Source organism: Paracoccus sp. (in: a-proteobacteria), from assembly GCF_030604785.1.
Taxonomy (GTDB): Bacteria; Pseudomonadota; Alphaproteobacteria; order Rhodobacterales; family Rhodobacteraceae; genus Paracoccus.
Window position 1 is genome coordinate 1 of the sequence record NZ_JAUVVF010000002.1, and the last position, 55128, is coordinate 55128.

57 protein-coding genes (1 of these 57 only partly in view) are annotated in these 55128 nt (G+C 68.6%); 19 read left to right on the forward strand and 38 right to left on the reverse strand.

The window, feature by feature from the left end; genetic code table 11:
- From tsaB to QAR72_RS00820, 3 genes are all read right to left on the reverse strand, one after another.
- The coding region (gene tsaB / locus QAR72_RS00810; protein WP_304615454.1) for a tRNA (adenosine(37)-N6)-threonylcarbamoyltransferase complex dimerization subunit type 1 TsaB at nt 1-602 on the reverse strand (602 nt) is incomplete at its 3' end.
- The gene (locus QAR72_RS00815) at nt 595-1155 is read right to left on the reverse strand and encodes a NifU family protein (RefSeq protein ID WP_304615456.1); all 561 of its coding nucleotides are present in this window, start codon (nt 1153-1155) and stop codon (nt 595-597) included. The genes QAR72_RS00815 and tsaB, both read right to left, overlap by 8 nt.
- A gap of 86 nt (nt 1156-1241) precedes the next feature.
- A complete protein-coding gene (locus QAR72_RS00820) occupies nt 1242-1697 on the reverse strand; it encodes a universal stress protein (protein WP_304615457.1) in 456 nt (151 codons plus the stop codon).
- A 157-nt stretch (nt 1698-1854) separates the two neighbouring features.
- Here QAR72_RS00820 and QAR72_RS00825 point away from each other — a divergent pair, with 157 nt between their 5' ends.
- Nucleotides 1855-2607 (forward strand): sugar transferase, encoded by a 753-nt coding sequence (locus QAR72_RS00825; RefSeq protein WP_442953533.1) that lies wholly within the window; start codon nt 1855-1857, stop codon nt 2605-2607.
- Nucleotides 2608-2668: 61 nt separating this feature from the next.
- Here the strand turns inward: QAR72_RS00825 and truA are convergent, their stop codons facing one another.
- From truA to QAR72_RS00850, 5 genes are all read right to left on the reverse strand, one after another.
- Entirely contained in the window at nt 2669-3451 is a 783-nt protein-coding gene (truA, locus tag QAR72_RS00830) for a tRNA pseudouridine(38-40) synthase TruA (protein ID WP_304615458.1), read from the reverse strand.
- Nucleotides 3451-4422 (reverse strand): 5-bromo-4-chloroindolyl phosphate hydrolysis family protein, encoded by a 972-nt coding sequence (locus QAR72_RS00835; RefSeq protein ID WP_304615459.1) that lies wholly within the window; start codon nt 4420-4422, stop codon nt 3451-3453. Before QAR72_RS00835 ends, truA begins: the two co-directional genes overlap by 1 nt.
- Before the next feature lie 150 nt (nt 4423-4572).
- A complete protein-coding gene (gene lpxK / locus QAR72_RS00840; RefSeq protein ID WP_304615461.1) occupies nt 4573-5574 on the reverse strand; it encodes a tetraacyldisaccharide 4'-kinase in 1002 nt (333 codons plus the stop codon).
- Between the two features lie 10 nt (nt 5575-5584).
- Nucleotides 5585-6793 (reverse strand): 3-deoxy-D-manno-octulosonic acid transferase, encoded by a 1209-nt coding sequence (locus QAR72_RS00845; protein WP_304615462.1) that lies wholly within the window; start codon nt 6791-6793, stop codon nt 5585-5587.
- A complete protein-coding gene (locus QAR72_RS00850; RefSeq protein WP_304615464.1) occupies nt 6793-7038 on the reverse strand; it encodes a DUF4170 domain-containing protein in 246 nt (81 codons plus the stop codon). The genes QAR72_RS00845 and QAR72_RS00850 overlap by 1 nt, the downstream gene beginning before the upstream one ends.
- Before the next feature lie 154 nt (nt 7039-7192).
- Here QAR72_RS00850 and QAR72_RS00855 point away from each other — a divergent pair, with 154 nt between their 5' ends.
- Nucleotides 7193-8137 carry a glycosyltransferase gene (locus QAR72_RS00855; RefSeq protein WP_304615465.1) on the forward strand — a complete coding sequence of 315 codons (945 nt, stop codon included), beginning with the start codon at nt 7193-7195 and terminating at the stop codon, nt 8135-8137.
- Here the strand turns inward: QAR72_RS00855 and QAR72_RS00860 are convergent.
- Nucleotides 8115-9056, reverse strand: a complete 942-nt coding sequence (locus tag QAR72_RS00860) for an omptin family outer membrane protease (protein ID WP_304615466.1) — start codon at nt 9054-9056, stop codon at nt 8115-8117. The two genes, QAR72_RS00855 and QAR72_RS00860, sit on opposite strands and share 23 nt — an antisense overlap.
- 146 nt (nt 9057-9202) lie before the next feature.
- Between QAR72_RS00860 and QAR72_RS00865 the strand changes: the two genes are divergently transcribed.
- The 3 genes from QAR72_RS00865 (at nt 9203) to msrA (ending at nt 11215) form a co-directional block, all read left to right on the forward strand.
- Nucleotides 9203-10171 (forward strand): NAD(P)H-dependent flavin oxidoreductase, encoded by a 969-nt coding sequence (locus QAR72_RS00865; protein WP_304615467.1) that lies wholly within the window; start codon nt 9203-9205, stop codon nt 10169-10171.
- A gap of 95 nt (nt 10172-10266) precedes the next feature.
- A complete protein-coding gene (msrB, locus tag QAR72_RS00870) occupies nt 10267-10716 on the forward strand; it encodes a peptide-methionine (R)-S-oxide reductase MsrB (protein WP_304615468.1) in 450 nt (149 codons plus the stop codon).
- Nucleotides 10709-11215, forward strand: a complete 507-nt coding sequence (gene msrA, locus QAR72_RS00875; RefSeq protein ID WP_304615469.1) for a peptide-methionine (S)-S-oxide reductase MsrA — start codon at nt 10709-10711, stop codon at nt 11213-11215. The genes msrB and msrA overlap by 8 nt, the downstream gene beginning before the upstream one ends.
- A gap of 135 nt (nt 11216-11350) precedes the next feature.
- On the opposite strand, the gene QAR72_RS00880 is transcribed toward msrA, so the two are convergent.
- Nucleotides 11351-12070, reverse strand: a complete 720-nt coding sequence (locus tag QAR72_RS00880; RefSeq protein ID WP_304615470.1) for a hypothetical protein — start codon at nt 12068-12070, stop codon at nt 11351-11353.
- A 312-nt stretch (nt 12071-12382) separates the two neighbouring features.
- On the opposite strand from QAR72_RS00880, the gene QAR72_RS00885 reads away from it, so the two are divergent.
- Nucleotides 12383-12781: a pore-forming ESAT-6 family protein gene (locus tag QAR72_RS00885; RefSeq protein WP_304615471.1), complete on the forward strand. Its 399-nt coding sequence runs from the start codon at nt 12383-12385 to the stop codon at nt 12779-12781.
- 81 nt (nt 12782-12862) lie between these two features.
- Here QAR72_RS00885 and QAR72_RS00890 read toward each other — a convergent pair whose 3' ends face one another.
- The 7 genes from QAR72_RS00890 to cls all read right to left on the reverse strand — a co-directional run bounded on the left by QAR72_RS00890 (nt 12863) and on the right by cls (nt 19834).
- A complete protein-coding gene (locus tag QAR72_RS00890; RefSeq protein ID WP_304615472.1) occupies nt 12863-14047 on the reverse strand; it encodes an AI-2E family transporter in 1185 nt (394 codons plus the stop codon).
- Between the two features lie 150 nt (nt 14048-14197).
- Entirely contained in the window at nt 14198-15424 is a 1227-nt protein-coding gene (locus QAR72_RS00895) for a saccharopine dehydrogenase family protein (RefSeq protein ID WP_304615473.1), read from the reverse strand.
- A 36-nt stretch (nt 15425-15460) separates the two neighbouring features.
- The gene (locus QAR72_RS00900) at nt 15461-16561 is read right to left on the reverse strand and encodes a carboxynorspermidine decarboxylase (protein ID WP_304615593.1); all 1101 of its coding nucleotides are present in this window, start codon (nt 16559-16561) and stop codon (nt 15461-15463) included.
- A gap of 149 nt (nt 16562-16710) precedes the next feature.
- Nucleotides 16711-17079: a hypothetical protein gene (locus QAR72_RS00905; protein WP_304615474.1), complete on the reverse strand. Its 369-nt coding sequence runs from the start codon at nt 17077-17079 to the stop codon at nt 16711-16713.
- Nucleotides 17080-17086: 7 nt separating this feature from the next.
- Entirely contained in the window at nt 17087-17872 is a 786-nt protein-coding gene (locus QAR72_RS00910; RefSeq protein ID WP_304615475.1) for a DUF6478 family protein, read from the reverse strand.
- A 151-nt stretch (nt 17873-18023) separates the two neighbouring features.
- On the reverse strand, nt 18024-18362 hold the full coding sequence (locus QAR72_RS00915; protein WP_304615476.1) for a 4a-hydroxytetrahydrobiopterin dehydratase: 339 nt from the start codon (nt 18360-18362) through the stop codon (nt 18024-18026).
- A gap of 44 nt (nt 18363-18406) precedes the next feature.
- Nucleotides 18407-19834, reverse strand: coding sequence for a cardiolipin synthase (cls, locus tag QAR72_RS00920; protein ID WP_304615477.1), 1428 nt, complete (start codon nt 19832-19834; stop codon nt 18407-18409).
- 87 nt (nt 19835-19921) lie between these two features.
- Between cls and accD the strand changes: the two genes are divergently transcribed.
- From accD to QAR72_RS00935, 3 genes are all read left to right on the forward strand, one after another.
- On the forward strand, nt 19922-20824 hold the full coding sequence (gene accD, locus QAR72_RS00925) for an acetyl-CoA carboxylase, carboxyltransferase subunit beta (RefSeq protein WP_304615478.1): 903 nt from the start codon (nt 19922-19924) through the stop codon (nt 20822-20824).
- A gap of 64 nt (nt 20825-20888) precedes the next feature.
- Nucleotides 20889-22157, forward strand: coding sequence for a bifunctional folylpolyglutamate synthase/dihydrofolate synthase (locus tag QAR72_RS00930; protein ID WP_304615479.1), 1269 nt, complete (start codon nt 20889-20891; stop codon nt 22155-22157).
- Nucleotides 22158-22208: 51 nt separating this feature from the next.
- Nucleotides 22209-22574, forward strand: coding sequence for a DUF983 domain-containing protein (locus QAR72_RS00935; protein ID WP_304615480.1), 366 nt, complete (start codon nt 22209-22211; stop codon nt 22572-22574).
- Between the two features lie 42 nt (nt 22575-22616).
- Here QAR72_RS00935 and QAR72_RS00940 read toward each other — a convergent pair whose 3' ends face one another.
- On the reverse strand, nt 22617-24500 hold the full coding sequence (locus QAR72_RS00940) for an acyl-CoA synthetase (RefSeq protein ID WP_304615481.1): 1884 nt from the start codon (nt 24498-24500) through the stop codon (nt 22617-22619).
- Between the two features lie 237 nt (nt 24501-24737).
- Between QAR72_RS00940 and QAR72_RS00945 the strand changes: the two genes are divergently transcribed.
- Both QAR72_RS00945 and QAR72_RS00950 read left to right on the forward strand, forming a co-directional pair.
- Complete coding sequence (locus tag QAR72_RS00945) at nt 24738-25289, forward strand: CAP domain-containing protein (RefSeq protein ID WP_304615482.1); 552 nt, start codon at nt 24738-24740, stop codon at nt 25287-25289.
- A gap of 65 nt (nt 25290-25354) precedes the next feature.
- Nucleotides 25355-25837, forward strand: coding sequence for a CAP domain-containing protein (locus QAR72_RS00950; protein ID WP_304615483.1), 483 nt, complete (start codon nt 25355-25357; stop codon nt 25835-25837).
- Nucleotides 25838-25925: 88 nt separating this feature from the next.
- Here QAR72_RS00950 and QAR72_RS00955 read toward each other — a convergent pair whose 3' ends face one another.
- Entirely contained in the window at nt 25926-27725 is a 1800-nt protein-coding gene (locus QAR72_RS00955; protein ID WP_304615484.1) for an ABC transporter transmembrane domain-containing protein, read from the reverse strand.
- Nucleotides 27726-27800: 75 nt separating this feature from the next.
- Complete coding sequence (locus tag QAR72_RS00960; protein WP_304615485.1) at nt 27801-28433, reverse strand: 5'-methylthioadenosine/S-adenosylhomocysteine nucleosidase; 633 nt, start codon at nt 28431-28433, stop codon at nt 27801-27803.
- 136 nt (nt 28434-28569) lie between these two features.
- Between QAR72_RS00960 and zapE the strand changes: the two genes are divergently transcribed.
- Nucleotides 28570-29682, forward strand: a complete 1113-nt coding sequence (zapE, locus tag QAR72_RS00965) for a cell division protein ZapE (RefSeq protein WP_304615486.1) — start codon at nt 28570-28572, stop codon at nt 29680-29682.
- 88 nt (nt 29683-29770) lie between these two features.
- On the opposite strand, the gene QAR72_RS00970 is transcribed toward zapE, so the two are convergent.
- The 3 genes from QAR72_RS00970 to gltX all read right to left on the reverse strand — a co-directional run bounded on the left by QAR72_RS00970 (nt 29771) and on the right by gltX (nt 33321).
- Nucleotides 29771-30442, reverse strand: a complete 672-nt coding sequence (locus QAR72_RS00970) for an SDR family NAD(P)-dependent oxidoreductase (protein ID WP_304615487.1) — start codon at nt 30440-30442, stop codon at nt 29771-29773.
- Between the two features lie 112 nt (nt 30443-30554).
- On the reverse strand, nt 30555-31844 hold the full coding sequence (locus QAR72_RS00975; protein ID WP_304615488.1) for a citrate synthase: 1290 nt from the start codon (nt 31842-31844) through the stop codon (nt 30555-30557).
- Between the two features lie 79 nt (nt 31845-31923).
- Nucleotides 31924-33321 carry a glutamate--tRNA ligase gene (gene gltX, locus QAR72_RS00980; protein ID WP_304615489.1) on the reverse strand — a complete coding sequence of 466 codons (1398 nt, stop codon included), beginning with the start codon at nt 33319-33321 and terminating at the stop codon, nt 31924-31926.
- A gap of 105 nt (nt 33322-33426) precedes the next feature.
- Between gltX and QAR72_RS00985 the strand changes: the two genes are divergently transcribed.
- On the forward strand, nt 33427-35559 hold the full coding sequence (locus QAR72_RS00985) for a ComEC/Rec2 family competence protein (RefSeq protein ID WP_304615490.1): 2133 nt from the start codon (nt 33427-33429) through the stop codon (nt 35557-35559).
- Here QAR72_RS00985 and QAR72_RS00990 read toward each other — a convergent pair.
- Together QAR72_RS00990 and QAR72_RS00995 are read right to left on the reverse strand one after the other, a co-directional pair.
- Nucleotides 35535-35786: a DUF2798 domain-containing protein gene (locus QAR72_RS00990; RefSeq protein WP_304615491.1), complete on the reverse strand. Its 252-nt coding sequence runs from the start codon at nt 35784-35786 to the stop codon at nt 35535-35537. The genes QAR72_RS00985 and QAR72_RS00990 overlap by 25 nt on opposite strands.
- 64 nt (nt 35787-35850) lie before the next feature.
- The gene (locus QAR72_RS00995; protein ID WP_304615492.1) at nt 35851-37212 is read right to left on the reverse strand and encodes an aminotransferase; all 1362 of its coding nucleotides are present in this window, start codon (nt 37210-37212) and stop codon (nt 35851-35853) included.
- 135 nt (nt 37213-37347) lie between these two features.
- On the opposite strand from QAR72_RS00995, the gene QAR72_RS01000 reads away from it, so the two are divergent.
- A complete protein-coding gene (locus tag QAR72_RS01000; protein ID WP_304615493.1) occupies nt 37348-38637 on the forward strand; it encodes an alpha/beta hydrolase family protein in 1290 nt (429 codons plus the stop codon).
- Here QAR72_RS01000 and QAR72_RS01005 read toward each other — a convergent pair whose 3' ends face one another.
- Nucleotides 38638-38964: a TfoX/Sxy family protein gene (locus QAR72_RS01005; protein WP_304615494.1), complete on the reverse strand. Its 327-nt coding sequence runs from the start codon at nt 38962-38964 to the stop codon at nt 38638-38640.
- 63 nt (nt 38965-39027) lie between these two features.
- Between QAR72_RS01005 and miaB the strand changes: the two genes are divergently transcribed.
- Nucleotides 39028-40359, forward strand: coding sequence for a tRNA (N6-isopentenyl adenosine(37)-C2)-methylthiotransferase MiaB (gene miaB, locus QAR72_RS01010; protein ID WP_304615495.1), 1332 nt, complete (start codon nt 39028-39030; stop codon nt 40357-40359).
- A 214-nt stretch (nt 40360-40573) separates the two neighbouring features.
- Here miaB and ccoP read toward each other — a convergent pair whose 3' ends face one another.
- From ccoP to ccoN, 4 genes are read right to left on the reverse strand one after another with little or no spacing between them, the layout of a single operon-like run.
- The gene (gene ccoP / locus QAR72_RS01015; protein ID WP_304615496.1) at nt 40574-41611 is read right to left on the reverse strand and encodes a cytochrome-c oxidase, cbb3-type subunit III; all 1038 of its coding nucleotides are present in this window, start codon (nt 41609-41611) and stop codon (nt 40574-40576) included.
- Nucleotides 41611-41808, reverse strand: a complete 198-nt coding sequence (locus QAR72_RS01020; protein ID WP_304615497.1) for a cbb3-type cytochrome c oxidase subunit 3 — start codon at nt 41806-41808, stop codon at nt 41611-41613. Before QAR72_RS01020 ends, ccoP begins: the two co-directional genes overlap by 1 nt.
- Before the next feature lie 7 nt (nt 41809-41815).
- Nucleotides 41816-42541, reverse strand: a complete 726-nt coding sequence (gene ccoO, locus QAR72_RS01025) for a cytochrome-c oxidase, cbb3-type subunit II (RefSeq protein WP_304615498.1) — start codon at nt 42539-42541, stop codon at nt 41816-41818.
- A gap of 12 nt (nt 42542-42553) precedes the next feature.
- Complete coding sequence (gene ccoN / locus QAR72_RS01030) at nt 42554-44155, reverse strand: cytochrome-c oxidase, cbb3-type subunit I (protein WP_304615499.1); 1602 nt, start codon at nt 44153-44155, stop codon at nt 42554-42556.
- A 203-nt stretch (nt 44156-44358) separates the two neighbouring features.
- Between ccoN and QAR72_RS01035 the strand changes: the two genes are divergently transcribed.
- Nucleotides 44359-45195, forward strand: a complete 837-nt coding sequence (locus tag QAR72_RS01035; RefSeq protein ID WP_304615500.1) for a universal stress protein — start codon at nt 44359-44361, stop codon at nt 45193-45195.
- A 107-nt stretch (nt 45196-45302) separates the two neighbouring features.
- Here QAR72_RS01035 and queE read toward each other — a convergent pair whose 3' ends face one another.
- From queE to fnrL, 4 genes are all read right to left on the reverse strand, one after another.
- Entirely contained in the window at nt 45303-46013 is a 711-nt protein-coding gene (gene queE / locus QAR72_RS01040) for a 7-carboxy-7-deazaguanine synthase QueE (protein ID WP_304615501.1), read from the reverse strand.
- Nucleotides 46010-46363 carry a 6-carboxytetrahydropterin synthase QueD gene (gene queD / locus QAR72_RS01045; RefSeq protein WP_304615502.1) on the reverse strand — a complete coding sequence of 118 codons (354 nt, stop codon included), beginning with the start codon at nt 46361-46363 and terminating at the stop codon, nt 46010-46012. The genes queE and queD overlap by 4 nt, the downstream gene beginning before the upstream one ends.
- On the reverse strand, nt 46363-47067 hold the full coding sequence (queC, locus tag QAR72_RS01050) for a 7-cyano-7-deazaguanine synthase QueC (protein ID WP_304615503.1): 705 nt from the start codon (nt 47065-47067) through the stop codon (nt 46363-46365). Before queC ends, queD begins: the two co-directional genes overlap by 1 nt.
- Before the next feature lie 187 nt (nt 47068-47254).
- Nucleotides 47255-48016 (reverse strand): transcriptional regulator FnrL, encoded by a 762-nt coding sequence (gene fnrL / locus QAR72_RS01055; RefSeq protein WP_304615504.1) that lies wholly within the window; start codon nt 48014-48016, stop codon nt 47255-47257.
- Between the two features lie 35 nt (nt 48017-48051).
- Here fnrL and hemN point away from each other — a divergent pair, with 35 nt between their 5' ends.
- Nucleotides 48052-49407 carry an oxygen-independent coproporphyrinogen III oxidase gene (hemN, locus tag QAR72_RS01060; protein ID WP_304615505.1) on the forward strand — a complete coding sequence of 452 codons (1356 nt, stop codon included), beginning with the start codon at nt 48052-48054 and terminating at the stop codon, nt 49405-49407.
- 6 nt (nt 49408-49413) lie between these two features.
- Here hemN and polA read toward each other — a convergent pair whose 3' ends face one another.
- Nucleotides 49414-52212 carry a DNA polymerase I gene (gene polA / locus QAR72_RS01065; protein ID WP_304615506.1) on the reverse strand — a complete coding sequence of 933 codons (2799 nt, stop codon included), beginning with the start codon at nt 52210-52212 and terminating at the stop codon, nt 49414-49416.
- Nucleotides 52213-52287: 75 nt separating this feature from the next.
- On the opposite strand from polA, the gene QAR72_RS01070 reads away from it, so the two are divergent.
- Entirely contained in the window at nt 52288-52476 is a 189-nt protein-coding gene (locus QAR72_RS01070) for a DUF2256 domain-containing protein (RefSeq protein WP_304615507.1), read from the forward strand.
- A 62-nt stretch (nt 52477-52538) separates the two neighbouring features.
- Here the strand turns inward: QAR72_RS01070 and QAR72_RS01075 are convergent, their stop codons facing one another.
- Complete coding sequence (locus QAR72_RS01075; RefSeq protein WP_442953534.1) at nt 52539-52721, reverse strand: zinc-finger domain-containing protein; 183 nt, start codon at nt 52719-52721, stop codon at nt 52539-52541.
- Between the two features lie 154 nt (nt 52722-52875).
- Here QAR72_RS01075 and QAR72_RS01080 point away from each other — a divergent pair, with 154 nt between their 5' ends.
- Nucleotides 52876-53799, forward strand: a complete 924-nt coding sequence (locus QAR72_RS01080) for an ABC transporter ATP-binding protein (protein WP_304615595.1) — start codon at nt 52876-52878, stop codon at nt 53797-53799.
- Nucleotides 53800-53815: 16 nt separating this feature from the next.
- On the opposite strand, the gene QAR72_RS01085 is transcribed toward QAR72_RS01080, so the two are convergent.
- Complete coding sequence (locus QAR72_RS01085) at nt 53816-54196, reverse strand: HIT domain-containing protein (protein WP_304615508.1); 381 nt, start codon at nt 54194-54196, stop codon at nt 53816-53818.
- Nucleotides 54197-54211: 15 nt separating this feature from the next.
- On the reverse strand, nt 54212-55128 hold the 3' portion of the coding sequence (locus tag QAR72_RS01090; protein WP_304615509.1) for a DUF5928 domain-containing protein. The gene runs 661 nt beyond the window's last position; the window shows 917 of its 1578 coding nt (coding positions 662-1578); the start codon falls outside the window, past its right edge; the stop codon is at nt 54212-54214.

Consider the following 55128-nt stretch of genomic DNA (forward strand, 5'->3'; position numbering starts at 1 on the left):
GCCGGAGCGCGGGCGGGCGCGGCGGCGGCCGGGCGCAGATCGCAGGGGGCCGGGCGCGGCAGGGCCGGGCGGTCGGCCGCGCGGGCGGCCAGATGCGCCCCCGCCTCGGCCCGCGGTAACGCCGGCGCAGCCGGCGCGGGGCCGGGCGGCAGCGCGCCGGCCGCGGCTTGCCGCGGCCGGCTGCCCCCGTCCGGTCCGGGCGATGCGGTTTTCGCCTCGGCGTCGAAATCCTGCCAGATCAATGCGCCGCCGCGCCACTCCAGCACGACGCGGCAGGGGCGCGGCAGCCCGAAGGCAGCCGCCTCGGTCGCCGTCACGCCCACCGCCGGGACGCCAAGCGACAGGGCCAGTCCGCGCGCCGCCGCCACCGCCACCCGGATTCCGGTGAAATTCCCCGGCCCGACGCCGACGCCGATCACGTCCAGATCGCCCCAGCCCAGCCCGGCCTCGGCCAGAACCTCCTCGAGCATGGGCATCAGCCGTTCGGCCTGGCCCTTGGCCATCGCCTCGTGCCGCGCCGCCAGAACGACGTCGCCGCGCAGCAAAGCGGCCGCGCAATGCGCGGCCGATGTGTCGAAGCCCAAGGTGACGCGGTCAGGCAACCGGGCGCACCTCCAGCACTTCGGGAATGTAGTGACGCAACAGGTTCTCGATCCCCATCTTCAGCGTCAGCGTCGAGGACGGGCAGCCCGCGCAGGCGCCCTGCATGTGCAGATAGACGATCCCCCGGTCAAAGCCGTGGAACGTGATGTCGCCGCCATCCTGCGCCACCGCCGGGCGGACGCGCGTATCCAGCAATTCCTTGATCTGGACCACGATCTCGGAATCGGGGCCGTCATGGCTGGCATGGCCGCCCGCCTCGGCCCCGCCCTCGTCCAGCGCCGGGGCGCCCGACTGGAAATGCTCCATGATGGCGCCCAGGACCGAGGGCTTCAGATGATCCCACTGGACCCCGTCGACCTTGGTCACGGTGACGAAATCGCGGCCCAGAAACACCCCGGACACGCCGTCGACCGCAAAGATGCGGCGGGCCAGCGGCGATGCCGAGGCCGCATCGGCCGAGGGGAAATCGGCGGTGCCGCTGCCCAGCACGGTTTCGCCGGGCAGGAATTTCAGGGTGGCGGGGTTCGGCGTGGTCTCGGTCTGGATGAACATGGCGGCGCTCCTTTGACGCCGATATGGCGATCCGGCGCCCTCGGGTCAAGCCGCGCGCGGGGCCGCGGCGCGCTGCGACGGGGCCGTCAGGTGATGGCTTCCAGCCGTTCCTTGGACAATCCCGAAGGCACGACGGTGATCGGGCAGGGCAGCGCCGCAGGGTCGCGCATCAGCCGGTTCAGCACCGGGTTCTGGGCGCTGCCCTCGGTGCTGAGGCCCAGGACGACGATGCCGATCTCGCCATCCTCGTCGATCAGCGACAGAAGCTGTTCGGCCACGTCGCCTTCGCGGATGACGAGCTGCGGCTCGACCTTGGGGCGCGAGCGCATCCATTTGGCAAAGACCTCGAAATGCGCCTCGATCCGCTCGCGGGCCTCGGCGCGCATCACCTCGGCCACGCCGAAGCCGTGCTGGATCTCTTCGGGGGGGATGACCGACAGGATGACGACCCCGCCGCCGCTATTGGCCGCGCGCATGGCCGCGAAACGCATCGCGTTCAGGCATTCGCGGCTGTCGTCCAGCAGCACCAGAAATTTCCGCATGGCGACTTGTCCCGTCTTTTGTGATGCTCGATTGCCCGCAAGAGTGGCGGATGTGCCATGCACGTGCAAGTGATTGCGCAACCTGGCGTCCGGCGGTTTCCATTCCCTTGCGGATATGCTAGCGCCGACAAGAGCATGGCAGACAGCGGGCGGTTTCGTGACGATCCACCATGACTGGGACAAGACCGATTCCGCGCAGCTGGCGGCCCTGACCTCTCCCCGGATGGCGTGGTTCATCGGCGAGGCCACGGCGCCGGGCGTCGATCCCATGCCGCGATCCAAGCGCGCCTTCGACATCGCCTTTGCCCTGATCCTGCTGGTTCCGCTGTCCCTGGTGATGCTGGTCGTGGCCGGTCTGCTGCTGGTCGCGCAGGGGCGTCCGATCCTTTACCGGGCGCACCGGATGCGCGGGCCGAACCAGCCCTTCACGCAGCTGAAGTTCCGCACCATGATCGCCTCGGACGAGGATGGCGGGGCCACCGGCGCGCACAAGCATTGGCGGATCACCCGGATCGGCCGCGTCCTGCGCCGGTCGCGCATCGACGAATTGCCGCAGCTTTTCAACATCCTGCGCGGCGACATGAGCTTTGTCGGCCCCCGCCCCCCCTTGCGCGAATATGTCGAGCGTTTCCCCGCCGTCTATGGTCAGGTGCTGCATTCGCGTCCCGGCGTGACGGGTCTGGCCACGCTGATCTATCACCGCCACGAGGACCGGATCCTGGCGGGCTGCAAGTCCGCGGCCGCGACCGAGGCAGCCTATTACCGGCGCTGCCTGCCCGCCAAGCTGAAGATCGACCTGATCTATCAGCGCCATCGCAGCATGGGGCTGGATCTGTGGATTCTGTGGACCACGCTCAAGATCGTCGTCTCGCGCCGCGACGAGCGCCCGCGCCGCCGAGGCCGCCGCTAGGCGACCCGCACGACGCGCGAATCCCCCCGCCAAGGGCCGGCGAAATCACGGAGTGGCGAAGTCACGGGCCGGCGAAGGGATCAGCCGGATAGCTGACACCCGTCAGATAGAGGCCCTGCGGCGGGCAGACCGGCCCGCAGGCCGCACGGTCGCGCGCCGCCAGCGCCTCGGCCACGCGCTCGGGCGGCCATGACCCCGCGCCGACCCGTTCCAGCGTGCCGACGATGGATCGCACCTGATTGTGCAGGAAGGACCGCGCGCGCAGCGAAAAGCGGTATTCGCGCCCCTGCGGGACGGGGATCTCGTCAATCGTGATCTCGTCCAGCGTCTTCAGCGGGCTTTTCGCCTGACAGATCGAGGACCGGAAGGTCGTGAAATCATGCGCGCCCACCAGATGCGCCGCGCCCTGCCGCATCGCGCCCAGATCCAGCGGGTTCTGCACCTGCCAGACCAGCCCCCGGTCATGGGTCGCGGGCGCCCGACGCGCCAGCAGGCGGAACAGGTAGCGCCGCTCGGTCGCGGAAAAGCGGGCGTGGAAATCGTCATCGACCCGCGCTGCCGTCAGGATCGCCACGGGCTGGGGCTTGAGATGCCAGTTCAGCGCCTCGGCCAGACGGAACGGGTCCCAGTCGCGGACCAGATCGGCATGGGCGACCTGCCCCGTGGCATGGACGCCCGCATCGGTGCGTCCCGCCGCCGCGATCCGCGCCCCGGCCGCGAAACCGGGATCGAGCCGCGCCAGCGCGGCCTCGATGGCGCCCTGGACCGAGGGGCGGTCGGCCTGCGCCTGCCACCCGGCGAAGGGCGTGCCGTCATATTCCACCTTGAACGCGTAGCGGGGCATCAGGCGCGCGGCGTCCTTTCGCGGCGCGACAGAAGCTGGTCCAGCGTCTGCGCCTCCTGGCTTTGCAGGGCGGGGCGGTCCTCGGGGGCCAGCGCCGTTGCGGCGCCGGTCAGCCCCTCGCGGGCCAGGCGTTCGCGCAGGACCGACATCTCGATGTCCAGCGCCTCGCGGTCGCCATCCATCAGCTTGTCGGCGCGGGCCAGGAAGTCGCGCTGCAATTCGTCCAGAAACGCCTCGTAGCTGGCGCGGACGGCCGGGTCCTGCCGCACCGCCTGAAGATCGGCGAAGCGGACCGAGGCATCGCGCGCCCCCATCAGATAGACGCCCAGATAGCGCCGGGCCGAGGACAGCCCGCCGGGGTTTTCCCGCAGCCGGTCGAACAGGTGATGGACGGCGGCCTCGAACATGCCGATCCGGGCGGTCAGGCGGCGATCGCCCAGCCGCTCGATAGCGGCGCGCATCTCCGACAGGTATCCCTCGGCCTCGGCGATCATGCGGGCGGCGCGGTCCTGCTGGAAGCTGTCCGCCCCCTCGGCCCGCTTGTCGCGCATCGGGTCTGGACCGAAGGCCAGCAGATGCACCGCGACCCCGGCCGCGCCGACAAGCGCCGCGTCCAGCGTCAGGCCGGGGGTCAGCACGGCCAGACCCAGACCGGACCCCGCCATCAGCCCGCCGATCAGCTTGCGCGGCAGGGCTGGCGCGCGGGCGACGCGGCGGGCCTCATAGGCGGCCTGCGCCACCAGCCCTTCGCGCGTCATCCACATGCCGGTGGCGACCAGACCAAAGGCCGCGAGGTCGGTGACCATGCCGGTGGCGTTCTGGAAGAACGCGCCCAGCACCATCGGAAAGGCCGCGATCGTCACCCATTTCGGGCGCCCCTCATGCGGGTGGCGCGGCGTGGGGGGCAGCGCGCCGGGCGCGCCGCGCGGCGAGGCATTGGGCGAGAAGCGGCCAGAGAAGCGTTGCGCCATGATCCGCCCTCAGCCCGCGAAGCCGGCGTAAAGCGTCAGCAGCACCAGCAGATAGAAACTGAGCCTCTGGCGGGCGGTGCGGGACATTCTCTGCTCCTTCATGGCGGGCCCGGGGGCGTCCGCCCTATATCGGGCATCGCGGCCCGGATTTCAAACGCCGCCCGGTCCGGCGGGCGGAAAGAGCCGCGCCAGCGCCTGATCCAGCGGGGCGGAATCGTGCAGATGCAGCCGCACGGGCAGCGCCATGACCTTGGGGCGGAAGGCGCGCGGCAGGCGGGCGGCATCCTTGTCGGTGGTGACAAGCTGGGCGCGGGTCAGGCGGGCCTCGGTCTCCAGCCGGGTCAAGAGGGCCGGGGTGAAGGGCTGGTGATCCTCCAGCGCCTCGGCCCGGACCAGATCGGCGCCAAGCGCGCGCAGGGTGGCGAAGAACTTCTCGGGGTGGCCGATCCCGGCAAAGGCCAGCACCCGGTGGCCGCGCCAGTCGAACCCCATCTGAAGGGGGCGCAGCTCGGCCCGGATATGGGGGGGCGCGGCCTCGGGCGTGGCAAAGCCCGCCTGCGCGGCATCCGGCCCGATCGAGACCAGCAGATCGGCGCGCGCCAGCCCCGTGGCGACGGGTTCGCGCAAGGGGCCGGCCGGCAGGCAGAGGCCGTTGCCGAAGCCCTTGGCCGCATCGACCACGACCAGCGACAGGTCATGCGCCAGCGCCGGATCCTGAAAGCCGTCATCCAGAAGGATCGCCTGCGCCCCGGCCTGCACTGCCGCCCGCGCCCCCGCCAGCCGGTCGCGCGAGACCCAGACCGGGCCGAAGGCGGCCATCAGCAGCGGCTCGTCCCCGGTCAGGGCGGCGTCGTGGCGGCGTTCATCGACCTGCATCGGCCCGGTCGCCGTGCCGCCATACCCGCGCGAGACGACATGCGCCGCCACCCCGCGCGCCGCCAGCGCCATGTGCAGATGGATCACCGTCGGCGTCTTGCCGGTGCCGCCCGCATTCAGGTTGCCCACGCAGATCACCGGCACGCCGACGCGCGCCCGCGCGCCCCCCGCCAGCCGCCGCGCCGTCGCACGGGCATAGAGCGCGCCAAGCGGCGCCAGCAGGCGCGCGCGCAGGACGGGCGGGCGGATGAACCAGAAGGCGGGGGCGCGTCTCATGCGGATGGCTTCACGGAAGGGTGCTTTCCTGCGACAGGGCCTCGAACAGGCGGTCGGCGATGCGGATGGCGACATCGGCGCCGCCGGTGCTGACCGCCCAGGCATTATGCGCCAGAGTGGCGGCCAGTTCCGCCGAGGTCAGATCGACCATGGCCTGCGCCAGCCCCTCGGCGCCCGAGACGGCGCGGGCGGCGCCGGCGCGGTCCAGCTGCTGCCATTCGGTCGGGTGCCGGTCGATCCGCGGCCCGTGGACGACGGCCGAGCCCAGGGCCGCCGCCTCGAACGGGTGGCGCGTGGCGGCCAGGTCGCCCGACAGGGTGCCGCCCATGAAGCTGACCGGCGCCAGCCGATACCACAGGCCCATCTCGGTCATGCCCTCGGTCACGAGGACCTGGATCTCGGGTTCGGGTTCCTCGTCCAGCGCGCGGCGGGCGACGGCCATGCCCATCGCCTCGGCCCGTTCGGCGAAGGCGAGGGCACGGCCCGGATCGCCGGGGGCGATGATCAGCAGCGCGCGGTGGGAATGGTGCAGAACGGCCTCGTGCGCGGCCAGCACGGCCTGTTCCTCGGACGGGGGCAGGCCGGCGGCGAACCAGGCGTGGCGGCCATCCATCAGATCGGCCAGGGCCTCGCGCTCGGCCTCGCTGCAATGCAGGGGCTCGCGGATGTCGGTGACAGGGCCGGTCATGTCCAGCCGCTCGCGCGAGACGCCGATCCTGAGAGCGGCGGCCTCGCTGGCGGGGTCGGTGACAAGCACGCGCGCCATGCCGCGCAGCATCTGGCGGCGCAGCGCCTGCCGCAGGTTCCAGCCCGAGGCGCTGCGCTGCGGGTCCAGCCGTGCCTCGGCCAGGATCACGGGGATCTCGCGTTCGGCGGCGGCGGCGATCAGCGCGACGGGCAGGCCCGCGCCAAGCAGCAGCAACGCCTGCGGGCGGGCCGTGTCCAGCAATTGCCGCATCAGGGCCGGGTCGTCGCCCGGATCGGCCAGCCCCGCCGCCGGGGTCGGCAGGCGGATGATCCTGAGATCGGGGCGCAGCGTCACCATGCGGCGCAGAACCTGCCGTTCGGCATGCTCGGCCTCGGGGGCGACATGGACGACGATGGCAGGCCCCGCACCCGGAGGGACCGGAGGCAGCCCGGACCCGCCCGCCCCCCGGCCGCGCAGATGCAGCCAGAGGCCAAGCTGTCCGAGGCCGCTTTCCAGCCCCGAGGCGGACATCAGCCGCCCAGTTCCTCGGTCGGGCTGACCTCGCGCTTCTCGTCGCGCAGGCGGTGCAGATGCGCGATGAAATAGCGGGTATGGGCGCTGTCGACGGTGCGCTGCGCCTCGGCCTTCCAGGCGGCAAAGGCGGTTTCGTAATTGGGGAAGATGCCGACGATGTGGATGTTGTCGGTATCGCGGAACTGGGTGCTTTGCGGGTCGGTCAATTCCCCGCCGAAGACAAGGTGCAGACGCTGGCTCATGGGACCTCATTGGATTGGCGCGAACGGGCGCAACCTAACGCGGCGGCGCAGCAAGATGAAGCGGTTTCCCGCCCGCGCTGTTCGGCCGGACAGGCGCCGGGGCCTTGCCCCCCCTGCCCCGAGCGGCGAAAAGAGCCGCAGAACGGAGCCATTCATGACCAGCCCGCATATCGCCATCCTTCTGGCCAGCTATCAGGGCGGCGCCCATATCGGGCAGCAGCTGCATTCGATCGCCGCGCAGAGCTGGCGCGACTGGTCGCTGATCGTCTCGGATGACGGATCGCGCGACGACACGCTGGCCGTGGTGGCGGATTTCGCCGCCGGCCAGCCGCCGGGCCGGGTCCGCGTGATCGAGGGGCCGCGGCAGGGACCGACGGCGAATTTCCTGACCGCGCTGGCCCATGCCCACGATGGCGCGGCCATCGCCTTTTGCGACCAGGACGATCTGTGGTTCCCCGACAAGCTGGCCCGCGCGGCCGAGGTAATGGCGGGCGATGCCGGGCCGGTCCATTACGCCGCGCGCACGATCATCGCGGATGAGACGCTTCGGCCGATCTGCGGCTCGCGCCGCTTTCCGCGCCCGCTTGGCCTGCGCAACGCGCTGGTTCAGGCGGTGATGGCGGGCAATGCCTCGGTCTTCAGCGCGGATGCCGCGCGGCTTTTGCGCGAGGCGGCGCCGCATGCGCTGGCGGCGGGCGTCATCTCGCATGATTGGTGGGCCTATCAGGTCATGGCGGCCCATGGCGCAAGGCTGATCCACGATCCCCGGCCCGCGCTGCTCTATCGCCAGCATCCGCGCAGCACGGTCGGGCGCAACGACACCCTGCCCGCGCTGCAGAGCCGTCTGGCGCAGCTGATGCGGGGTGAATTCGGGCATTGGATGAAGGCCAACCTGCGCGCCCTCGCCCCGCTGGAGGCCGGGATGAGCCCCGAGACGCGCGAGACGCTGGCCCGGTGCCGCCGGATGCAGACCCTGCCCGGCCCGCGCGCGGCGCGCGCATTGCTGGCGGCGGGCCTTTACCGCCAGACCCGCGCGGGAACGGCGGCTCTGGTCCTGTCGGCGGCGGCGGGACGCCTCAGAACCGGCGCTGAAGGCTGACGGCGAGACGGGTGATCGTCATCTCTCCGGCGATGCTGTCAGGGTCCAGCTGGATCAGGCTGCCATCGAGCGTGTCGCTGATCCGCGCATCGCCGCGTCGTTCGAAGAAGCGCTGCCAGCCGGCCTCGAAGGACAGGACAGTGTCCTCTTCTATCGCCCTATGCGCGCCGAGGCCCAGACCCAGATAGGGCTGCGCGTCGATGGAATGGTCAAAGCGCAGGTCGCGCAGCCAGTGGATGTCGACCTCGCGCGGCTGGACGCTGACACCGGCGCGCAGCAGGCCCGACATCTGCCAGCCCGCCATGTCGCGGTGCGCCTCGATCCCGGCAAAGACCGCCTTGTGGCGCTGCAGGTAGTCGATGGCGCGGACATCCTCGGGCAGGTCGAACTCGGCGTCGCGGAAGCCATCGAAGGAATAGGTGAACGACCCGCCCCAGGACCGCCACGAGGCCTGGCTGTATTTCAGCCCGCCATGCAGGCTGATCGTCGCCCCCGCCACCTGCCCCACATCGCGCCCGATCGTCAGGTCGATATCGACATGGTTGCGCAGCCGCGTTTCGGGGTGCAGGGACCGGTGCGACCAGTCGTCCAGCGCGCTGCCCGTCGCGAAGGGTTCAAGCCAGTCGTAATCGGCCATGAACCCGCCCCCGCCCAGGGCCACCACCGCGCGCCCGCCCAGCCGCCATCCCTGCGGCAGGTCGTGGCCAAGCCCGATCTGCACCACCGGGACGCGGCTGTCCCAGGTCAGGCGGCTGATCCGGTCCGGCCCGTCATAGACCAGCTCGTCGGCCAGGATGCGGCTGTAGCCCAGACCGACATCCAGCGTGGTGGCCCGAGCGGCAGGCGCCGGGAACCACAGGGACAGCGAGAGGGACAGGGCAAGGGACAGGGCGGCTGGAACGGTAAAGCGCCGGATCATGGCAGGACCTCGTTGAAATACCTTCCCTGTCTAGCGCCGCGCCGACCGTCGCGCCACAATCTTGCGGGGCGGGCGTGTCGCTGCGTTACACCTTGTCGCGCGGGGGCGCGATTGGCATCGTCCGGCGAAAGCTAGGGAGGAACCAGATGCTGCCCGATATCCTGAAACGGCTTCGCATTCCCGTCGTCGCCTCGCCCATGTTCATCGTCTCGGGGCCGGAACTGGTCATCGCCCAGTGCAAGGCGGGCGTCGTCGGCAGCTTTCCGGCCCTGAACGCCCGCGAAAAGGAGGGCGAGCCGCCCCTGCTGGAGGCCTGGCTGACCCGCATCACCGAGGAACTGGACCGCCACAATCAGGCGAATCCCGACCGGCCTGCCGCGCCCTTTGCGGTGAACCAGATCGTCCATCGCAGCAATGCCCGGCTGGAGCGCGACATCGAGATCTGCCACCGCCACAAGGTGCCGATCTGGATCACCTCGCTCGGCGCGCGGGTCGAGGTGAACCAGGCCGCCCATGATTGCGGCGGCATCGCCCTGCATGACGTGATCAACAACGTCTTTGCCAAGAAAGCCATCGAGAAGGGCGCCGACGGGCTGATCGCGGTCGCCGCCGGCGCGGGCGGTCATGCCGGGCCGCAATCGCCCTTTGCCCTGATCCAGGAGATCCGCGAATGGTTCGACGGGCCGCTGCTGCTGTCAGGCTCCATCGCCACCGGCCGCGCGGTGCTGGCGGCCCAGATCATGGGCGCGGATCTGGCCTATATCGGCAGCCCCTTCATCGCCACGGCCGAGGCGAATGCCCAGCCCGAATACAAGCAGATGATCGTGGATTCGGGAGCGATGGACATCGTCACCTCGTCGCTGTTCACCGGGGTTTCGGGGAATTACCTCGCGCCCTCGATCCGCAATGCGGGGCTGGACCCCGACAATCTGGGCGCGGCCGATGCCAGCGCGATGAATTTCGGCGCGGGCGCGGGCAAGCCCAAGGCCTGGTCCACGATCTGGGGCGCGGGTCAGGGCATCGGCGCGGTCAAGGCGGTCGAGCCCGCCGCGGCGCTGGTCGACCGGCTGGAGGCCGAATACCGCGCCGCCCGGGCCGGAGTTGCGGCGCTTTAGCGCCTTGCGATTGATGAATGCGGCGTCATCCTTTCGCGGGCGCGGCGCGGTTCCCATATAGGGGACCGCAAGCCAGATCACCCGTGGAGGATCCGTTGAGCTATCGCAGGACGCAGGAGGCGATCGACCGGCTGACGCCGGAACAGTATCGCGTCACCCAAGAGAACGGCACCGAACGCGCCTTTACCGGCGAATACGATCATCATTTCGAACCCGGCCTTTATGTGGACATCGTCTCGGGCGAGCCGCTCTTCGCCAGCAGCGCGAAATACAATTCGGGCTGCGGCTGGCCGGCCTTCACCAAGCCCGTCACGGACAACGTGACCGAGCATCGCGACACGAGCCATGGCATGGTGCGCATCGAGGTGCGGTCGAAGCATGGCGACAGCCATCTGGGCCATGTCTTCCCCGACGGTCCGCGCGAGGCGGGCGGGCTGCGCTATTGCATCAATTCGGCCTCGCTGCGGTTCGTGCCGAAGGACCGGATGGAGGCCGAGGGTTACGGCGCCTACCTGTCGCAGGTCGAGGAGGCCCATCATGGCTGAGCGCGCGGTACTGGCCGGGGGCTGTTTCTGGGGGATGCAGGATCTGATCCGGCGGCTGCCCGGCGTCATCTCGACCCGGGTGGGCTATACCGGGGGCGATGTGGCGAACGCGACCTATCGCAATCACGGCACCCATGCCGAGGGGATCGAGATCATGTTCGACCCGGACCTGCTGACCTATCGCCGGTTGCTGGAATTCTTCTTCCAGATCCACGACCCGACGACGCCGAACCGGCAGGGCAACGATATCGGGCCCAGCTACCGCTCGGCGATCTATTTCGTGAACGAGGCGCAGCGGCAGGTGGCGGCGGATGTGATCGCGGATGTGGATGCTTCGGGGCTGTGGCCCGGAAAGGTCGTCACCGAGGTCGAGCCGGTCGGCGATTTCTGGGAGGCCGAGCCCGAGCATCAGGATTACCTGGAGCGGTTTCCGAACGGTTATACCTGCCATTTCCCGCGCCCGGACTGGGTTCTGCCCCGCCGCGAGGCCGCAGAGTAGCGACCGGCCTTGTGCGTCCCGCGACCGCCGGGGCTCTGCCCCGGACCCCGGGATATTTGGACCAAGGCAAAGATGGGATGTGCGCATGAAAAAGGCCGGGCTTGCGCCCGGCCTTCTGCATCAGGGGATGCGCGGTCAGTCCTGACCGTCGGTATCCGCGATGCCTTCGACATCGGCCGCGTCCTCGCCGTCGGCGGCGCCGGGATCGCCGAGATCGGTGCCGATGTCGGCATCAGGCTCGCCGCCCTCGGTTTCGCCGGGCAGGCCGGGCTGGGTCGCGTCCGGCGCGGTCAGGTTGCCGCCGGTGTCGGGCGTCGCTTCGGGTTCGCCGCCATCCGTCTCGCCGGGCAGGCCGGGCTGGGTGCCGCCAACGCCGGGCTGGACGGCCGGTTCGCCGTTGCCGACCGTGTCGACGGGCTGGCCCGGTTCGGCGGGCAGGGTGCCGGGCTCGTCAACCACGACGAAATCGGCTTCGTCGGGGCCGACCGGGACGCCGTCCACCGTGATCAGGCGGCCGGTCGCGGTGCTGTAGACCAGTTCGACCATCTCGCCCTCGCGGTCGGCGGTCACGGTGAGGGTCGTGCCGTCACGGGTGATCAGGACATTGGCGAAGCCCTGCGATTCGAGCGCGTTGCGGATCGCCTCGTCATTGGCGTCCTGGGCCAGCGTCTCGTAGCCGGTGCCGGCGGTCGTGGCGACGGGGGCCTGGCCTTCCAGCGCGGTTTCGGGGACGGCGACGCTGTTGCCGGCGGGCGTCTCGACATTCACCTGGGCATAGGCGGCGCCGCCCAGCAGCGTGGCGATCACGGCGGCCTTGCCGGCGACGAGGGCGGATTTCATCTTGGCATTCAGCATTGGATGTCTCCTGTTGCGTTGGCATTGGCCCCTACAACACGCAGGAACGCGCCGGGTTCATTCGCGCCGGCCGCCGCATAGGTGGCCTCAGCTGCACGGTCACGGCTTGTTGCCCGGACGTGAGGGGCCGACGGGCCGTCCGGGGGTGCCTTGGTGGGAACCCGCCGATCGGAGGGGCCTGTCAGGGCGCGATCAGGCAAGCTTTCGCCGTTTCGGCGCGAAAGCGGCACGAGGTCGGGTAATCGCCATTCGTCAGGCTTAGCTTGGCTCTGCGCTTATCGGCGCATGGATGACGGAAAAGGAGAAATTCGCATGATCCGCCATATCGCACTGGTTCTGGGTGTCAGCCTGACGGCGCCTGCTGCCCTGGCGCAGGAAGCCGCGGCCCCCGAGGGCGCGGCGGTCGATGCCGCAGCCACCTATGAGGCCGCGCGCAACCAGCTGGGCATCCTGAAATACTGCCAGGCGCAGGGCTTTACCGGCGACGAGGCCGTGGCCGTGCAGACCCGGCTGGTCGGCATGATCCCCGCCGGGGACGCCGCCGCGGGCGACGCCGCCGAAGCGCGCGGGACCGAGGGCGTCATTGCCATCGGCGACACGCAGATCACGCTGGCCGAGGCGGTCGCGGGACAGGGCGGCACGGTCGAAGGCACCTGCCAGGAGATCGAGACCGCCGTGAACGAGGTCGGCGCCTCGCTGCCTGCGGGCTGACGAGGCGCGCCTCTCGGGGCATCACAGGGGACGGGCCGGTTCGCAGGAACCGGCCCGTCTGTCGTTTCAGGATCGTGTCGTTCAGGCTTCGGGATTGTCGCGGACAAGGGGGGCGGTCGCGGCGCGGGCGGCGTCGTGATCCTCGGCCGTGGCGCCGGCCTCGATCAGATCGCGGGCCTCTTCCTCGGTCTCGTCCTCCAGGGCGGGGGGCGCCTCGCCGGCGAGGAAATTGCCGAACTTCTCCCATCCGGGGATATGTTCGGCCAGCACCCGCATGACCACGAGGACCGGCACCGCGATCACCATGCCGATAACCGACCAGAGCCAGGCCCAGAGCGCCACCGCCAGGAACACGACCACCGTGTTCATCTGCAGCCGGCGCGAGACGAAATAGGGCGTGATGATCTGCCCCTCGAGGGTGGTCAGGCCCAGATAGGTCAGCCCGACCATCAAAGGCCAGAAGAGGTCGGGCATCACGATCAAGGCGACCAGCGTCGAGATGATCACCCCCGCGATCGAGCCGAGATAGGGGATGAAGTTCAGCACGAAGGCGCCGATGCCGAACAGAAGCGGCGCGGGCATCCCCCAAGCCCACATGGCCAGACCCACCGCCATACCCAGCCCGGCATTGATCAGCGTGATCGCTCCGAGGTAATTGCCAAGCGATCCCTCGATCTCGCGCAGGGCCAGATAGGCGGCGCGCTTGTCGCGCAGGCGGTCGAAGCTCTGCACGATCTTGAGATAGAGCAGGTCGCCCGATGCCATCATGAAGAACAGCAGGACCAGCGTGAACATGATCTGGCCCAGCAGCAGCGGCGCCGATTTCACCACCATGCCAAGCGTGGTCTCACCGCCCTGCTCGATGCGGATCGTGGCGGGCAGTTCGGTTTCGGTGCCGACATTCTCGATGCGTTGGGCGGCGTCGCGCAGGTCGCTGACGCTGTCGCGGAGGCTTTCGAACTTCTGTTCAAGCTGGGCGCTGATCAGCGGCATGTTGTTCATCGCGCGCGAGATCGGGCCGCTGGCCGCATAGGCGATGACGCTGACCACAAGCAGGATCGACAGCGTGACGCCAAGCGCCGTGACCCCGTCGGGGATGCCACGTCTCTGCGCCAGGCGCCGCAGGGGCGTGAAGACGAAGAACAGCAGGACCGCCATCGTGACGGGCATCAGGAATTCGCGCGCCGCCGCGACGGCCGCGAAGGCCAGCACCAGAAAGATGCCGATGATCGCCCAGTTCGCCCGGCGAGCCGAGCCCTGCGCCATGCGCGGAAAATGGTGTCCCCCCGGACCGGCCATGCTGTCCCCCCGACACGGGCGGCTGGATTGCACCCGAGATACGCGCCCCGAACGCAACAGGCGGGCCGGTTGTTCCGGCCCGCCTGCGGATGCGGTGGTCGGCGCTTGCGCCCGGGATCAGATCGGGCGATCGCCCCGGGCGTCGATCACGCGGGTGGGCAGGCCCATCTCGCCCAGAAGTTCAAGGAAGGGCCGCGCGGGCAGTTCCTCGACATTGGCCATCTTCTTCACGTCCCAGGGCCCGCGCGCGATCAGGATGGCGGCGGCGACCGGCGGCACGCCCGCCGTGTAGCTGATCCCCTGGCTGCCGACCTCGAGGAAGGCCTCCTTGTGGTCGGCGACGTTGTAGATGAACACCTCGGCGGGCTGGCCGTCGCGTGTGCCTTTCACCAGATCGCCGATGCAGGTCTTGCCCTCGTAATCGGGGGCAAGGCTGGCCGGGTCGGGCAGGACCGCCTTGACGACCTTGAGCGGCACGACCTCCAGCCCCTCGGCGGTGGTGACGGGCTGCTCGGACAGCAGGCCGAGGTTCTGAAGAACCGTGAACACGTTGATGTAATGCTCGCCAAAGCCCATCCAGAAGCGGACATCCGCATCGGGATAGCGCGCGGCAAGGCTGTGAACCTCGTCATGGCCCGACAGATAGGCGGTGCGCTTGCCGACGACGGGCAGGTCCCATTCGCGGCCGACCTCGAACATCTTGTTGGTCTTCCATTCGCCGCCCTGCCACGAATAGACGGTGCCGGTGAACTCGCGGAAGTTGATCTCGGGGTCGAAATTCGTGGCGAACCAGCGGCCATGGCTGCCGGCGTTGATGTCCACGATGTCGATGCTGTCGATCTTGTCGAAATACTCGTCCTCGGCCAGACGGGCATAGGCGTTCACCACGCCCGGATCGAAACCCGCGCCGAGGACGGCGGTGATGCCGGCCGCCGCCACATCCTCGCGCCGCTTCCATTCGTAATTGGCATACCAGGGCGGCGTCTCGCAGATCTTCGAGGGATCCTCGTGGATCGCGGTGTCGATATACGCCGCGCCCGCGCGGATGCAGCCTTCCAGCACGGTCATGTTGATGAAGGCCGTGCCCACATTGATGACGATCTTCGCGTCAACCTGACGGATCAGCGCCTCGACCGCGCCTGCATCCATCGCGTCCAGCGCGTGGCTGGCAAAGGGCATCTGATGGCCCTTGTCGCGCAGGCTGTCGATGATCGCATCGGCCTTGGCCTGCGTGCGGTTGGCGATATGCAGGTCGCCGAACTCGGCCGACCATTGCGCAACCTTGTGGGCCGTGACCTGCGCCACGCCGCCCGCACCGATGATGAGCACGTTCTTCTTCGCCAATTCTGTCTCCTTCAGGTGGCAGAGGATGGGAGGCCGTCAGGAAAGGCTGGCCTTGTAATCGTCATAGTCGAAGCTGCGGACGGTGCGGATCGTTCCGTCCTCATGCCGGTGGGCGATGGCGGGCATGGCCACGCCGTTGAACCAGTTCTTCTTGACCATCGTGTAGCCCGCCGCGTCGCGGATGCTGACGCGATCGCCCACCTCGAGGGGCCGGGCCATGCGCGCGGTGCCGAAGATATCGCCCGCAAGGCAGGTCTTGCCGGCGATCTGGTATTCGTGCGGCCCCTCGTCGGGCAGCTTGGCATCCTGGCGATAGATCAGCAGGTCCAGCATATGCGCCTCGGTCGAGCTGTCCACGATGGCGACCTGCTTGCCGTTGTCGATGATGTCCAGCACGCTGACCTCGAGCGTGGTCGTCTCGGTGATGCTGGCCTCGCCCGGTTCCAGATAGGCCTGCACGCCGAACCGGTCCTGGAAGGCACGCAGCCGCGCGGCCAGACGGTCCAGCGGGTAGCCCTCGCCGGTGAAGTGGATGCCGCCCCCAAGCGAGACCCAGTCCAGCCGGTGCAGAAGGGCGCCGAACTCATCCTCGATCCGGGTCAGCTGGCGGTCGAACAGGTCGAAATCCGCGTTCTCGCAATTGTAGTGGATCATCACGCCGCTGATGCGGTCCAGCGCCTGTTCCAGCCGCGCCATGTCCCATTCCCCAAGCCGCGAGAAGGGCCGCGCCGGGTCCGCCAGATCGAAGCCCGAGGTGGAAAAGCGCGGGTTCAGCCGCAGCCCGGCCGCGATCCCCGCCGCCTCTGCGCGGTCCGAAAAGCGGTCAAGCTGGCCCAGGCTGTTGAAGATGATCTTGTCGGCATAGCCGATCGCCTCGTCGATCTCGTGATCGGCCCAGGCGACGGAATAGGCGTGGGTCTCCTTGCCGAAGGTCTCGCGCCCCAGCCGCAATTCGTAGAGCGACGACGAGGTCGTGCCGTCCATGAAATCGCGCATGTGGTCAAAGACCGACCAGGTGGCGAAGCATTTCAGCGCCAGCAGCGCCTTGGCGCCCGACGCCTCGCGCAGATGGGCGATCTTGTCCATATTCGCGCGCAGCCGGGCAAGGTCGATCAGGTAATGGGGCGTCTGCGGCAGGGTCATGGGCGAACCTTCTTGTCGGGCGGCCGGGCGGTCATCACGAAGCGGCGGAAACCGCGATATAAAGACCGGCCCCGCTTTTCGCAAGAAACCATGACAGACCGGTGACGCGGCGCGGCCCCGTCCCTGCGTCGAGAAAGCGGCCTTCAACCCTGCGGTTGCGCCATCTTTCGCAGCTCGCGCTTGACCAGTTCCAGTTCGGCGCGCAGGGCCGCGATCTCGGCCAGCAGATCGTCCTCGAGCGGGCGCCCCGCCAAGAGCGCCAGCCGCGCCAGCGTCAGGGCCGGCTCGCTGCCCGTCTCGGCCAGCAGCATCAGCGTCTGCACCCCGTCCGAGACGACCGTGCCCGGCAGATCGACCTCGACCTGCCAGCCCTCGCCGTCGGGGGTCAGCGTGGCCTCGGCCAGGGTCTCGCCGTGATGGGACAGGATCACCCGCTCGGGCGCCGCGCCGCCCGACAGCCGGCCGCGCCATGTTCCGCCCCTGACACCGTGGCTTTCGAATTGCAGCATCATCTGTTCCTCACATCTGGGCGCGGGGATGGCGCGACAGGACGATGTCGCGCAGCGTCACGGCGTTCATTGCGGGCGCTTCCAGGATCAGGTCGATCCAGGCCTTGTCGACCTTGCGCGCCGAAAGCTCGGCATAGCCCAGATCGAATTCGATCACGCGGCGCCCGCCCTTGCCCTGAACGTCGTCGCCCATCTTGCGCAGCATCGTCTCGGTGTTCGGGCCCTGCTGGATGTTCAGCCGCGCATAAAGCGTGATCGGCCGCTCGGCCTCGATCAGCGCGTCCAGCCGGATGATATGATAGCCCGCCAGATCGCTGACCGCCTCGGGGGGCAGGCCGAGCGAATAGGACAGGTAGCTGCCCCGGAAGCCCAGCACCTCCAGCACCAGCGCGTAATCGGTCAGGTCGGTGGTCCGGCGGTTGCGACGCTGGCGCAGGATCAGGGCGCGGTCGGGGCAATCGTGATACAGCGACACTTCCGGCGAAAGCCAGGCGCCGCTTTGCGGGGCCACCAGCGAGCGGTGGTCGATCCGCGCCTGCAGCACCTGCGGCCGCCAGCGCCAGTCGGTTCCCGCCGGCAGGACCATGCGCGCCAGCGATCCGCGCGCGGCGGTGATCGCGGCCTCGGACCGGTGCAGAAGCCGCCCCAGAACGGCATGCAGGCCAAGCGCCTCGTCGCGGGTGCTGTCCCGCAGGGGCCGGTCGTCATGCTGCAGCGATGCGAGGATCGCGTTCCAGTGCAGCGCGGCGCGGCGTCTGATCCGCCGCGACAGCCAGTTGTGTTCCAGACGTCTCATGAACCGAAAAACCCTCGAATCGCAGACAGACACACGCCCGGACGCCACCACCGGCAGCGCGGGCCGATTCGCCCCGCCTCTGGCCATGCCGCCTCGTCACCTCCATGGGGATAGTGCGCGGGGCGCCACTCGGCAAGGCTCAGGCCGCCGCTCAGGCGACCAGCGCGTTCAAAGCCGCCGCCGAGGCCAGATCCCTGCCCGTCAGACCGCCAGCGTCATGCGTGGTGAAGCTGACTTCGCAATAGCCCCAGCCAAAGGCGATGTCGGGATGGTGGTTGTGCCGGTTGCCCAGCCAGGCGGCCAGATTGGCCATCTCGACGGCAGGGGCAAAGCCCTTGAAGGCGAAACGGCGGCTGATCCGGCGCCCGTCGGAAGACCGGACCCAGCCCTCCAGCGCGGCCAGCTTCCGGTCGATCTCGTCATCCGCAAGGGGGCGGTTCTCTGCATCCTCGCCTGTCGGCATCGCATCCTCCTGTTCGGCTGGCCCCATCTGGCCCTCTGGCCCTCTGCGGCGCAAGCCCTGCCCGCGTCGGGTCACAGCAGCGGCGATGCGATGGCCAGCAGGTTGTTGCGCAGCCGCCGCGCCGCGCTCCAGCCGCGGACCTCTTCCAGCGTCAGCGCCCGCGATCGCGCCGCATAGCTTGCCTGCCGCTGGTCCAGCGCCGCGATGAAGTCGGGGTCGAAGACGCCCATATTCACCTCGTAGTTCAGCTCGAAGCTGCGGCGGTCCAGATTGGCGCTGCCGATCATCGCCATCCGCCCGTCCACGGTCATGATCTTGGAATGCAGCAGGCCGCGTTCGAACAGCATCAGCTGCACCCCCGCCGCCAGCAGCCCATCATAGAAGCCCTGACTGGTCGCGCCGACGATCAGACTGTCATTGCGCGCGGGCAGGATCATCGTGACCTGCACACCCCGCCGCGCCGCGGCCCGGATCGCGGCATCCAGCGCCGCGTCGGGCACGTAATAGGGCGTGGTGATCACGACCCGCTCGCGCGCCTGGTGCAGCATCCCGGACAGGCAATCCGATACGCTGCCCGCGCGCAGGTCCGGCCCCGTGGCCACCACCTGCGCCAGCTTGCCCGGCGCGGCGACGGGTTCCACCGGTTGCAGCATGTGGCCCAGATCGCGGCCCGTATAGCTCATCCAGTCGCCCAGAAAGACGGCCTGCAACTGCCGCACGACCGGCCCCTCGACCGAGACGAGGATATCGACCCAGGGCGCGTGGCGGGGCTTGATCGCAAAGGCCATGTCGGCGCAGTTGCGGCTGCCGGTGAAGGCCACGCTGTTGTCGATCACCAGGATCTTGCGGTGGTTGCGCAGGTCCAGCCGCTGGAACAGCATGCTGATGAAGGGCAGTCCGATCGGAAAGGCCGTGACGCATTCCGCACCGGCCTGGCTCATCCGCTCCCACAGATCCGACCGCACCAGCGCGCGCGAGCCGAGCGCATCCACGATCACACGGCACTCGACGCCGCGCGCCTCGGCGCGGATCACGGCCTCGGCGATCTTGGTGCCGCTGGCATCGGGCAGCCAGATGTAGAACAGCACATGGACGTGATCGCGCGCCGCGTCGATCGCCTCGACCAGCCGGTCGATGGCGGCATCCGACTCCTCCAGCAGCCGCAGCCGGTTGCCCGACAGGGCGGGCATCCCCCCCACGGCGGCATTGGCGGCCATGACCGGGCGCACGGCATCGGGCGGCTCGACGGCGATCCAGGGGCTTTGCCCGCGCAGGCCGGTCAGGCGGTCGCGGGCATCGGCCATGCGCTGCACATCGGCCTGCCGCATCCTGACCTCGCCGAACAGCAGATAGGCGACGATGCCGATCAGCGGCACGGCCTCGATCACCATGATCCAGGCCAGCCGGATCGACGGCTCGACTCTGGGGCGCAGCAGCACGCGGGCCACGATGGCCAGCGACAGGGTGGTATGCATCACGAAGAACAGGCTGGCCCACATGCGCGCATCATCCGCGCGGACCCCGGCAATTGCAATTCCCCGCCTTCCGCCCTATCTGGGGCGCTGAAACAGCCAAGGTCGCCCGCGATGAACTGGATCACGAACTACGTCCGCCCGCGCATCAACTCGCTGTTCTCGCGGCGCGAAGTGCCCGAGAACCTGTGGACGAAATGCCCCGAATGCGGGACCATGCTGTTCCACCGCGAACTCAGCGACAACCTGAACGTCTGCACGAATTGCGACCACCACATGGCGATCACGCCGAGGGCGCGCTTTGCCGCGCTGTTCGACGGCGGCGCCTTCGTCGAGGTCAAGGTCCCCGAGCCGATCACCGATCCGCTGCATTTCCGCGACCAGAAGAAATATCCCGACCGGATGAAGGCCGCGCAGAAGACCACCGGCGAGAAAGAGGCCATGCTGGTCGCCGAGGGCGAGATCGGCCGCACCCCCCTGATCGCCGTGGGCCAGGATTTCAGCTTCATGGGCGGATCGATGGGCATGTATGTCGGCAACGCGATCATCGCGGCCGCCGAACGCGCCGTGCAGACCGGCAAGCCGCTGGTCCTCTTTTCGGCGGCGGGCGGCGCCCGGATGCAGGAGGGGATCCTGTCTCTGATGCAGATGCCGCGCACCACCGTCGCGGTCGAGATGCTGAAGGAAGCGGGCATTCCCTATATCGTCGTGCTGACCCACCCGACCACGGGCGGCGTGACGGCCAGCTACGCCATGCTGGGCGACATCCAGATCGCCGAGCCCAACGCGCTGATCTGCTTCGCGGGCCCCCGCGTGATCGAGCAGACCATCCGCGAGAAGCTGCCCGAGGGCTTCCAGCGCGCCGAATACCTGCTGGAGCACGGGATGCTTGACCGCGTGACCCACCGCAAGGCGCTGCGCGACGAGCTGATCTCGATCCTGCGGATGCTGACCGGCCAGCCCGCGCCCACCCGCGCCGACCTGCCCGCCCCGGAACCGGCCCCGGCCGAGGCCTGATCCTTCACCATCCGGGGTCCGGGGGCTGGCCCCCGGCGCTCTTCTCCTTACAGGGCCGCGTGCCATGAGCCGATCCGACCAGATCCTGTCGCGCCTGATGGCGCTGCACCCCAAGATCATCGACCTGTCGCTGGACCGGATGCACCGCATCCTGGCCGCGCTTGGCAACCCCGAGCGCCGGATCCCGCCCGCGATCCACATCGCGGGCACCAACGGCAAGGGCAGCACGCTGGCGATGATCCGCGCGGGGCTGGAAGCCGGGGGCGCGCGCGTCCATGCCTATACCTCGCCGCATCTGGCCTTCTTCCACGAACGCATCCGTCTTGCGGGCGAGCTGATCTCAGAGGATCTGCTGGCGGCCACGCTGGAGGAATGCGAGGCCGCCAATGACGGCCAGCCGATCACCTTCTTCGAGATCACGACCGCCGCCGCCTTCCTGGCCTTTTCGCGCGTCCCCGCCGATTACACCCTGCTCGAGGTCGGGCTGGGCGGGCGTCTTGACGCGACGAACGTGATCACAGACCCGCGCCTGACCGTGATCACGCCTGTCTCGCTGGATCACCAGCAATATCTGGGCGAGACCGTCGCCCTGATCGCGGGGGAAAAGGCGGGCATCATCAAGCCCCGCGTGCCCGTCATCGTCGCCCCGCAATCCGAAGAGGGGCTGCGCGTGATCGAGGCCCGCGCCATGGGCCTGACCGCGCCGATCATCGCGCATGGCCAGCACTGGATGATCCAGCCCGACCGCGACGGGATGGTGTTTCAGGACGATCACGGCCTGTGGGACCTGCCCCTGCCGAACCTGATCGGGCCGCACCAGATCCAGAATGCCGGCACCGCACTGGCCGCCCTGCGCGCGCTTGGTGCGACCGAGGCGCAGGCCCGCGCCGCCGTGACGCGCGCGGAATGGCCCGCCCGGATGCAGCGCCTGACGCGCGGCCCGCTGGTCGATCTGGCGGGCCAGGCCGAATTGTGGCTCGATGGCGGCCACAACCCTGCGGGCGGCGAGGCGCTGGCAGCGACCCTGGCCGCCATGCCGCCGCGCCCCACGCATCTGGTCTGCGGCATGCTGAACACAAAGGATGTCTCGGGCTATCTGCGCCCCTTGGCCGCCCATGCCGCCAGCCTGACCGCCATCGACATTCCCGGCGAGCCGAACACCCTGCCCGCCTCCGAGACCGCGCGCCACGCGACCGACAGCGGCATTGCCGCGACGACCGCGCCCGATGCCGCCACGGCGATCCGCGCGCTGGCCGCAGCCGAGCCGCAGGCGCGCATCCTGATCTGCGGCTCGCTCTATCTGGCCGGTCGCGTCCTGCGCGAGAATGGCTGAAACCGCGCAACCCTTCGGCCTGCCGTTTGTTGCGTCCCGAGGAGGTGCCCGATGACCGAAATCCGTGACAGCCGTCAGGCCGTGATGCGCGGCCTTGCCAATCGCTGCCCCAATTGCGGCGAGGGGCAGTTGCTGCGTGGCTTTCTGACCGTGAATGCCGAATGCCCGCATTGCCGCGCCCCGCTTGGCCGCTATCCGGCGGCGGACGGCCCGGCCTTCTTCGCCATGACGGCGGCGCTCTTGCTGCTGATCCCGGTGATCGGCTTCATCTGGGCCATCTGGCGGCTGGACCCGGTCACGCTGCTGATCGTGGTCAGCGTCATCATGACCGTGGCCACGCTGGCGATGCTGCGCCTGATCAAGGGCGCCTTCATCGGCTATCTGTGGGCCAAGGACGAACAGGATCGCGGCGCCTGAACGCACAGGGCCGGGCGATCCGCCCGGCCCCCCGTTACGGGATCACGCCCAGTCCCAGGGCGTGGTGAACTGCCCCAGCCGCGTGCGGATCTCGGCCTCGTCCACGCCGCCGTCGCGGGCCAGATGGGCGACCAGACCGCGCTTCTTGTCCTCGCGCACGATCTCGACACGCGCGCCGGTTCCGGCCAGCGCCTCGTCATAGACGCGGGTGATCGCCAGCTTTCGCAGATCGGGCTTGAAGATCTTGCCCACCGCCGTCTTGGGCAGTTCGGGCAGGATCTCGATATGTTTGGGGATGGCCGCGCGTTCGTGGATGTGGTCGCGCGCATGGGCGGCCAGTTCCTCGACCGTGACCGAAGCGCCGGCCACCAGTTCCACATAGGCGCAGGGCAATTCGCCTGCGAAGCTGTCGGGTTGACCGATGGCGCCCACGAAGGCGACGGCGGGATGCGAGAGCAGCCCCTCCTCGATCTCGGCGGGATCGATGTTGTGGCCGCCACGGATGATCAGGTCCTTCGCCCGGCCCGTGATCCACAGATAGCCGTCCGCATCGATCCGACCCAGATCGCCCGTGCGCAGATAGATGTCCTCGGCGAACAGCTTATGGTTCTTGTCGGCCTCGGTATAGGTCGAGCCGGGGAAGACCCCCGGATTGGCGATGCAGATCTCGCCCACCTCGTCGGTCGCGCATTCATGCACCCGGCCCGCATCGTCATGGTTCAGGATGCGGACATGCGTATAGGGCAGCGGCACCCCGACCGAGCCGACCTTCTTCAGCCCGTCAACCGGGTTGCAGCTGACCAGACAGGTCGCCTCGGTCAGGCCGTAGCCTTCGGCGATCTCGACGCCGGTGGCGGCCTTGAAGCGGTTGTAAAGCTCGATCGGCAGCGGGGCCGAGCCTGAAATCGCGGTCTTCAGCGTGCTGACATCGGCATCGACCGGACGCTGCATCAGCGCGGCGATGGCGGTCGGCACGGTGATCAGGAAGGTCGCCTGCCAGCGTTCGATCAGCTTCCAGAAATTGTCGAAGACCCCGTCGCCCCGATATCCGGCGGGCGTCGGCATCACCACATGCGCCCCGGACGCGATGCAGGACATCAGCACCGGATAGGCCGCGAAGACGTGGAACATCGGCAAGGGGCACATCAGCACGTCGGTCTCGTCGAACAGAAGCGTGCCGCCCAGCCAGCCGTTATAGATCATGCCGCTGTATTTGTGCTGCGCGACCTTGGGCGTGCCGGTCGTGCCGCCGGTGTGGAAATAGGCCGCGACGCGGTCCTGCCGGGGATCGTCGAATTCCAGCCGGTTGTGGTTGCGCGCGCTGGCGGCGGCCTCGAAATCCAGCACCTTGGCCTTGTGCGTCACCTTCACCTTGGGCCGGATCAGCGGCACGATCAGCCGCTTGAGGCCGCGCAGGTGGCGGTTCAGGTCGATCTCGACCACATGGGTCACGCCGGGCGCCTGCGCGACGGCCTCGGCGGCCTTCTGGGCAACGTCGGTCTTGGGAAAGGCCTTCAGCGTGACCAGCACCTTGGCGCGTGTCTCGCGCAGGATGCCCGCGATCTGGGTCGCGTCCAAAAGCGGATTGATCGGGTTCACGATCCCCGCCGTTGCGCCCGCCAGCAGGACGACGGGCGTCTCGATGCTGTTGGGCAGCAGATAGGCGACGGTATCCGTCGGCCCGACGCCCAGGCTGCGGAACAGGTTCGCCGTCTCGGTCACGCGGGCCAGCAGCTCGGACCAGGTCAGCGTGGTGGCCGGATCGTTAGCCCCCGACAGAAGCTGGAACGAGATGGCCGGGCGGTCGGGAAACCGCGCCGCCGTGGCCGAGAGGAATTCATGGATCGTCACCGGCAGGTCGCGCGCCTCGTAGGCGCATTCCTGTTCGATCCGGTCGCGATCCGCATAGGTGCTGAACTTTGCCATTCTATCCTCCCCTGGCCGCCCCCTCGCGGCTTAGCCTTGGCGTCTCGTTGCCCGACAATGCGCGCAAGCGGGAAAACGGGGCAACCCCTCGCGGCCCCCGATTGCGACGGAACGCCGCGTCAAAGCCGGGCGACGTGGCGGCGCGCGACTTGCATCACGAAACGGGAACAATCAGGTCAACCGCCTGTTCATGACTCTCCCATAGGTTTAGTGACGGACGCAAGAGACGAGCTTTTCATGACGACCGGGATCACACAGGCCCCGCTGCTGCCCCTTTTCCTTCTGCTGGCCGCCTGTGGCGGCGGGCCCGCCACGGGACCGCAGGCGCAGGACCCCTATGCGGTGCAGGTCGGCCAGCCCGGACAGGCGGATTGCGTCGCCACCAGCACCATGCAGAACCAGCGCCTTGCGGCCAGCACGAATGCGGCGCGCCGGCAGGCCGGACTGCCGCCGGTGCAATCGAACAGCCTCTTGGCCGAGGTCGCGGCGCGCCATGCCTGCGACATGGCGGAACGCGGGCGGATGACGCATATCGGCAGCACCACGTCGGGGCCGGGCGACCGGCTGCGGGCCCAAGGCTACCGCCCCGCCATCTCGGCCGAGAACATCGCCGCCGGCCCCTTCTCGCTGGATCGGGTGCTGAACGAATGGGCCGTCTCGTCCGGGCACCGGGCGAACATGCTGCTGCCCCAGATCCGCGATGTGGGGATCGGGCAGGCCGTCGCGGCCGACGGCCGGACACGGTATTGGGCGGCGGTCTATTCGGCGCCCAGCCAGAACCCGCGTTAGCCGGATTGACGCGGTCAGCCGCCGGGATAGGGTTGCCCCAGCCCGGCCACCGAAGGGAGCGCCCCATGCCGACACCCCGCCTCGTGACGCTGATGATCGCCGCCGGCCTCGGCCTGACGGTGGGACTGGCGCCTGAACCCGCCGCTGCCGCCGCACAATGCGCCGCCCTGCCGCAAGAGCGGCTGTCGGCCGCGCTGCAGACCATCAACCGCAACCGCAGCGCCCAGGGCGCCGGCCCCGTCGAGCTTCACCCCGCGCTGATCCAGGCGGCGACGCAGCAGGCTTGCCAGATGGCCCGGCAGGGGCGTCTGGGTCACGGTGCATCGCCCAGCCAGCGCCTGACGACGACAGGCTACCGGGCGAGCATCGCGGCCGAGAATGTCGGCGTCGGCCCCAGGGACGAGAACGGCATGATCGCGACCTGGATGCAATCGCCGCCCCACCGCGCCAATCTGGTCAACCGGCGCCTGCGCGATGCGGGACTGGCCCAGGCCACGGATGCGAACGGTCAGGTCTATTGGGCGCTGATCCTCGCAGCGCCGCGCTAGGCCGGCGCAGGCTTCGCGGTCGACCCGGCCTGCCGGGGCGCCCGCCGCCGGGGCGCCGGCCTCGATGGCCGGCGACGCGGCGACCCGCTCAGGCGGCCTCGCCCGTGCCGCGCGGCCCGTCGGTGAACTGCATCCGCGCAAGACGCGCGTAAAGCCCGCCCTCGGCCACCAGCCCGTCATGCGTGCCTTCGGCCACGATGCGGCCCTGATCCATCACGATGATCCGGTCGGCCTGCTTCACCGTCGCCAGACGATGCGCCACAACGACGGTTGTCCGCCCCTGGGCCAGCCGCGCCACGGCGGCCTGCACCAGCGATTCCGATTCCGCATCCAGCGCGCTGGTCGCCTCGTCCAGCAGCAGGATAGGCGCGTCGCGCAGGATCGCGCGCGCGATCGCCACGCGCTGGCGCTGCCCGCCCGACAGCATCACGCCGCGTTCGCCAAGGGCGGTGTCGTAACCCTGCGGCAGGGCGGCGATGAAGTCATGGGCATGGGCCGCGCGCGCGGCCGCCTCGACCTCGCCATCGCTGGCCTCGGGGCGGCCCAGCCGGATATTCTCGCGCGCGGTGGCGGCGAAGATCACCGGGTCCTGCGGGACCAGCGCGATCCGCCCCCGGAAATCGGCCCGCGCCATGTCGCGCAGGTCGATCCCGTCCAGGGTCACGCGCCCCTCCTGCGGATCCCAGAAGCGCTGGATCAGCTGGATCACGGTCGTCTTGCCCGCCCCTGACGGCCCCACCAGGGCCACCGTCTCGCCCGGCCTGATCCGCAGGTCCAGCCCCGTCAGGGCCGGCGCGTCCGGGCGCGAGGGGAAGCGGAAGGCCACCCCCTCCAGCGCGATCTCACCGCGCAGGGGGTGCGGCAGCGGCAGGGGCGTGGCGGGATCGGCCAGCGTATCCTCGGCCGCCAGCAATTCCGACAGACGCTCGGTCGCGCCGGCGGCACGCTGCAATTCGCCCCAGACCTCGGACAGGGCGCCTGCGGCACCGGCGACCAGAATGGCATAGATCACGAACTGCACCAGCTCGCCCGCGCTCATCACGCCCTCGCGGACGTCGCGCGCGCCGATCCAGAGAACGCCGATGATCCCCGCAAAGATCAGGAAGATCACGATGGCGGTCATCACCGCCCGCGTTCCCACCCGCTGCATGGCAGATACGTAAGAGCTTTCGGTCACCCGGTCGAAGCCGTCGATGCTGCGCCGCTCATGGGTATAGGCCTGCACCGTCTGCGCCGACAGAAGCGCCTCGGAGGCCGCGCCGGACGAGGCCGCGATCCAGTCCTGATTGGCGCGCGACAGCCGCCGCAGGCGGCGCCCCAGCACGATGATCGGGATCAGGATGGCCGGCACGATCAGCAGGACCAGCCCCGTCAGCTTGGTCGAGGTCACGGCCAGCATCGCCAGCCCGCCGGTCAGCAGCAGCACGTTGCGCAACGCGATGGACAGGCTGGAGCCGACGACCGACTGGATCAGCGTCGTGTCGGTGGTGATGCGCGACAGAATCTCGCCCGTCATCACGCGCTCGAAAAAGGCGGGCGACAGGGTGATGACGCGGGAAAAGACGGCCTTGCGGATATCGGCCACGACCCGCTCGCCCAGCCGCGTGACGAAGAAATAGCGTGCGGCCGTGCCCAAGGCCAGGCCCGCCACGACCAGCAGCGCAGCGCCGAAATACTGATCCAGCAGCCCCGCGCCATCGTCGAAATTGTCCACCACCCGGCGCGCGGCCAAGGGCAGGATCAGGCTGATGAACGAGGTCAGGACCAGCGCGCAGACCGCCAGACCAACCTGCCCGCGATAGGGCCGCACAAAGGGCCACAGGGCGGCCAGCGCCCCCAGCTTGCGGCTGACGGGCCGATCCTCGAGGTTGCTTGTGCCGCGTGCCATGATGGTCTTCCCTGCTGATGCCCCCCGTTTAGGCGGCAGAGGGCGCGGAAACAAGCGCGGCGCCGTGCCGCGCGGTCAGGGCCGGATCGTGCCCGAGCCGATCCCCTCGGCCAACGCGTCCACGGCCCGCGCCAGTCTGTCGTCGATCACGTCCAGATATTGGGTCCAGTCCGCCAGTTCGCGCAATTCCTCGACCCCGTCCGAGATGCCGCGCAGCCCGATCAGCGGCAGCCCGGCCCATTGGGCGGCGCGCAGATGGGCGAATGTCTCCATGTCGACCATGTCCTGTGCGATGGTGTCATAGGCCGCCCCGCTGACGATGTTACCCCCGGTAGACAGGCTGGCCTCGGGGATGCCCTCGATCCGCAGGGGCAGCGCGACCTCTTCGGGCAGGTCGAGGAACGGCACGGTGCCGCGCGGAAAGCCGAGGGCCGAGGCGTCGATGTCGCGCCAGGCCACGCGGCTGACCTGATAGACCTGCCCCTGCACCAGCCGCGACGACCCCGCCGAGCCAAGCGAGACGATCAGGCGCGGGCGTTCGGCCATCCCGGCCAGCGCGGCGGTCAGCTGCACGGCGGCCTCGATCGGGCCGATCCCGGTGATCAGCGGGTTGATCCGGGCGGCCAGAGCGGGCCCGTATTCGGCGCGCGCCGCCATCACGAACAGGACCGGCAGGCCGGCGATCAGGTCGGGGCGGGCTTGGGTCATCATGGCTCCTGTCCGGATTTTCGGCGGGTTTGCCCGAGGGGTGGCATGCGCAATGCAGGCCGGTCAATGCCCCTTGCAGCGGCGCGGGCCGCTGTGGCAGGGGTTCGTGCGGAACGGGCAGGCAGGGATTGCAGCAATGGGCAGGATCAGCACGCGATACCGCGACCGGGTGGCCTCGGGCGCGCTGCGCCCCGACCCCGCGCAAGAGGCCGTGCTGCCCGATCTCGACCGTGTCCTGACCGAAATGCTGGCCGCGCCCGCGCCCCGGCCCCGGTCGGGGTGGCGGGCGCTTCTGGGCGTGGGCGGCGGCGATACGGCGGCTGCGCCTGCGCGGGGCCTCTATCTCTGGGGCGGCGTCGGGCGCGGCAAGTCGATGCTGATGGACCTGATGGCCGAGACCGCGCAAGAGGCGGGCATCCCCTGTCGGCGGGTCCATTTCCATGAATTCATGCAGGAGATCCAGGCCGGGCTGGAGGCCGCGCGCAAGCGCGCCGAACAGGACACCGTCCGCCCCGTCGCGCAGGAGGTGGCCCGTCAGGTCCGGCTTCTGTGCTTCGACGAGATGCAGATCACCGACATCGCGGACGCGATGATCGTGGGGCGGCTGTTCCAGATCCTGTTCGATCACGGCGTGACGGTGGTCACCACCTCGAACCGGGAGCCCGAGGATCTCTACAAGCACGGCCTGAACCGGCAGCTTTTCCTGCCCTTCATCGCGCTGATCCGCGAGCGGATGCAGGTCACCTGCCTCGACAGCCGCACCGATTACCGCCAGAACCGCCAGACCGGCGGGCAGGTCTGGTTCGCACCCGCCGATGCCGAGGCCAGGGCCGCGATGGATGCGCTGTGGTCGGACCTGACCGGGGACGAGGCGGCCGCGCCCCTCAAGATCGAGGTCAAGGGCCGGGTCGTGGACCTGCCCGCCGCCTCTGGCCGGGTGGCGCGGGCGGGCTTCTGGGATCTCTGCGGCAAGCCGCTCGGCCCTGCCGACTATCTGGCCATCTCTCGGGCGGTGGACACGCTGTTCGTCGACGGCATCCCGCGCCTGTCGGTGTCGAACTACAACGAGGCCAAGCGTTTCGTCACCCTTATCGACGCCCTCTACGAGGCCCGCGTGCGCCTGATCGCCAGCGCCGCCGACCAGCCCGAGCAGCTCTACAACGAAGGCGAGGGCAGTTTCGAATTCGAACGCACCGCCAGCCGCCTGCGCGAGATGCAGGATGCCGCCTGGGGCGAGCGGCCCGAATAGCCGCCGGCGACCGCGGGTCGCGCGATGGCGGGGGGTGCGGGGGGCAGCCGGCCCCCCGCTGCTTCGCGGGACGCAAACGGCGCGCGGATCAGGCGGGCAGCGCGTCCAGAATGCGGCGCGCCTCGTCGCGGCAGGGGGTCAGCGCGGCCCGATCCTCGCCCGGATAGAAGCGCGCGCGCACAGCGGTCGGCATGGGCGCGGGGGTCTCGATCACGATGCGCGGGCCGATCTGGGCCGTCTCGGCCTGCCAGCTGCGCGCCAGCGCGATCTGCGCCGCCTTGGTCGCGCCATAGGCGCCCATGAACTTGCGCCCCGCCTGCGGGTCGTCGAAGAACAGGGCCGTGCCGTTCTTCTGGCGCAGCAAGGGCTCGATCAGCGCGATCAGGCCGCGCGTGACATCGGCGTTGATCAAGAGGGACTTCGACCAATCCTTGCCGCTGACATGAGGCGCGGGCGCCAGGGGCGCGGCATGGATGGCGCAATGCGCCCACAGGTCGACGCCGCCCCAACGGCCGGCCACGGCCTCGACCAGCTGCTGCATTGCCGCCGGTTCGGCCACATCCATCGGCGCCAGCGTCGCCTGGCCGCCCGCCTTGCGGATGCGGTCGTCCAGCTCCTCCAGCCCGCCGACGGTGCGCGCCACCGCCAGAACGTGATAGCCGCGCAGGGCCAGTTCCTCGGCAAGGGCCGCGCCCAGACCGCGCGAGGCCCCTGTCACCAGCGCCAGACGGGGCGCCACCTGATCGTTCGGATTGCTCATGCCCGCTCCATTGCCACCGGCCAGCCCGCCGCGCAAGCCCTCTTGGCGCGGGGCGGGCGGCCATGAAAAAAGGCCCCCGTCCGGGGGCCTTCGATCCAATCTGCGGACCCGCTCAGCGGGCCGCGACGTCCTTGTAGTCGCGCTTGTCGTTGCCGACATACAGCTGGCGCGGGCGGCCGATCTTGTTCTGCGGATCGCCGATCATCTCTTTCCACTGCGCGATCCAGCCCACCGTGCGCGACAGCGCGAAGATCGGCGTGAACATCGAGGTTGGGAAGCCCATCGCCTCGAGAATGATGCCCGAATAGAAGTCCACGTTGGGATAGAGCTTCTTCTCGATGAAATACGGGTCCTCCAGAGCGATCTTTTCCAGCTCCTTGGCGACCTGCAGCGTCGGGTTGTCCTTGATCCCCAGAAGGTCCAGCACCTCGTCGGCGGATTCCTTCATCACCTTGGCGCGCGGATCGAAGTTCTTGTAGACCCGGTGGCCGAAGCCCATCAGCTTGAACGGATCGCTCTTGTCCTTGGCCTTGGCGATGTATTCCGGGATGCGGTCCACGGTCCCGATCTCGCGCAGCATCTCCAGGCAGGCCTGGTTCGCCCCGCCATGGGCCGGACCCCACAGACAGGCGATCCCCGCCGCGATGCAGGCGAAGGGGTTCGCCCCCGACGATCCCGCCAGACGCACGGTCGAGGTCGAGGCGTTCTGCTCGTGATCGGCATGCAGCGTGAAGATGCGGTCCATGGCGCGGGCCAAGGCCGGGTCCACCTCGTATTTCTCGGCCGGGACCGAGAAGCACATATGCAGGAAATTGCTGGCGTAATCCAGGTCGTTGCGCGGATAGACGAAGGGCTGGCCGATCGAATACTTGTAGGCCATGGCCGCGATCGTGGGCACCTTGGCGATCAGGCGGATCGCCGCGACCTCGCGCTGCCACGGATCGTTCACATCGGTCGAATCGTGGTAGAAGGCCGACATCGCGCCGATCACGCCCACCAGCGTGGCCATCGGATGCGCGTCGCGGCGGAACCCGCGGAAGAAGTTGTGCATCTGCTCGTGAACCATCGTGTGACGGGTCACGCGGGTCTCGAAATCCTCCATCTGCTGCTGGGTGGGCAGCTCGCCGTAAAGCAGCAGGTAGCAGACTTCGAGGTAATGCGACTTGGCGGCCAGCTGCTCGATCGGATAGCCGCGATACCACAGCTCGCCCTTGTCACCGTCGATATAGGTGATCTTCGATTCGCAGCTTGCGGTCGAGGTGAAACCCGGATCGAAGGTGAAGACATCCGCCTGGCCATAGAGCTTGCGGATATCCAGCACGTCCGGCCCCTGGGTCGGGCTCATGACCGGCAGGTCATATTCCGAATCGTCAATGCGCAGCTTGGCAATCTTGTCGGCCATCTATGCGTCCTTTCCGGCTTGGCCGGGCCCCGGTCCCGCATGGTGCTTGGGGGTGGCCCTGGCATGTGGGTGCAGGCGGTCAGCCTGCCAGATCTGTCTGGTCGCGCAGCCGGGCCAGCGATTCCTCGCGGCCAAGCGCCGTCATCATGTCGAACACAGAGGGGGTGACGCTGGTCCCGGACAACGCGGCGCGCAAGGGCCCCGCGATCTTGCCCAAACCGACGCCTTGTTCCTCGGCGATCCGCTTGGCCGCCTCCTCCAGATCGTCTCGCGCCCAGCTAGCATGCTGCAATGCGGCAGTCAACGATTTCAGCATACCACGGGATACCGAATCCAGTTGCCTGGTCGCCTTCTCGTCGGGCTGGACGGGCCTCTCGATCAGCGCAAATCGTGCCTGATCAAGCAGTTGCGGCAGCGTTCTTGCCTTTTCGGTCAGGGCCGGCAGGGCGGCTGCCATCCGTTCGCGCTGATGCGGCGTCAGGGGCTGGGCGCCGGTCTCGGCCAGATAGCCGTCGAGCGCCGCGAACAGCGCCTCGGGCGGCATGTGACGCAGGTGGTGGCCGCTGACATGTTCAAGCTTCTTGAAGTCCAGCCGGGCGGGCGCGCGCCCGATCCCCTGCAGGTCGAACCACTCTCGCGCCTGCGCATCGTCGAACAATTCGTCGTCGCCATGGCTCCAGCCCAGGCGCGCCAGATAGTTCCGCATCGCGGCCGCCGGATAGCCGAGCGCCGCGAATTCGTGCAGCCCCACCGCGCCGTGGCGCTTGGACAGCTTCTTGCCGTCCTCGCCATGGATCAGCGGGATATGGGCAAAGACCGGGCGGTCCCAGCCCATCGCGTCATAGATCTGGATCTGGCGCGCGGTGTTGGTCAGGTGGTCGTCGCCCCGGATCACATGCGTCACGCCCATGTCGTGATCGTCCACGACCACGGCCAGCATGTAGGTCGGCGTGCCGTCGCTGCGCAGCAGGATCATGTCGTCAAGCTGATCGTTCGCCACGCGCACATCGCCCTGCACCTGATCGTGGATCACCGTCTCGCCCTCGCGCGGAGCCTTCAGGCGGATGGCATAGGGCGCATCGGGCAGGTCGGTCGCGTCGCGCCACGGGCTGGCGAAGGGCTGGCGGGGATTGGCCTCGCGCCAGGCCGCGATCTCGTCGGTGGTGGAAAAGCACTTGTAGGCCGTGCCATCCGCCAGCATCTGGCGCGCGACCTCGGCATGGCGGTCCTTGCGGGCGAACTGGCTGACGGGCTCTCCGTCCCAGTCGAGGCCCAGCCATTCCAGCCCCTTGAGGATCGCCTCGGTCGCCTCGGGGGTCGAACGCGCGCGGTCCGTATCCTCGATCCGCAGCAGGAACCTGCCGCCGCGCCCGCGCGCGTAAAGCCAGTTGAACAGCGCCGTCCGGGCGCCGCCGATATGCAGATAGCCGGTCGGCGAGGGGGCAAAACGGGTCACGACGGGGGCGGTCTGGGTCATCTGGGCCTTCGGAAGATGGGTCTTGAGGGGCGGCGTTAACGCTTTGGTAAGCAGGGCCTGCCATTCTGCGGCAAGTGATAGAGCCCGAACCGCGAAAGGACAAGGATGTTGCCCCAGCCGGTCGCCCTGACGGCGCCGCCCCTCAGGCGCAGCCATGCAGCGCAGCGGCCCGCCGCCGCGCCTCGGGCGGGGTTGTTCGTCTGGGTGCCGGTCTGTCTGGCGGCGGGGATCGGGCTGTGGTTCTTGCGCCCGGCCCTTCTGACGGGCCAGCACTGGGCCGCGCTGGCGGCGCTGGTCTGTCTTGCGGCGGGCGTGGCGCTGGCCGGGCCGCGTCTGGCGCTTCGGGGGCGGATCGGCTGGCCGCTGGCCGACGGTCTGCGGCTGGCGGGGCTGGCGCTGGCGCTGATGGCCTGCGGGGTGGCGCTGGCGGGCGCACGGGCGGCATGGGTCGCGGGGCCGGTCCTGGACTGGCGCTATCACGGACCGGTCGAGGGGCGTGTCGTGCATCTGGACCGCTCAAGCCGCGACCTGCTGCGCCTGACGCTGGACGAGGTGCGGCTGCGCGACATCCCGCCCGACGGGGTGCCGCGCCGCGTCCGCCTCTCGCTGTCGGTGGGGCAGGATGTGCCGCCGATCGGCCAGCGCGTGATGCTGACCGGCCATCTTGGGCCGCCGCCCGGACCGGCCTCGCCCGGCAGCTTCGATTTCCGGCTGAACGCGTGGTTTCAGGGGATCGGCGCGGTGGGTTATACGCGCAGCCCGGTCCTGGCCGTCGCCGCCCCCGAGGGGGGAGCGTGGCATCTGCACCGGACCCGCATGGCGCTGGCGCAGGCGATCCGCGACCGCATTCCCGACCAGCCCGGCGCGGTAGCGGCGGCGCTGATGACGGGCGACCGCTCCGGCATAGACGAGGCCACGACCGAGCTGATGCGTGCCTCGAACCTTGCACATGTGATCGCGATTTCGGGCCTGCATATGGGGCTGCTGACGGGCTTCGTCTACGGGCTGTTGCGGCTGTCGCTGGTGCTGGCGCAGGGCCTGGGCGGCCGGCTGCCCTTGCCCGCGCACAAGATGGCCGCGCTTGGGGCGCTGGTCGCGGCGGCGGGGTATCTGTGGCTGTCGGGCGCCAGCGTGGCCACGCAGCGGGCCTTTGTGACGATCGCGGTGATGCTGCTGGCGATCCTTGCGGATCGGCGGGCGATCTCGCTCAGGACGGTGGCCTTGGCAGCGACGGCGATCCTGATCATCAGCCCCGAGGCACTGACCTCGCCCGGCTTCCAGATGAGCTTTGCCGCGACCATCGCGCTGATCCTGACCTTCGATCCCTGGAACCGGCATGCCAACCGCCTGCCCCGCTGGCTGCGGCCCGTGGCGATGCTGCTGGTCTCGTCACTGGTCGCGGGCCTGGCGACCGCGCCGATCGGGGCCGCGCATTTCAATCGCATGTCGCAATACGGGCTGCTGGCGAACATGCTGGCCGTGCCGGTGATGGGAACGCTGGTGATGCCCTCAGGCGTGATCGCGCTGCTTCTGGCGCCTCTGGGGCTGGAGGGCGCGGCGCTGTGGGTCATGGGCCTCGGCACGACCTGGATGCTGGCGGTGGCGGACTTGGTCGCCGGGCTGGATGGCGCCGTCACCGCGATCCCGATGGCGCCGGGGCCGGTCCTGCCGATGCTGGGCTTCGGCGCGGTCGGGCTGATCCTCTGCTGGCGCCGTTCGCGGCCCGGACGGGTGCTGATGCTTGGCTCGGCGCTGTCCGCAGCCCTGGTCATCGGCGGGTTCGGATTGTGGCTGACCGCGAAACGCCCGCTGATCCTGATCGCCCCCGAGGGCGAGGCCGTGGGCCTGATGACTCCGGCCGGGCGGGCAGTGTCGAAACCGGCGGGCGGGGCGTTTGTCGTCTCGACCTGGCTGATCGAGGATGGGGACATTGCGGATCAGGCGGCCTCGGCGGCGCGGCCCGGCTGGACGGGCGATCGCCGGGACCGGCAGGCCGAGCTGCCCCATGGTTGGCGCATCCTGCATTTCACGGGCAAGGGCGCGGGGGCCCGTGCGGCCCCCTTCTGCCGGGCGCGCAGGATCATCGTCGCGACCGAGCGGGTCGAGGCTGGGGGCAATTGCGTGATCTGGGACCCGCCACGTCTGCGCCGCACCGGCGCGCTGGCGGTCGAGATGACGACCGCCGGCCCCGTCTGGCGCAGTGTGGCCGAGGCTCAGCCCGCGCTGCGCCCGCGCTGAGCGGGGGGCGTCGTCAGCCGCGCGACCAGCCGCCGGGCCAGAGGCGCCACGATCAGCACGGCCGGAAAGGCGACGGCCCAGCTGGACAGCCAGTTGCCCAGCCACAGCCCGCCGACGCCATCGGTCAGCCCGACCGCCCGCAGGGTCGAGACGCCCGAGACCAGCGCGGACATCAGGCCCGACAGGAAGAAGCCGAACAGGATCGGGGCAAAGCGGGCTGGGATCATATCACATTCCTTTTCCAGAATACGAATGACAGATGGCCCGCCGCCCGATCCTTTGCAAGCCCCGTCAGGCCAGTTCGGCAAAGACCTTGTTCAGCGCCTTGTCCAGCTTGTCGAACATCTCGTCCATCTGGTCGGTCGTCAGGATGAAGGGCGGGCACAGCACGATCGACTGGCCGAGCGGCCGGCAGATCAGACCCATGTCGGTGCAAGTGTTGGCGATGCGTTCGCTGACCGACAGATGCCCCTCGAACGGGGTCTTGGTCGCCTTGTCGCGCACCGCCTCCAGCGCCCACATGAAGCCCACGCCGCGATACTCGCCGATATTGGGGTTCTTGGCCAGCTCGCGCAGCCCGTCCTCGAAGCGCGGGGCGAGGTCGATGACGTTCTGGGCCAGCCCCTCGTTCATGACCACGTCGATGGCCTTCAGCGCGATGGCGCAGCCGACCGGATGCCCCGAGGCGGTGAAGCCGTGCGGAAACTCCTCGATCTTGTCGATGGCGGCCTGCAGGCGGTCGGTCAGTTCCGGCCCCAGGATCACGGCGCCCATCGGAAACAGCCCCGCCGTCAGGTTCTTGGAGCTGATGATCGCATCCGGCACGAAATCATAGGTGATCGAGCCCCAGGTGTTGCCCGTCCGCCCGAAGCCGCAGATCACCTCGTCAGCGATCATCGGGATGCCGTGCTTCCTCAGCACCGGCATGATCGCCTGGAAATACCCTTTGGACGGCGGGATCACGCCCCCCGCGCCCTGCACGGCTTCGGCGAAGAAGCCCGCGATGGTGTCGGCGCCCTCGCGCTGGATCACCTCGTCCAGCTCGCGCGCAAGGCGGGCGGTGAATTGTTCCTCGGTCTCGCCGTCCTCGCCATAGCGCCAGTAATGCGGGCAGGTCAGGTGGATGAAGCCCGGCAGCGGCAGGCCGAAGACCGAATTGTAGGGCTTGCCGGTCATGCTGGCCGACACCGCCGTCACGCCGTGATAGGCGTTCCAGCGGGTCAGGATCTTGCGCTTCTGCGGGTTGCCTTCCGAGGCGTGCATGAACCACAGCATCTTGACCATGGTGTCGTTCGCCTCGGAACCCGAATTGGTGTAGAACACCTTGCCGCGCGGGAAGGGCGAGACCTCGACCAGCTTTTCCGACAACATCACAGTCTGGTCGGACATCCGCCCGAAAAAGGCGTGATAGCCCGGAAAGCGGTCGTATTGCGCCTTGGCGGCCTCGGCCAGGCCCTTGTGATCGAAGCCCGCGACCATGTTCCACAGGCCCGAATTCGCGTCCAGATAGCGGTTGCCGTTAACGTCAACGACGTAAGGCCCCTCGCCATGGGTCAGCACCACCGCGCCGCGCTGATGCACGCTTGGCAGATCGGTGAAGCCATAAAGCGAAAATTCGTCGGCCCGTGCTTCCCAGCTTTGCGGCTTGTTCATGCTGTCGGCTCCTCAATACCTTTGCGGCAAGGCTAGCCGGGCGAAATGGCGCATTCAATGGGGCGGATTGCCGGGGTTCTTGTGCAGGTTGTGCAAAATTCGCAAGATCACCGCGAAATTGCCAAAGGAGCGCCCGTGAGACTTCTGCTGATCGCCGCCATGGCCCTGACCGCGATGCCAGCAATGGCCGAGAACCGCATCGACCTGATCCGCCCGGACGCGCCCGAACTGGCCCATCCCGGCCCTTATCCGGTCGGCGTGCGCGAGGCGCGCTTCACGGATCCAGAGCGGATCGACGTGATCGCCGCGCAGTCCGGCGGGACCCCTGTCCGTGACCGGTCGCTGCTGGCCGAGATCTGGTATCCCGCCGCCGAGGAGACCGATCCCGGCGTGACCTATGACACGGTCCTGCGCGACGGGGTGACGCCCACGACCCTGACCGGCAGCGCGGCCCGCGACGCCGACGCGGCGCCGGGATCGTTTCCGCTGGTGATCCTGTCGCATGGCTATCCGGGCAATCGCTACCTGATGAGCCATCTGGCCGAGAACCTGGCCTCCAAGGGCTATGTCGTGGTGGCGGCCGACCATCCCGAAAGCACCTATGACGACCAGCAGGCCTTTGCCTCGACGCTGGTGAACCGCGCGGTCGACCAGCGCTTCCTGCTGGACAGCATGGCCGGGCTGACGGACGAGATCGGCGCGATCACCGATGCCGACCGCACCGCGATCGTCGGCTATTCGATGGGCGGCTACGGCGCGCTGATCTTCGGCGGCGCGGGCCTGTCGCGCACCGCGCTGGAACGGACCGAGCCCGCCGCCTTCGTGCCGCCCTCGGATACGCTGGACCGTCTTGGTGCGGGGTCCGAGGACCACGCCGCGCTGGTCGATCCGCGCATCCGCGCCATCATCGCCATCGCGCCTTGGGGCCGGCAATTCGATTTCTGGGATGCGGACGGGCTGGCCGGCGTGACCACGCCCCTGATGCTGGTCGCGGGCAGCGTGGACGATGTCTCGCCCTATGATTCGATCCGCCAGATCCTGGACGAGACGACCGGCACGACGCGCCATCTGCTGACCTTCGAGAACGCCAACCACAATGCCGCAGCCCCCATCCCCGCCCCGGCCGAGGCATGGGCCATGTCGCAGGCCCTGGGCCGCGCGCCGTTTGACCATTATGCCGATCCAGTCTGGGACAGCGTGCGGATGAACAACATCCTCCAGCATTTCGCGACCGCCTTCCTGGACCTGCACCTGAAGGAGGATGCCGCGCGGGGTGAATATCTGGACCTGATCCGCGACGCGGATGCAGGGCTGTGGTCGGTCGATGCCGAGGGCAATCCCGACGCGGCGCACAGCTACTGGACGGGCTTTCCCCAACGCAGCGCCATCGGCCTGAGCTTCGAGACCCGCGAGGCGGGCCGCTGATCAGGGCCGCCTGAGGCCGAGCGCGTCCAGCTCGGCCTCAATCCCCGACAGGGGGGCGGCGCGGGTCTCGGCGACCAGCGCATCGAACCGGGCGCGCAGGGCGTCCTTTTCGGCGCCCTTGCAATCGTTCCAGGGCCGCCCCTGCAGCGCCATGTGCAGGACGTAATAGCCAATGAAATGCGGCCGCTCGCCCGAGACCAGCAGGGCGCGATAGGCCTCGTGCGCGCCAAGGGTGCGCAGCCGCGCCGCGTCGGGGATACCCGCCTCGATCAGGGCGCGCGCGGTGGCGGGGCCGATATTGGGGATCGCGGTCAGCTCGCTCTCCATCCCGTGCCTTTCCAAAAGCCTGTCTTTGCTGTATCGCCTGCGCGATCTCAAGGACAGCATGACATGACCCAGGACGCCAGCGCCACGGCCGCGAAGAAGCTTTTCATCAAGACCTATGGCTGCCAGATGAACGTCTATGACAGCCAGCGCATGGCCGAGGCGATGGCCAGCGAGGGCTACGAGCTGACCGAGGACCAGTCGCAGGCCGACATGGTCCTGCTGAACACCTGCCATATCCGCGAAAAGGCGGCCGAGAAGCTCTATTCCGACCTAGGCCGTCTGAAGCCGCTGAAGGCCGAGCGTCCCGACCTGAAGATCGGCGTGGCGGGCTGCGTCGCCCAGGCCGAGGGCGAGGAGATCGTGCGCCGCATGCCGCTGGTCGATCTGGTCGTCGGCCCGCAGACCTATCACCGCCTGCCCGCCATGCTGCGCGGCGAGGCGCCCGCGATCCTGACCGAGTTCCCCCCCGAGGACAAGTTCGACCACCTGCCCGAACGCCGCGCCACCCGCCGCGCGCCTGCGGCGTTCCTGACCGTGCAGGAGGGCTGCGACAAGTTCTGCGCCTTCTGCGTCGTCCCCTATACGCGCGGGGCCGAGGTCAGCCGCCCCGTGGACCGCATCCTGCGCGAGGCGCGCGATCTGGTCGCCCGAGGCGTGCGCGAGATCACGCTCTTGGGCCAGAACGTGAATGGCTGGCATGGCGAGGGCGAGGGCGGCGAATGGGGCTTTGGCCGCCTGATCCGCGCCTTGGCCGAAATCGACGGTCTGGACCGCATCCGCTACACGACCAGCCATCCCAACGACATGGCCGACGACCTGATCGAGGCGCATCGCGACATCCCTCAGCTGATGCCCTATCTGCATCTGCCGGTGCAGTCGGGCAGCGACCGCATCCTCAAGGCGATGAACCGCAAGCACACGGCGGACCAGTATCTGCGCCTGATCGACCGGATCAAGACCGCGCGGCCCGACATCCTGCTGACCAGCGACTTCATCGTGGGCTTTCCGGGCGAGACGGATCAGGATCACGCCGACACGCTGCGCCTGATCGAACAGGTCGGCTTCGGCACGGCCTTCAGCTTCAAGTATTCGCCCCGTCCGGGCACCCCCGCCTATGACCGCCCCGAGGTGGACGGCGCTGTCGCCGATGCGCGGCTGCAGGAATTGCAGGCGCTGCTGAACCGCCAGCAGAAGGCCGCGCAGCAATCCATGCTGGGCCGGACACTTGGCGTCCTGTTCGAGAAACCGGGCCGCGAGCCGGGGCAGATGGTCGGCAAGTCGGATTACCTGCATTCGGTCTTTGTCGAGGCGCCCGAGGCCCAGATCGGCGATCTGGTGCAGGTCCGCATCGTGGAAAGCGCGCCGAATTCGCTGCGGGGCGAACTGGTCGGCTAGGTCCGTCCCTTGCGGAAGAAATAGCCGGCCCCCGGTGGAACGCGCGAACAGAGCCGGGGGCCGGCCTTCCACGCGGACAGGCCTGCGCGGAAGCGGTGGTGCAGGGCCAAGAGCCTTGCAGATGGATCACCGGCCCCCCGAGGAACGCGCGAACAGGACGGGGGGCCGGGATTGCCGCGCGGGTTGAGGGCGCGGAACCGGTGGGGCGGGGCGGCTATTCGCCGCCGCCAAGCCCGTGGACATAGACGGTCAGCGCCCGGATCTCCGCCTCGGTCAGGCGGTTCGACCAGGCGGGCATGACGCCATAGGGGCCTTCCGAGACGATCCGGCGCAGGGTCTCGGGCTCGCTGCCATAGAGCCAGACCTGATCATTCAGCGCAGGCGCGCCTTGGCCGCGATCACCCTCGCCCGCATCGCCGTGGCAGGCCGAGCAGTTGTCGGCATAGATCTGGGCGCCGCGTGCGGCCCGGTCAGCGTCATGCGGCTGGTCCGACAGCGACAGGACGTAATGGACCACCCGGTCGATCTCTCGCTGGTTCAACAGGCCGTCGGCACCATAGCGCGGCATCTGCGAATAGCGCGTGTCGGGGTCCTGCGGGTCGCGGATGCCGTGCATCAGCGTCAGGTGGATATCCTCCATGCTGCCGCCCCAGAGCCAGTCATCGTCCAGCAGGTTCGGATAGCCCCGCGCCCCGCCCGCACCCGCGCCGTGACATTGCGCGCACCAGGTCCGGTAAAGCGCCGCCCCGGCATTCGAAGCATAGCTCATCAGGTCGGCGTCCTGGGGGATGGCGGCCAGATCGGTCTGGACCAGCGCAGCCTGGATCGGGGCGTTGGCGGCAGCGAAGCGGTCGATCTCGGCGGCGACCTCGGCGCGGGCATTGGTGCGCAGCAGGCCCTGGGTCGCCTGCGTCACCAGCGGGATGGCGGGATAGGCGATCATGTATCCGATGGCCCAGACGATGGTGGCGTAGAAGGTCCACAGCCACCAGCGGGGCATCGGGTTGTCGTATTCGGTGATCCCGTCCCATTCATGCCCGGTCGAGGGCGTTTCCTTCAGCCCGACGCCGTGACGCCCCTTGCGGCGATGGCTGGGCGAGACGGGCTTGTCCGGGGCGGACCGGGGCGGGATGGCGCCCCCGATCTTGGCGGCATGTTCGGCATCGGCGGCCTGGCGACGCAAGTTGATCTGGTTGTCGGGATTGGCGGGCGATGCCACGTCATCCGCCGGCTTCTTGGTGTCGTCGGACATCAGCGGTCCTCCTTCTTCTCGTCGTCGTCGTCGGCGGCGGGACGGGATTCGTTGCGAAAGATGCTCTCGGCGGCATCCTTCTGGACGCGGCGCGATCCGGGGCGGAACACGAAGACGATCACGCCCACGAAGATCAGGACCAGGACCAGAAGCGCCCAGCTATCGGCCATGGCACGCAGGAAGGTGTAGGTTTCCATGGCGGCCTCAGCGGTTCGGGTCGGGCTCGAAGGTCGAGAAATCGACCATCGTGCCAAGCACCTGGAGATAGGCGATCAGGGCATCCATCTCGGTCAGCTGCGGCTGGCGGTCGAAATTGCGGACCTGCGCGCCGGGATAGCGCGATTGCAGCGCCGAGAGGTCACCGAACTCGTCGGCTTGGGTGCGGAAATCGGCCACGGCGTTCTGGATCATCTCGTCGGTATAGGGCACGCCCACGCGGCGGTCGGCCACCAGACGCTGCTGGATGTGGTCGGTGTGGATCACCCGGTCCAGCAAGAAGCCGTATTTCGGCATGATCGATTCCGGCACCACCGATTGCGGGTCGCGCAAGTGGTCGATGTGCCATTCGTCCGAATAGCGTCCGCCGACACGCGCTAGGTCCGGCCCGGTGCGCTTGGAGCCCCACTGGAACGGGTGGTCATACATCGATTCCGCCGCCAGGCTGTAATGGCCGTAACGCTCGACCTCGTCGCGCATGGGGCGGATCATCTGGCTGTGGCAGACATAGCAGCCTTCGCGGATGTAGATGTCGCGGCCCGCCAGTTCCAGCGGCGTGTAGGGGCGGACGCCCTCGACCTTCTCGATCGTGTTCTCAAGGTAGAACAGGGGCGTGATCTGGACGATGCCGCCGATGGTGACGACCAGGAACGAGAAGACCAGCAGAAGCGTGGCGTTCTTTTCAAGGATCTTGTGCTTTTCGAGAATGCGCATCGAAAGCCCCCCTTACTCTGCCGGAACCGCGATGGCGGTGGATTGGGCCTTGGGCTGCCGAGCGACCGTCGCCCACAGGTTCCAGGCCATGATGATCGCGCCTGCCAGGTAAAGGACCCCGCCCAGACCGCGCACGACATACATCGGGAACTTGGCGCTGACCGTGTCGGCGAAGGCGTTGACCAGATAGCCGTGCTGGTCGACCTCGCGCCACATCAGGCCCTCCATGATGCCCGTGACCCACATCGAGGCCGCGTAGAGGACGATCCCGATCGTGGCGAGCCAGAAGTGCCAGCTGACCAGCGACAGGCTGTAGAGCCGCTCGCGTCCCCACAGGCGCGGCACCAGATAGTAAAGCGCGCCGAAGGTGATCATGCCGTTCCAGCCAAGCGCGCCGGAATGGACGTGACCGATGGTCCAGTCGGTGTAGTGCGACAGCGAGTTCACCGACTTGATCGACATCATCGGGCCCTCGAAGGTCGCCATCCCGTAGAAGCCCACCGCGACGACCATCATGCGGATGATCGGATCGGTCCGCAGCTTGTCCCAGGCGCCCGACAGCGTCATCAGGCCGTTGATCATGCCGCCCCACGAGGGCATCCACAGCATGATCGAGAACACCATCCCCAGCGTCGCGGCCCATTCCGGCAGCGCGGTATAGTGCAGGTGGTGCGGACCGGCCCAGATATAGAGGAAGATCAGCGCCCAGAAGTGGATGATGGACAGCTTGTAGCTGTAGACCGGCCGCTCGGCCTGTTTCGGGATGAAGTAATACATCATCCCCAGGAAGCCCGCCGTCAGGAAGAAGCCCACCGCGTTGTGGCCATACCACCACTGGACCATCGCATCCTGCACGCCCGCGAAGACCTGCACCGACTTGCTGCCCCAGATGCTGACCGGCAGCGACAGGTTGTTCACCACATGCAGCATCGCGATGGTCACGATGAAGGCCAGGTAGAACCAGTTGGCGACGTAGATATGGGGTTCCTTGCGCTTGATGATCGTGCCCAGGAAGACCGCCAGATAGGTCACCCAGACGATGGTCAGCCACCAGTCCACATACCATTCCGGCTCGGCATATTCCTTGGACTGGGTCGCGCCCAGGATGTAGCCCGTCGCCGCCAGCACGATGAAGAAGTTGTAGCCCCAGAACACGAACCAGGCCGCGTTCCCGCCCCAGAGCCGCGCCGCCGAGGTCCGCTGGACCACATAGAACGAGGTCGCGATCAGCGCGTTGCCGCCAAAGGCGAAGATCACCGCGCTGGTGTGCAGCGGGCGCAGCTTGCCGAAATTCAGGTAGCCCTGCGTCAGGTCGCTGAAGTTCAGCGCCGGAAAGGCCAGCTGAAAGGCGATGACGACGCCGACCAGAAAGCCCACCACGCCCCAGAACATCGTGGCGACCACGCCGGCGCGCACGACGCCGTCCATGTATTCGCGCGGATTGTGGACGGGCAGAGGCTCGTCGATGCGGCGCAGGGTCCACAGGAACAGACCGCCCGCAGCCAGCATGACGGTCAGCGCGTTGACCTGATAGGCCAGATCGTGGGCCATGTTGGCCGCGATCGCCGCAAACAAGGCTATCCCGCCAAGCAGGATCAGTTTCACATAGTTCATCTCGCTGTCCCCGTTGGCATCGGCGTCGCGTCCCCTTCTGCGCCCGCGCCGAATCGCTTCGGCGGCAGGGCTGTCGATGGTCAGGGGATAGGGGCAGGCGGCTCTCGAATCCTTGATCTGGGTCAAATCCGGGGGTTGACGCGGATCAAGGCAAAAGGTCGCATCAGGGCGCAGGATGCCATCGTGACCGAAAGGAGCCCGCCATGGCCTACAAGACGATCCTCACGATCCTGACCGATCCGGCGCAGACGCCCCAGCTTGACGCGGCAGCCCAGCTTGCCGTGCGCGAGGATGCCCATCTCGAAGTGCTGTGCCTCGGCATCGACCTCAGCCAGCCGGGATATTTCTTCCCCGGCGGCACCGCCTACATGCTGCAGGACGCCATCGACACCGCCTTGGCCGATGCCGAACGGCTGGAGGCCGCGGTGCGGGCGCGTCTGGCACCTGCCAGCGACCTGCGCTGGTCGGTGGACAGCGCGGTCGCGCAAAGCGGCGGCATTCCGGCGCTGGTCGGCCTACGGGCGCGATTCGCCGATCTGACCGTGTTGGTCAGCCCCTATGCCAAGGGCCAGCCCGCCGAGGCCGAGATCATCGCCGAGGCCGCCCTGTTCGAGGGCGGCTGCCCCGTCCTCGTCCTGCCCCATGCCGAGATCCCGGCCAATCTGCGCCGGGTTCTGGTCGCCTGGAACCAGTCGGCCGAGGCGCTGGCCGCGATCCGCCGGGCGCTGCCCCTGCTGCGTGCCGCCGACCGGGTCGAGGTGACCTGCATCGATCCCCGCCGCAGCAGCCCCGAGCGTTCGGATCCGGGCGGATCGCTGACGCAGATGCTGGTCCGCCACGGGGTGCGGGCGGAAATCGCGGTGCTGGCGCGCACCGCGCCCACGATCAGCGACGAGCTGAACCGCCGCGCGGTCGAGATCGGCGCAGACCTGATCGTGATGGGCGCCTATGGCCATTCGCGGTTCCGGCAGGCAATCCTGGGCGGGGCGACGCGCAACATGCTTGAAAAGTCCGCCGTGCCGGTTCTGATGGCCCGCTGAACCGCGCGCGGCCCGCGGGGTCGGGCGCAGGGGGGTCCGGGGGGACGGCCAGTCCCCCCGGACCCTCGCGGGACGCCATACGCCGCCCGCTGCAAAAAGCGCCCGCCTCAGACGCCGCGCAGGTTGCCCCAGAGCAGCACGTGAAGCTGCGGCAGCACGCGGGGCCGGAACCATCGGTCCTCGGTCACCATCTCGACCAGCCAGCGCAGCCGGTCGGCCACGTCCTGCGCCGCAACCGGGCTGTCGGGGTCCACATCTGGATTGCCCGGCTGAAGGTAAAGCGGCAGGTCCGGCCAATCCTCGGCCAGCGCCCGTGCCCAATCGTAATCGCGCCGGTCGAACACCACGATCTTCAGCACCGCCTGCCCCGCGCCCTGCCCCGCCGCGATGCAGGCCGCAAGGGCCGCACGGTCGGGCGTCTCGCCGCTGGAGGGGGGTTTGGGGCTGAGGACCAGGACATCCAGCGCCCCGAACCAGTCCCGCGCGATGGAACCCTGCGTTTCCAGCGCAAAACGGTAGCCCCGGGCCCGGCCAAGCGCGATCAGCGGGCCGAAATCCTGGATCGCCGGGTTGCCCCCCGAGATCGAGACCGTCAGAGGCCGCCCGCCCGACAGCCGCGTGACCTCGGCCCAGACGGCCTCGGGCGACATCGCCGCCCATTGGTCGCGGAAGGCGCTGTCCACCGCATGCATCGAATCGCACCAGGAACAGCGGTAATCGCATCCCCCCGCGCGGACAAAGACCGTGGGCTCTCCGATCAGCACACCCTCGCCCTGGATGGTCGGGCCGAAGATCTCGGCGATGCGAAGGGCACTCATGGCCGATACTCGGCCCAGGTCTTCGGCGTCTCGCTGACCTTGACGGCGCTGGTCTCGGGCCAGCGGGCGCGGCACCAGTCGAAGAAGTGACGGGCCAAGTTTTCGGCGGTCGAGGGGACCTCCAGCAGGTCGTTCAGGTGCCGGTGGTCGAACTGGCCGTCGATATAGTCCTTCAGCGGCTTCAGCTCGTGATAATCGCGCACGAATCCGTCGGGGTTCAGATCAGGCGCGGCCAGTTCGACGACAACGGTGTAGTTGTGGCCATGCAGGCGGGCGCATTGGTGGTCGGGCGCCAGGTGGTCCAGCCGGTGCGAGGCGCTGAAGTGGAACTCCTTGCTGATCCGGAACATCACGCCGCCCCCTGCCGCGACGTGACCGCCGCGCGCCAGAAATCGGGATCGTCGTATTCGGTCGGATCGGGGATGCCCGCCAGATCGAAGGCCTCGCGCCGCTCGACGCAGGTGCCGCAGCGCCCGCAATGGCGCGTCCCGCCCTTGTAGCAGGACCAGGTCTGCGCGAAGGGCGTGCCGGCTTGCGCGCCCGCTGCGACTATGTCGGCCTTGGTGGCGCGGACAAAGGGCACGTCCAGCGCGATATCGGCGTAGCCGTCCAGCGCGGCCTTCTGCATGGCGGCGAAGGCGTCGGTGAAATCCGGCCGGCAATCCGGATAGATGAAGTGATCGCCGCCATGGACCGCCGCCGCGACCGCCTGATCGCCATTGGCCGCCGCGATGCCGAAGGCGATGGTCAGCATGATCGCGTTGCGATTCGGCACCACCGTGATGCGCATGGTTTTCTCGGCATAATGGCCGTCAGGAACCGCGACATCGTCAGTCAACGCCGACCCGGTCAGCGCCGCGCCCAGACCGGACAGATCGACGAGGTGAAACGGCACGCCCAGCCTTTCAGCGCAGGCGCGGGCATGGTCCAGTTCCTTGCGGTGGCGCTGGCCGTAATCGAAGCTGACGATGCGCGAGAGCCGCCCCCGGGCGGCAAGGACATGGGCAAGCGAGACGGAGTCCAGCCCGCCCGAGCAGACGAGAGTGGTGTTCATAGGTGACCCTTGTTTTTGTGACCCGGGTAGGCTGCGACCGGGAAAGCGCCCCTTAGCAGGAACGGGCGTCCGCGAAAAGAGCGGGGCGGCGCGGCGGCCGATGGGTCGCAGGGGGGCGCTGCCCCCCATCGCGCAAGGCGCGATTCCCCCCGGGATATTTGACCCAAGGCAAAGCGGCAGGGGGGGTTCAGCTGAGGCAGCCGCCGTCGGAATCGTCGCCGGATTCGTCCACGAGACGCGCGAAATCGGGCAGAATGACGCCGCGCTTGCCCTGAAGCTGGATCACTCCGTCGCGTTTCAGCGCGCTGACCTGACGGCTGACCGTTTCCAGCGTCAGGCCGAGATAATCGGCCATCGCCTCGCGCGTCAGGGGCAGTTCCAGTTCCATCCGGCCGCCGGGCTGGCGCTTGTGCAGGGACGCCTCGCGCCGGGCGATGATGGCGATGAAGGATGCGATCTTCTCGCGCGCGGTCTTGCGGCCCAGAAGCAGCATCCATTCGCGCGCCGCGTCGAGTTCGTCGAGCGTCATTTCCAGCAGCCGATGCGCGATATGGGGCGTCTTGCGCATCAGATCGTCGAAGGGGCGGCGGCGGAAGCAGCAGAGCACGACCCGCGTCGTGGCGGTCGCGTTATAGGCCGCGCGGTCGCGGCCCGGGCGGCCGAGAAAGTCGCTTGGCAGCAGCAGCCCCACCATCTGGGTGCGCCCGTCCTCGAGCGTCTGGGTCAGCGTGGCCACCCCCGAGACGACCGAGCCCACGAAATCCATCCGGTCGCCTTCCCAGACGATGGGCTGGCCGGCCTCGTAGCTGCGGTAGAACTTGATTTCCTCGAGGCGCTGCAATTCGTCGCCTTCGCAATGAGCGCAGACGGCCCGGTAGCGGATCGGGCACTCGGAACAGCTGACATCGCCATGGGGGGCAGAGGTCGTGCAGCTGTTGATCTGGGTCAAGGTCTGTTGGCGCATCCTCCCCTAGAGATAGCGCCATGAACACGATTTCGCAACTCAGACGACTCGGTCTGTTCGAGGCCCGTGCCCCGCGCTACACGAGCTATCCGCCCGCGACGCAATTCGGGCCGGCGGTCGACGCGCCCCTGGTGGCGGGCTGGATCGGCGCGATCCCCGCCGGGGCGGCGATATCGCTTTATGTGCATATCCCGTTCTGCCGCCGGCTGTGCTGGTTCTGCGCCTGCCGCACGCAAGGCACGCAGAGCATGGACCCGGTGCGCGCCTATCTGGACACGCTTCTGGCCGAGATCGCGGCCCTGCGGGCGCGGATGGCGCCGGGCGTGCGGCTGTCGCGGCTGCATTGGGGCGGCGGGACGCCCACGCTTCTGGAGCCGGGCATGATCGCCGAGCTGGCCGGTGCGATCCGCGCGGCTTTTCCCATGATCGCGGGCGGCGAATTCTCGGTCGAGATCGACCCGTCCGAGATCGATGCGCCACGGATGGCCGCGCTGGCGGCGGCGGGGATGAACCGCGCCTCGATCGGGGTGCAGGATTTCGACCCGCTGATCCAGGAGACGATCGGCAGGCCGCAGGGATTCGAGCTGACCGCCGCCGCCGTCGACCTGATCCGTGGCCATGGCATCGGCAGCCTGAATGTCGACCTGCTTTACGGCCTGCCCCACCAGAACCGCGCCCGCATGGCCGAGACCGTGCAGAAGGTGCTGGCGCTGCAGCCCGACCGGGTGGCGCTGTACGGCTATGCCCATGTGCCGTGGATGTCCAAGCGGCAGGTGATGATCCCCGACCACGCCCTGCCCGATGGCGAGGCGCGGCTGGACCTGTTTGACACCGCCCGCGCGCTGTTCGTGGCCGACGGGCTGGCCGAGATCGGGATCGACCATTTCGCCAGCCCCGCCGACGGTCTGGCCCGCGCCCTGGCCGAGGGGCGGCTGCGGCGCAATTTCCAGGGCTACACCGACGATCCGGCCGAGATCCTGCTGGGGCTGGGGGCGTCCTCGATTTCGCGCTTTCCGCAAGGCTATGCCCAGAACGCCCCGGCGACCGGGGTCTATACCGCCGCGATCCGTGCGGGCCTGCTGCCGGTGACGCGCGGCCACGCGTTCAGCGCCGAGGATCTGTGGCGCGGCCGCATGATCGAGATGCTGATGTGCGAGTTCCGCATCGACATGGCCGAGATCGCCGACCGGTTCGGCGTGACCGAGGACCGCCAGCGCGCGCTGTTCGCGCCGCTGCTGGCGCGGTTCGGCTCCGTCCTGCGGCTGGAACCGGGCGCGCTGACCATCACGCCCGAGGGGCGGCCCCTCACGCGGATGCTGGCGCAGGGGCTGGACGCCTATGCGGTGGCCGAGGGCAGCCATTCCTCGGCGGTCTGATGGTCTTCAGTGCGCCTCGGCCCAGTTCAGGCCGTGACCGGCATCCACGACCAGCGGCACGGACAGCTTGACCGTCGGTTCGGCGGCGGCCTCCATCACCTCGCGCGCGCGGGCGATGAGGCTGTCGACCGCATCCTCGGCCACCTCGAAGACCAGTTCGTCATGGACCTGCAGCAGCATCCGCGCGGGCAGATCCGCGATGGCGGCGGGCATGCGGATCATCGCGCGGCGGATGATGTCGGCGGCCGCGCCCTGGATCGGGGCGTTGATCGCCGCGCGGCGGGCACCGCCTGCCGCCGGGCCCGACTGGTTGATGCCCGGCGTGTTGATGCGCCGCCCGAAGAGGGTCCGCACCGAGCCGTCCGCTTTCGCATCCGCCACCGTGCGGTCCATATAGGCGCGGATTTCCGGGAAGCGTTCGAAATAGGTGTCGATGAAGCTTTGCGCCTCGGCCCGCGGGATGCGCAGGTTGCGCGACAGGCCGAAGCCCGAGATTCCGTAGATCACGCCGAAATTGATCGCCTTGGCCTGGCGGCGGATCATCGGGTCCATCCCCTCGACCGGGACGCCGAACATCTGGCTGGCGGTCATGGCGTGGATGTCGATCCCCTCGCGGAAGGCCTGTTTCAGCGCCGGGATGTCCGCCACATGGGCCAGGATGCGCAATTCGATCTGGCTGTAATCCAGCGCGACCAGCCGGTGGCCTGACGGCGCGACAAAGGCCTGCCGGATGCGCCGCCCCTCGTCGCTGCGGATCGGGATGTTCTGCAGGTTCGGATCGGTCGAGGCCAGCCGCCCGGTCTGCGCCCCCGCGATGGAATAGCTGGTATGGACCCGCCCGGTTTCCGGGTTCACATAGGTCGGCAGCGCGTCGGTATAGGTGGATTTCAGCTTGCTGATCTGGCGCCAGTCCAGCACGCGGGCCGGCAGATCGTGGCCCTCGGCGGCCAGATCCTCCAGCACGTCAGCGCTGGTGGAAAAGGCGCCGGTCTTGCCCTGCTTGCCGCCCGCCAGACCCATGCGGTCGAACAGGATCTCGCCCAGTTGCTTGGGGCTGCCGATGTTGAACGGGGTTCCGGCCAGTTCATGGATCTCGGCTTCCAGCCCCGCCATCTTCTGGGCAAAGGCGTTCGACATGCGCCCCAGGACGTCGGTGTCGATGCGGATGCCCGCCATCTCCATCTCGGCCAGGACGGGGATCATCGGCGCTTCCAGCGTCTGATAGACGGTCGTCACGCGCTCGATCGGCAGCATCGGCGCGAAAGTGCGATAAAGCCGCAGCGTCACGTCCGCATCCTCGGCCGCATAGGGCGCGGCCTTGTCGATGGCGACCTGGGCAAAGTTGATCTGGCTTTTGCCCGACCCGATCAGGTCCTTGATCGGGATGCATTTGTGGCCGAGATAACGCTCGGCCAGTTCGTCCATGCCGTGATTGTGGGTGCCCGCATTCAGCGCATAGGACATCAGCATCGTGTCGGCCACTGGCGCCATGCGGATGCCGTGGCGGGCAAGGATCTTCCAGTCGTATTTGAGGTTCTGGCCGATCTTCAGCGTGGCCGGATCCTCAAGCACCGGCTTCAGCGCGGCCAGCACCGGCTGCGGGTCCAGCTGGCCCGGCACGCGGGCCAACTGGCCGAACAGATCGTCGCCCCCCGCCATATGGTTCAGCGGCACATAGCAGGCCCGGCCCGGCGCCACCGCCAGCGAGATGCCGACCAGATCGGCCTGCATCTCATCGAGGCTGGTCGTCTCGGTGTCGATGGCGACGGCCCCGGCCTCGCGGATGGCGGCGATCCACGCCTCCAGCGCGGCCATGTCGGTCACGGTCTCGTAGGCCGCAGCGTCGATGGCGGGCAGGTCCGGCGCGGCAGGCGCCTGACTGGGGGGCGCTGCCTGGATCGCCGGGGCCTCGGCGCCCAGCCTTTCGGCCACGCGGGCGGTCAGGGTGCGGAACTCCATCTCGGACAGGAAGGCCAGCAGGCGCTCGGCCTCGGGGGCGCGGACGCCCAGATCCTCCAGCGGGCGGTCCAGCGGCGTATCGCCGTCCAGCTGCACCAGCTGTCGCGAGATGCGGATCTGTTCGGCATGGTCGATCAGGGTCTGGCGGCGCTTGGGCTGCTTGATCTCGGCCGCGCGGTCCAGCAGCGCGTCCAGATCGCCGAATTCCTGGATCAGCAGTGCGGCGGTCTTGATCCCGATGCCGGGCGCGCCGGGGACGTTGTCCACCGAATCGCCGGCCAAAGCCTGCACATCGACCACGCGGTCGGGGCCGACGCCGAATTTCTCGAACACCTCGTCGGGGCCGATGACCTTGCCCTTGATCGGGTCCAGCATCTCGACCCCGTCGCCGACCAGCTGCATCAGGTCCTTGTCGCTGCTGACGATGGTAACGCGGCCCCCGGCCTCGCGGGCATGCCGGGCATAGGCGGCGATGATGTCGTCGGCCTCGTAGCCCTCGGTCTCGATGCAGGCGATGTTGAAGGCGCGGGTCGCGTCGCGGGTCAGCGGGAATTGCGGGCGCAGATCCTCGGGCGGCTCGGGGCGGTTCGCCTTGTAGGCGGGATAGATCTCGTTGCGGAAGGTCTTGGAGGAATGGTCGAAGATCACCGCCGCATGGGTCGGCGCCTCGCTGCCATTGCCGTCCTGGACGTATTTCCACAGCATGTTGCAGAAGCCCGCGACCGCGCCCACCGGCAGGCCGTCGGATTTGCGGGTCAGCGGCGGCAGCGCGTGATAGGCGCGGAAGATGAAGGCCGATCCGTCGATCAGATGCAGATGGCAGCCCTTGCCGAATGCGTCGCCCATGCTCACCTCATCATGCTGGTCCGGCCCGCCTTGTGCCACGGGCCGCCGGATTTCGCCAGCCGCCGAGGACAGATCATGGCAAGGATGCGCCGCAAGTCAGACCTTCCGCAGAAGACTTGCGCGACCTGCGGGCTGCCGTTCAGCTGGCGCAAGAAATGGGAACGCGACTGGGATCAGGTGCGCTACTGCTCGGACAGGTGCCGGTCCGGATCAAAGCGCAAGGATGGCAAGGGGGCGCCGGGCGGCAAGGCCGCCCCGGATTGAGGGCCCCTCGACGGGGCCCGAGATCCGTGCCGGGCCGGGACGGAATGTCGCGGCCCCGACAGTCAGTGGTCGTCGTGGGCGTGGTCGCGGTCGATCACGAAGCGCTTGTCGCAATAGCCGCAATCGACGAAGCCTGTCTCGGGGCTGATCGCCAGCCAGACGCGGGGATGGCCCAGACCGGCCGCATCGTCGCCATCGCAGCACACCCGCCAGCGCGTCACGACCTCGGTGACGGGGGCGGGCATCTTCAGGGCCTCGGGGCCCGTCTCGGTCGAAAGCGAGTTCTCGGGCGTCACGTGCTGGGTCATGGCTGGCCTTCTTGTGGCGGCTTGCATCATCTGGTCTAACCCCCATTACCGCAGCCCGGCCTGCCACCGCAAGCATTGCGAGACCGACACCATGAGCCACGCCATCCAGATCGAAGGTCTGCGCAAGACCTATGCCGCCCAAGGCAACGCTTCCGCCAAGGAGGCGCTGAAGGGCATCGACCTGACCATCCCCGCCGGCAGCATCTTCGGCCTCCTGGGCCCCAACGGCGCGGGCAAGTCCACGCTGATCAACATTCTGGCTGGCCTCGTGAACAAGACCGCCGGCCGCGTCAGCATCTGGGGCTTCGACCAGGACGTGAATCCCCGCCAGTCCCGCGCCGCCATCGGGGTGATGCCGCAGGAACTGAACATGGACCCGTTCTTCACACCCCGCGCCAGCCTCGAGGTGCAGGCGGGCCTTTACGGCGTTCCGAAATCGGAGCGCTGGACAGATGAGCTTCTGGCGCTGGTGGGGCTGACCGATCAGGCGGGCGCCTATGCGCGCAACCTGTCTGGCGGCATGAAGCGGCGGCTGCTTCTGGCCAAGGCGCTGGTCCACCGCCCCCAGATCCTGGTCCTGGACGAGCCGACGGCGGGCGTGGACATCACCCTGCGCCAGATGCTCTGGGCGAATGTGCGAGAGCTGAACCGGCAGGGGATGACGATCATCCTGACCACGCATTACCTCGAGGAAGCCGAGCAGATGTGCGACGAGATCGCCATCATCAACCATGGCGAACTGGTCATCCGCCAGCCCACGCGCGACCTTCTGGCGCGGACCGACGGCAAGACGCTGGTGCTGGACACGGGCGGCCCCGTCGATCTGCCCCCCCTGCCCGAAGGCGTCCGGGCCGAGCGGCGCGCCGACGGGCGGCTAGCGGTCTTCTATCCGCCCTCGCGGCTTCGGGCGGACCGGATCATCGACCTGTTGCGCGGCGCGGGCATTCCGATCATCGACGTGGCGACCGAACAGCCCGACCTTGAACAGGTCTTCGTCGAACTGACCAGCAGCTAGGGCGCCGCCACCCGGATCAGTCGCGCAGGCTCAGCATCGGGCCGGTCATACGGCCGCCGATGATGTGCAGGTGGAAATGCGGCACTTCCTGCACGCCGTCCGGCCCCGCATTGGTGATCGCCCGAAAGCCGTTCCCTCCCGAGGCCGGATCGACCCCCTCGACCGCGCAGACCTCGGCGCAAAGCCGCATGAAGCCCGTGATCTCGTCCGCGGCCGCATTCGCAGCGAAGTCGGCGAAATCGACATAGGCGCCCTTGGGGATCACCAGCACATGGGTCGGCGCGCGGGGCGCGATGTCGCGGAAGGCCAGCGCATGATCGTTCTCGGCCACGCGGGTCGCGGGGATCTCTCCGCGCAGGATGCGGGCAAAGATGTTGCTGTCGTCATAGGCGGGCATGGTGTCGTTCCTTCCTCAATCGGCGAAGAGATGGGGCGTCTCGGCCAGTTCACGGGCCAAGGCCTCGGGCAGGTCCAGGATGCGCGCGATGGCGACGGCGTTCTGATCCGCCGACGCCCCCGCCGAGACCGACGCGAAATGCGGAAAGTCGCTTTCGCGCAGCCGCTCGGCCTCGTGTTCCAGATCGCTTTTCACGATGGGCAGCAGGCGGGCGATGACCTCGTCGGGCGCGGTCTCGCTGACCAGCCCGACCCGGCCCATATGGCCGCGCACATAGGCCTCGTCGAAGGCGCAATCCATGAACAGGACCCGCACCTCGGCGCGGTCATTGACCAGATCGGTGATCAGGCTCAGCGCCGAAGGGTCCGCGCACAGGACCAGCCTGTCGCTTTCGAACTGGTCGAAGAGCAGCTTGATCAGCGCCTTGCGGTGGCGTTCGCGCTTGGCCAGCGTGTTGGCGATACCGCCCGTATCGGGCAGGTTGGCCTCGTGCTCGTTGAAGACGTAATCGACGGCGGGGATGTCGGTCAGCGCCCGCAGTCTCTCGGTCAGGCGCTTGGCCACATGCCATTTCTTGGCCACGACAATGGTCAGCTTGCGGCCCGCCCCGAGCGAGCCGTCCGTCTCCCAGAAGCGGGGCGCGAAGCGGCGCCCGATCCGCCCCCGGCCGACCAGAAAGTTGAACAGCTTGCGGCCCTCTGCGGTGATGGCGAAATCCTGTCCCTCGGCCTGCCACAGCGCGCCCAGCCTCGCGCGCAGGTCGGCCGCCTCGGGGCTGATCTTGCGGGCGAACAGGTAGTTCTGACGCAGAAGCAGGTCGTAATGGTCGTTGTAGAACGTCACCGGCATCCCGTAATCGGTGAAGATCAGGAAGGTCAGCGTGCGCGTCCTGATCTGCGTGCGCGGCACGACATGGGCAACCAGCGTCTGGA

Bases quoted from the DNA above. Each gene is read 5' to 3' on its own strand.
- QAR72_RS00815 (WP_304615456.1), bottom strand. From the start codon at position 1,155: ATGTTCATCCAGACCGAGACCACGCCGAACCCCGCCACCCTGAAATTC.
- QAR72_RS00910 (WP_304615475.1), bottom strand. From the start codon at position 17,872: ATGAGACGTCTGGAACACAACTGGCTGTCGCGGCGGATCAGACGCCGC.
- QAR72_RS00835 (WP_304615459.1), bottom strand. From the start codon at position 4,422: ATGGCGCAACGCTTCTCTGGCCGCTTCTCGCCCAATGCCTCGCCGCGC.
- QAR72_RS01080 (WP_304615595.1), top strand. From the start codon at position 52,876: ATGAGCCACGCCATCCAGATCGAAGGTCTGCGCAAGACCTATGCCGCC.
- QAR72_RS00820 (WP_304615457.1), bottom strand. From the start codon at position 1,697: ATGCGGAAATTTCTGGTGCTGCTGGACGACAGCCGCGAATGCCTGAAC.
- queE (WP_304615501.1), bottom strand. From the start codon at position 46,013: ATGAGTGCCCTTCGCATCGCCGAGATCTTCGGCCCGACCATCCAGGGC.
- QAR72_RS00945 (WP_304615482.1), top strand. From the start codon at position 24,738: ATGACGACCGGGATCACACAGGCCCCGCTGCTGCCCCTTTTCCTTCTG.
- accD (WP_304615478.1), top strand. From the start codon at position 19,922: ATGAACTGGATCACGAACTACGTCCGCCCGCGCATCAACTCGCTGTTC.
- ccoO (WP_304615498.1), bottom strand. From the start codon at position 42,541: ATGCGCATTCTCGAAAAGCACAAGATCCTTGAAAAGAACGCCACGCTT.
- truA (WP_304615458.1), bottom strand. From the start codon at position 3,451: ATGCCCCGCTACGCGTTCAAGGTGGAATATGACGGCACGCCCTTCGCC.
- QAR72_RS00865 (WP_304615467.1), top strand. From the start codon at position 9,203: ATGCTGCCCGATATCCTGAAACGGCTTCGCATTCCCGTCGTCGCCTCG.
- msrA (WP_304615469.1), top strand. From the start codon at position 10,709: ATGGCTGAGCGCGCGGTACTGGCCGGGGGCTGTTTCTGGGGGATGCAG.
- QAR72_RS00990 (WP_304615491.1), bottom strand. From the start codon at position 35,786: ATGATCCCAGCCCGCTTTGCCCCGATCCTGTTCGGCTTCTTCCTGTCG.
- QAR72_RS00880 (WP_304615470.1), bottom strand. From the start codon at position 12,070: ATGCTGAATGCCAAGATGAAATCCGCCCTCGTCGCCGGCAAGGCCGCC.
- QAR72_RS00890 (WP_304615472.1), bottom strand. From the start codon at position 14,047: ATGGCGCAGGGCTCGGCTCGCCGGGCGAACTGGGCGATCATCGGCATC.
- QAR72_RS00850 (WP_304615464.1), bottom strand. From the start codon at position 7,038: ATGAGCCAGCGTCTGCACCTTGTCTTCGGCGGGGAATTGACCGACCCG.
- QAR72_RS00905 (WP_304615474.1), bottom strand. From the start codon at position 17,079: ATGATGCTGCAATTCGAAAGCCACGGTGTCAGGGGCGGAACATGGCGC.
- QAR72_RS00985 (WP_304615490.1), top strand. From the start codon at position 33,427: ATGTTGCCCCAGCCGGTCGCCCTGACGGCGCCGCCCCTCAGGCGCAGC.
- QAR72_RS01035 (WP_304615500.1), top strand. From the start codon at position 44,359: ATGGCCTACAAGACGATCCTCACGATCCTGACCGATCCGGCGCAGACG.
- ccoN (WP_304615499.1), bottom strand. From the start codon at position 44,155: ATGAACTATGTGAAACTGATCCTGCTTGGCGGGATAGCCTTGTTTGCG.
- QAR72_RS00960 (WP_304615485.1), bottom strand. From the start codon at position 28,433: ATGACCCAAGCCCGCCCCGACCTGATCGCCGGCCTGCCGGTCCTGTTC.
- ccoP (WP_304615496.1), bottom strand. From the start codon at position 41,611: ATGTCCGACGACACCAAGAAGCCGGCGGATGACGTGGCATCGCCCGCC.
- QAR72_RS00950 (WP_304615483.1), top strand. From the start codon at position 25,355: ATGCCGACACCCCGCCTCGTGACGCTGATGATCGCCGCCGGCCTCGGC.
- QAR72_RS00915 (WP_304615476.1), bottom strand. From the start codon at position 18,362: ATGGGGCCAGCCGAACAGGAGGATGCGATGCCGACAGGCGAGGATGCA.
- QAR72_RS00995 (WP_304615492.1), bottom strand. From the start codon at position 37,212: ATGAACAAGCCGCAAAGCTGGGAAGCACGGGCCGACGAATTTTCGCTT.
- queD (WP_304615502.1), bottom strand. From the start codon at position 46,363: ATGTTCCGGATCAGCAAGGAGTTCCACTTCAGCGCCTCGCACCGGCTG.
- QAR72_RS00885 (WP_304615471.1), top strand. From the start codon at position 12,383: ATGATCCGCCATATCGCACTGGTTCTGGGTGTCAGCCTGACGGCGCCT.
- QAR72_RS01020 (WP_304615497.1), bottom strand. From the start codon at position 41,808: ATGGAAACCTACACCTTCCTGCGTGCCATGGCCGATAGCTGGGCGCTT.
- QAR72_RS01070 (WP_304615507.1), top strand. From the start codon at position 52,288: ATGGCAAGGATGCGCCGCAAGTCAGACCTTCCGCAGAAGACTTGCGCG.
- gltX (WP_304615489.1), bottom strand. From the start codon at position 33,321: ATGACCCAGACCGCCCCCGTCGTGACCCGTTTTGCCCCCTCGCCGACC.
- QAR72_RS00975 (WP_304615488.1), bottom strand. From the start codon at position 31,844: ATGGCCGACAAGATTGCCAAGCTGCGCATTGACGATTCGGAATATGAC.
- QAR72_RS01085 (WP_304615508.1), bottom strand. From the start codon at position 54,196: ATGCCCGCCTATGACGACAGCAACATCTTTGCCCGCATCCTGCGCGGA.
- QAR72_RS00855 (WP_304615465.1), top strand. From the start codon at position 7,193: ATGACCAGCCCGCATATCGCCATCCTTCTGGCCAGCTATCAGGGCGGC.
- QAR72_RS00970 (WP_304615487.1), bottom strand. From the start codon at position 30,442: ATGAGCAATCCGAACGATCAGGTGGCGCCCCGTCTGGCGCTGGTGACA.
- QAR72_RS01075 (WP_442953534.1), bottom strand. From the start codon at position 52,721: ATGCCCGCCCCCGTCACCGAGGTCGTGACGCGCTGGCGGGTGTGCTGC.
- polA (WP_304615506.1), bottom strand. From the start codon at position 52,212: ATGGGCGACGCATTCGGCAAGGGCTGCCATCTGCATCTGATCGACGGA.
- queC (WP_304615503.1), bottom strand. From the start codon at position 47,067: ATGAACACCACTCTCGTCTGCTCGGGCGGGCTGGACTCCGTCTCGCTT.
- QAR72_RS00845 (WP_304615462.1), bottom strand. From the start codon at position 6,793: ATGTCCGCCTCGGGGCTGGAAAGCGGCCTCGGACAGCTTGGCCTCTGG.
- QAR72_RS00860 (WP_304615466.1), bottom strand. From the start codon at position 9,056: ATGATCCGGCGCTTTACCGTTCCAGCCGCCCTGTCCCTTGCCCTGTCC.
- hemN (WP_304615505.1), top strand. From the start codon at position 48,052: ATGAACACGATTTCGCAACTCAGACGACTCGGTCTGTTCGAGGCCCGT.
- zapE (WP_304615486.1), top strand. From the start codon at position 28,570: ATGGGCAGGATCAGCACGCGATACCGCGACCGGGTGGCCTCGGGCGCG.
- QAR72_RS00935 (WP_304615480.1), top strand. From the start codon at position 22,209: ATGACCGAAATCCGTGACAGCCGTCAGGCCGTGATGCGCGGCCTTGCC.
- QAR72_RS00955 (WP_304615484.1), bottom strand. From the start codon at position 27,725: ATGGCACGCGGCACAAGCAACCTCGAGGATCGGCCCGTCAGCCGCAAG.
- QAR72_RS00930 (WP_304615479.1), top strand. From the start codon at position 20,889: ATGAGCCGATCCGACCAGATCCTGTCGCGCCTGATGGCGCTGCACCCC.
- QAR72_RS01005 (WP_304615494.1), bottom strand. From the start codon at position 38,964: ATGGAGAGCGAGCTGACCGCGATCCCCAATATCGGCCCCGCCACCGCG.
- QAR72_RS00940 (WP_304615481.1), bottom strand. From the start codon at position 24,500: ATGGCAAAGTTCAGCACCTATGCGGATCGCGACCGGATCGAACAGGAA.
- miaB (WP_304615495.1), top strand. From the start codon at position 39,028: ATGACCCAGGACGCCAGCGCCACGGCCGCGAAGAAGCTTTTCATCAAG.
- cls (WP_304615477.1), bottom strand. From the start codon at position 19,834: ATGTGGGCCAGCCTGTTCTTCGTGATGCATACCACCCTGTCGCTGGCC.
- lpxK (WP_304615461.1), bottom strand. From the start codon at position 5,574: ATGAGACGCGCCCCCGCCTTCTGGTTCATCCGCCCGCCCGTCCTGCGC.